The following is a 55,407-nucleotide window of genomic DNA, read 5'->3' as shown; positions in this document are numbered from 1 at the left end:
CGCGACGTAATATTTGCTCTCCTCCATCGCCGACAGATAGGCGACCTCGTCGGTCACCTGGTTGTCGCGCACGCGGCGGTAGGGCGCCTCGATGAAGCCGTACTTGTTGACGCGCGCGAAGGTGGCGAGCGAGTTGATGAGGCCGATGTTCGGGCCTTCCGGCGTCTCGATCGGGCAGATGCGGCCGTAATGCGTCGGGTGCACGTCGCGCACCTCGAAGCCGGCGCGCTCGCGCGTCAGGCCGCCCGGCCCGAGCGCCGAGAGGCGGCGCTTGTGGGTGATCTCGCTGAGCGGGTTCGTCTGGTCCATGAACTGCGAGAGCTGCGAGGAGCCGAAGAACTCGCGCACCGAGGCCGCCGCGGGCTTGGCGTTGATGAGGTCCTGCGGCATCACCGTGTCGATGTCGACCGAGGACATGCGCTCCTTGATGGCGCGCTCCATGCGCAGGAGGCCCAGCCGGTACTGGTTCTCCATGAGCTCGCCGACCGAGCGCACGCGGCGGTTGCCGAGATGGTCGATGTCGTCGATCTCGCCGCGGCCGTCGCGCAGGTCGACGAGGGCGCGCATCACCGCGACGACGTCGTCCTTGCGCAGGGTGCGCACGGTGTCGGCGGCGTCGAGGTCCATGCGCATGTTCATCTTGACGCGGCCGACCGCCGAGAGGTCGTAGCGCTCGGGATCGAAGAACAGCGAGTGGAACATCGCCTCGGCCGAGTCGAGCGTCGGCGGCTCGCCTGGACGCATCACGCGATAGATGTCGAACAGGGCCTCCTCGCGGGTTTTGTTCTTGTCGACGTGCAGCGTGTTGCGGATGTAGGGGCCGATGTTGACATGGTCGATGTCGAGGATCGGAAGCTCCTCGAAGCCTGCGTCGAGCAGGACCTGCAGGCTTTTCGCGGTGATCTCGTCGCCCGCCTCGGCGAAGATCTCGCCGGTCGAGGGGTCATAGAGGTCGGCGGCGATATACTGGCCGTAAAGATCCTCGTCCTGCATGCGCAGGAACTTGAGGCCGCGCTCGGCGAGCTGGCGCGCCGTGCGGGCGGTCAGCTTCTTGCCGGCTTCGAGCGCGATCTCGCCGGTCTCGGCGTCATAGAGGTCGACGCTGACCTTGAGGCCCTTGAGCCGCTCGGCGTCGAAGGGCTGGCGCCAGCCTTCCTTGTCGCGCGTGACGGGGATCGAGCGGTAGAAGGTCGAGAGGATCTCCTCGCCGTCCATGCCGAGGGCGTAGAGCAGCGAGGTCGCCGGAATCTTGCGGCGGCGGTCGATGCGCGCGTAGACGATGTCCTTGGCGTCGAACTCGATGTCGAGCCAGGAGCCGCGATAGGGGATGATGCGGGCGGCGAACAGGAGCTTGCCCGAGGAGTGGCTCTTGCCCTTGTCGTGGTCGAAGAACACGCCCGGCGAGCGGTGCATCTGCGAGACGATGACGCGCTCGGTGCCGTTGACGATGAAGGTGCCGTTCATCGTCATGAGCGGCATGTCGCCCATGTAGACGTCCTGCTCCTTGATGTCCTTGACCGACTTCGCGCCGGTGTCGGGATCGACGTCGAACACGATGAGGCGCAGCGTCACCTTGAGCGGGGCGGCGAAGGTCATGCCGCGCTGGCGGCACTCGTCGACGTCGTACTTCGGCGCCTCGAACTCGTATTTGACGAACTCGAGCGAGGCGGTCGAGGAGAAGTCGGAGATCGGGAAGACCGACTTGAAGACGGACTGCAGGCCTTCGTCGGGACGCCCGCCCTGCGGCTCGTCGACGAGGAGAAACTGGTCGTAGGAAGCTTTCTGGACTTCAATGAGATTGGGCATCTCCGCGACTTCGCGGATATGGCCGAAGAATTTGCGGACACGCTTGCGGCCGTTGAACGTCTGCGCAGAAACAGGAGCCATGTCGCTCTCGCACCTTTCGTAACGGCGCCGCAGAGGTGCGGCCGCCTCGTCCGCGCCAGGCCCGGCCGGGCGCGGGGATCGTTCGAAATCTCGCGCGGGGCGCTCTCGCCCCGGGGGCGGACGGCGGGCGCGCGCCGCCTCCGCGAAGCCGCGAGGGCCGAACGAAGCCCTCCGGCAACAGTTCGACGGCGCCCCGTCTCCAGGGCGCCGCCGCACGTCATTTCAAGGCCGCGGCAGCGGCTGAAATCACTTGAGCTCGACCTTGGCGCCGGCCTTCTCGAGCTGCGCCTTGATCTTGTCGGCCTCTTCCTTGGCCACGCCTTCCTTGACGGGCTTGGGCGCGCCCTCGACGAGATCCTTCGCCTCCTTGAGGCCGAGGCCGGTGATCGCGCGGACCTCCTTGATGACCTCGATCTTCTTCTCGCCGGCGGCGGCGAGGACGACGGTGAACTCGGTCTGCTCCTCGGCCGGGGCGGCGGCGGCGGCTCCGCCGGCGGCGGGGCCGGCGGCGACGGCGACGGCGGCGGCGGCCGAGACGCCCCACTTCTCTTCGAGCAGCTTGGCGAGCTCGGCGGCTTCAAGAACCGTCAGGTTGGAGAGGTCCTCGACGATCTTCTCAAGATTGGCCATGATGTTTCCTTCGATTGGTCGATTGGGTTTCGCAGGGTCTGGTCAAGCGGAGCGGCCTCAGGCCGCGTCCTTGTCGGCGTAGGCCGCAAAGACGCGCGCGAGCTTGGCCGCCGGGGCGTTGGCGAGCTGGGCGAGCTTGGTCGCCGGCGCCTGGACGAGGCCGACGAGCTTCGCCCGCAGCTCGTCGAGCGAGGGCATCGTCGCGAGCGACTTCACCCCGTTGGCGTCGAGCGCGGTCCTGCCCATCGCGCCGCCGAGGATCACGAGCTTGTCGTTGTCCTTGGCGAAAGCCACCGCCGCCTTGGCCGCCGCCACCGGATCGGCCGAATAGGCGATCAGGGTCGGGCCGCGCATGAGGCCGGCGATGGAGGCGACGTCGGAGCCTTCCAGCGCGATCTTGACGAGACGGTTCTTGGCGACCTGCACGGACGCTCCGGCGGCGCGCATCTGCTTGCGCAGCGCCTGCATCTGAGCCACAGTCAGCCCGGAATAATGCGCGACGACGACAACCGAAGTCGTTTTGAAGACTTCGGAAAGCGCCTCGACGCATTCCTTCTTTTCCGCTCTGTCCACAGTGCGTACTCCTGGAGCGGGCCGGACGCCTTGGAAAGACGCGGCCCGCGGCTACATATGCCGCGCCGCCGACGGATCGGCGGGCGGCGCTGCGCCTGTCCCCGGAGCGGCGAGCCGCTCCGGACAGAGGGGAGTGGACCAAAATCGAAGGACGACGGGGCGAGCCCCGCATCCGGAATTTTTGTCGTCATCCCGTCTCGGCCGGCGACTCCTGCGCCCGCCGGAGAACCGGAAGGCGCCGGAGAGATTAAGCCGTTGGCTCGAAAGCCGCGGGCGCCGGCGGTCTTGGACAGGACATGGCTGAAGGGACAGGCGTCGCCGCCTATCCTTCGGCCGTATCCGCCGCGTCTTCGGGCCTCATTGCGGACAGGATGAACCGTTCGATCAACAATGGCTCGCGGACACGGAAGCTTTTATGGGTGCGGAGCGTCCTTCAGGAACGCGCTCCGAACCCCCTATGTAGACGATGACGACGCCGGCGCCAAGCGTCTTTCGCGGGGCGTCGTCAAATTCGCGATGTTGTCAAGCGGTAATTCGCCTCAAACGCGCGCCGGAGCGCCCCGCTTCAGGGCGTCACGCGCCCGCCGACACGCTCGCCGGATCGACCTTGACGCCGGGGCCCATCGTCGAGGACAGCGCGAGGCGCTGCAGATAGGTCCCCTTCGCGCCGGCGGGCTTCGCCTTGACCACCGCGTCGACGAAGGCGGCGATGTTCTGCGCCAGCTTCTCATCGTCGAAGGAGGCCTTGCCGACGCTGCCCTGGATGATGCCCGCCTTCTCGACGCGGAACTCGACCGCGCCGCCCTTGGAGGCCTTCACCGCGCCGGCGACGTCCATGGTCACCGTGCCGACTTTCGGGTTCGGCATCAGGCCGCGCGGGCCGAGCACCTTGCCGAGCCGGCCGACGAGCGGCATCATGTCCGGGGTCGCGATGCAGCGGTCGAAGTCGATCGTCCCGCCCTGCACGGTCGACACGAGGTCTTCGGCCCCGACGACGTCGGCGCCCGCGGCCTTCGCCTCGTCGGCCTTCGCCCCGCGCGCGAACACCGCGACGCGCAGCGTGCGGCCGGTGCCGTTCGGCAGGTTGACGACGCCGCGCACCATCTGGTCGGCGTGCTTGGGGTCGACGCCGAGATTCATGGCGATCTCGACCGTCTCGTCGAACTTGGCGTTGGCCCGCTCCTTGACGAGCTTGATCGCCTCGACGACGGAGTAGAGCTTGACGCGGTCGATTCCCTCGCGCCCGTTCCTGACGCGCTTTCCAACGTGAGCCATGGCGCTTACCCCGTAACCTCAAGGCCCATCGAGCGGGCGGAGCCCTCGATCATCTTCATCGCCGCCTCGACCGAGGCGCAATTGAGATCGGGCAGTTTCTTCTCGGCGATCTCCTTGATCTGCTCCCGGGAGATCTTGCCGGCGGAGCCGCGGCCCGCCGTCTTCGAGCCCGACGCGATCCCCGACGCCTTCTTGAGGAAATAGGTCACCGGCGGCAGCTTCATCTCGAAGGTGAAGGAGCGGTCCGCATAGGCCGTGATGACGACCGGAATCGGCGTGCCCTTCTCCATCTGCGCCGTGCGCGCGTTGAACGCCTTGCAGAACTCCATGATGTTCAGGCCGCGCTGGCCGAGCGCGGGACCGATCGGGGGCGACGGATTGGCCGCCCCGGCCGGCACCTGAAGCTTCACGAAGCCCGTGATCTTCTTCGCCATTTCGCTTCTCCTACAAGCCGGCTCCGGCCTTTTCGGCCAGGGCGCGGCGGTTGCGGTCGTGGTGCGGCGCAAGGCCCGCGTGGCGCGCGGAGCCCTCGGCCTTCCACGTCGGCCCGCGGCGCAGCCGCGGGGCTCGGGCCGGAGCCCGATCTCTCTCGCGGCCGCGCCGCGAAACTAAAGCGTCAGACCTTCTCGACCTGCGCGTATTCGAGCTCGACCGGCGTCGCGCGGCCGAAGATGGAGACGGCGACCTTGAGCCGCGAGCGGCTCTCGTCGACTTCCTCAACGACGCCGTTGAAGGAGGCGAAGGGCCCGTCGGCGACGCGCACCGTCTCGCCGATCTCGAACGAGATGGACGATTTCGGCCGCTCGACGCCCTCGGCCACCTGTCCCTTGATGCGCTCCGCCTCGGCGTCGGAGATCGGCATCGGCTTCTTGTCGGCGCCGAGGAAGCCGGTCACCTTCGGCGTGTTCTTGATGAGGTGGTAGATGTCGTCCGAGAGGTCGCATTTGACGAGCACGTAGCCCGGGAAGAACTTGCGCTCGGAGGCGATCTTGCGGCCGCGCCTCACCTCGACGACCTGCTCGGTCGGCACGAGGATCTCCTCGAACTTCGCGGCGAGGCCGCGCTGCCCGGCCTGCTCCTTGATCGATTCGGCGACCTTCTTCTCGAAATTCGAATAGGCGTGGACGATGTACCAGCGCATGCTCATCGGGAAATCTTCCAGGCTCCGTCGGGCGCTAGTGGCCGAGGCTCATAAGCAGAGTGACGATCAGGCGCAGCGCCTGATCGACCGCGACGAAAAACAGGCTGGCCAGCAGCACCATCAGGATGACGAGGCCGGTCGTGATCAGCGTTTCGCGCCGCGTCGGCCAGGTGACCTTGCCGGCCTCGACGCGGACCTCCTGCAGAAACTGGAACGGATTGGCCATCTTCCAAAACCTTCGCCGCGCGAAGCCTTAATCGCTGCGGGGCGCGCAAAAAAACAGGGCGCGAAGCCTGAAGGCCTCGCGCCGCGCCGCCCTTCATAGCGGCCGGCGGGCGCGCGGTAAACATAATTTTTCAACCGGCCTTGGAGGCAGCCGCTCAGGCGGCGAGGCGGGCGCGCATCGACGACGCGAGGCCGCGCACGGCGAGCCCCGGCGCCTTCAGCCGCTCCACCCCGCGAAACAGCGCGTCGTAGCGGTCGCGTCGGCCGGACAGCGCGCGCATGAAAGCGGCCTTGGCGCGGTCGACGCCGCGGCTCAGGTCAGGCGCCGGCGGATGCAGGCCGGCGCGGCGCAGGAACCAGTTGACCTGATGCGCGTGGATGAAATCGTCCAGCCGGCGCGTGCTGAAATAGATGGCGACGCTGATCGAGGCGTTGTCGCCGTTCTCGAGCCAATGCGGCGCGAGCGGCGGCTGGTAGACGACGACGCCGGGCTCGAGATGGAACAGCTTTCCGCGGCCGTCGGCGTGCGGGCCGTAGCTCGCGGCGCTGCGGTCGCCGAAGCCGAACCTTTCGATCACCTCCTGCGGCATGATCGCCGGGTCGTTCTGGTCGTAGAGATGATCGTCCTTGCCGCCGAGGATCTGGAACAGGAAATTGTGCTCATAATCGGCGTGGTACGGGGTGATGACGCAGGGCGAGGAGAGGATCACGGTCGCGCCCCTCAGCGTCACGTCGCTCCGCCTGAAGCCGCACGCCCCGGCCGCCTCGAGGATCAGCTCGTCGACCAGTTCGCGGAAATCGGCGTCGATCTCGTCGACGAAGGAGATCATCATCGACCAGCGCGCGCGGCCCGTCGCGAGCTCGCCGAAAAGCCGGGCGATCTCCCCTCGCCAGCCGGCGTCGTCGGACAGCGTGACGAAGCGCTTGGCCTTCCAGGAGGACATGTCGCCGGCGTCCTCTTTGTCGAACCTGATCTTGAGCTGCGCGTCTCGCGCGCGCCCTTCGATCTGGGCGGTCTGGACCGCCACGGCGACGCGCTCGAGCGCCTCCAGCGAGAACAGCGGACTTTCGCCGAGCCGATGCCGCAGCATGAACGGCCGCACGCCGAACTCGGCGCGCTGTTCTTCAGGTATTTCATTTAGAATATGAATGGGATGCGAAGCCGCGGCGGCGGCCCTGGTCAAAGCTGGCTCGCTCATGTTCGCGCGCTCCCGGACGGAAGTCGCGCCGGATTATGAACCGCTTCCATATCCGCTCAAGACGACGCGCCCGCCACACGCGAATTTTACAATCGTCCCTTGACCGGCGCGCGCTTTAGTCGAAAATCTCCCGTGGCGAATGGCCAAGCTCGCGCCGTCTGCGCGGCCGGCCGCGGGCGTGTAAACTTGCGCCCGCGCATTCATGAGCGCAAGCGGCCGGCGGAGCGCCGCGGCGGGCTTCCCTTGCATTGTGAACCCGGTTATGGAAGCGCCTCCCGCGGTCGTCGCGCTCGCCTGTCCTCTGAGTCCCTGATGAACGCCGTCCACTGCCTGAACGGGCCGAACCTCAATCTGCTGGGATCGAGGGAGCCGGAGATTTACGGCTCGCAGACTCTTGCGGATATCGAGAGGAAGCTCGGGCAGGCTTGCGAGGCGCGCGGCGTCGCGCTGCGCTTCCGGCAGAGCAACCACGAGGGCGACCTCGTCGACTGGGTGCAGGAGGCGGGGCTCGCGGGCGAGCCGGTGATCCTCAACGCCGGCGCCCTCACCCATACCTCGATCGCGCTCGCCGACGCCATCAAGGGGGCGCGGACGAAGGTCGTCGAGGTGCATCTGTCGAACGTCCACGCGCGCGAGAGCTTCCGCCACCGCTCCTTCATAGCGCCGGTGGCGGTCGGCGTGATCGCGGGCTTCGGCGCGCGCTCCTACGACCTCGCGCTCGAGGCCCTTCTCGGCGGTCCCGCCGACAGCGAAAGATGAGGAAGATGAAGATCACCGGCCAGAAGGGCGCGCCGCCGCCGGCGCCGAAGGGAGGCGTCGAGACCGAACTCGTCGAGGCGCTCGCGCGCATCGCGACGCGTCTCGGCCTCAGCGAGATCGAATTCGCCCAAGGCGACCTCAAGGTCCGCGTCGCCCGCCAGCTGTCCGGCGTCGCGGCTCCCGCGCCGGCGCCGGCCGTGGTCCCCGCCGCAGCCGCGCCGGACCCGACGCCCGAGCCGATCGGCGACGTCGCCGGGCTCGTCAAGTCGCCCATGGTCGGCACCGCCTACCGGCGCGCGTCGCCGGATTCGCCCCCCTTCGTCGAGATCGGCTCGGCGGTGAAGGCGGGCGACAAGCTCCTGCTCGTCGAGGCGATGAAGACGTTCAACGAGATCGTCGCGCCGCGCTCCGGCCAGGTCACCCGCGTCCTCATCGAGGACGGCGCGCCGGTCGAATATGGTCAGCCGCTGTTCGTGATCGAATGAGCGCGAGTTGGCGACGCGCGCCGCAGCCGGAAACCTGACCCGCGATGTTTGAAAAGATCCTGATCGCCAACCGCGGCGAAATCGCCCTTCGCATTCTTCGCGCGGCCAAGGAGCTCGGAATCGCCACCGTGGCCGTGCACTCCACGGCCGACGCGGAGGCGATGCACGTCAAGCTCGCGGATGAATCGGTCTGCGTCGGGCCGCCGCCGGCGCGCGACTCCTACCTCAACATCCCGGCGCTGCTCGCCGCCTGCGAGATCACCGGCGCCGAGGCGCTGCATCCGGGCTACGGATTTCTGGCCGAGAACGCCCGCTTCGCCGAGATCCTCGCCGAGCATCACATCGCCTTCGTCGGCCCGAGCCCCGAGCACATCCGCCTGATGGGCGACAAGATCGAGGCGAAGCGCACGGCGCGGCGGCTCGGCATCCCCTGCGTGCCGGGCTCGGAAGGCGCGCTCGCCGACGCCGAGACGGCGAAGGCGGCGGCGAAGGAGATCGGCTATCCGGTGCTGGTCAAGGCGGCGGCGGGCGGCGGCGGACGCGGCATGAAGGTCGCGCGCGACGAGGACGAGCTCGTCTTCGCCGTCGAGGCGGCGAGGCTCGAGGCGAAAGCCGCCTTCGGCGACGACAGCGTCTATCTCGAGAAATATCTCGAGAAGCCCCGCCACATCGAGGTGCAGGTGCTGGGCGACGGCCGCGGCGGCGCGATCCATCTCGGCGAGCGCGACTGCTCGCTGCAGCGCCGCCACCAGAAGGTCTGGGAGGAAGGCCCCTCCCCCGCGCTGAACACCTCGCAACGCGTCGAGATCGGCGAGATCTGCGCCGCGGCCATGCGCGAGCTGAAATACGCCGGCGCCGGCACGATCGAATTCCTCTACGAGGACGGCCGCTTCTATTTCATCGAGATGAACACCCGCATCCAGGTCGAGCATCCGGTCACCGAGATGATCACCGGCGTCGACCTCGTCAACGAGCAGATCAAGATCGCCGCCGGCTCCGCCCTGACGCTGACGCAGCAGGACGTCTCCTTCAGCGGCCACGCCATCGAATGCCGCGTCAACGCCGAGCATCCGGCGACCTTCCGCCCCTCGCCCGGAACGATCAACTACTACCATCCGCCGGGCGGCCTCGGCGTTCGCGTCGACAGCGCGGTCTACGCCGGCTATTCGATCCCGCCGACCTATGATTCGCTCGTCGGCAAGCTCATCGTGCACGGCCGCACCCGCACCGAGGCGCTGATGCGGCTGCGGCGCTCGCTCGACGAGTTCATCGTCGACGGCGTCGACACCACCATTCCGCTGTTCCAGACGCTGGTGCGCAACCCGGACATCCAGAACGGGCTCTACGACATCCACTGGCTCGAGAAGTTCCTCGCCGAGGGCGGCATGGACGGGGTCGAGTGACGCGACAGCCGGAGCGCGGCGCATGGAGATCGAATATTCCGTCGTCCCGCGTCTCGACCCGGACGTCTTCCTGTCGGTCCTTCATCGCTCGGGGCTCGCGGAGCGGCGGCCGGTCGCCGAGCGCGGGCGCGTCGAGCAAATGGCGGCGAACGCCAATCTCGTCGTGCTGGCGCGTGACGCCAGGAGCGGCGAGGCCGTCGGCCTCGCGCGGGCGCTGACCGATTTCGCCTACTGCTGCTACCTGTCCGACCTCGCCGTCGACCGCGCCTTCCAGCGCCGCGGAATCGGCCGCCGCCTGATCGAGGAGACGCGCCGCGCGGCCGGCCCCCAGTCGATGCTGCTGCTCCTGTCCTCGCCGGACGCGATGAGCTTCTACGAGGCGATCGGCATGGACGCGCCGCGCAACGCCTTCCTGCTTCCGCGCGAGCGCTGAGCGCGCCGGCTCAGGCCCAGAATTTCCCGATCGCCGGCGCCTCGAACTTCGCCCGCGCGTAGCCCGCCCGCAGCGCCGGCTCGATCTGGCGCGGATCGAGGAGGTTCACGCCCGGCGGCGTGCCGGCGATGATCAGCATCGTCTTCGTGCCCACCGCCTCGAGCGCGGCGACCTCCTTGAAGACGTCGTGCGGGATGCCGCTGAGCAGGCTGCCCTCATAGCCGTTGGTCAGGGTGACGACGAGCGCCCTTTTCGCTCCGGCGACGACGTCCGCATGCGCCCAGGTCCGCGCGATGCCGCCGTCCATGCAGAAGCGCTGCCCGAGCAGCGTCGGGCCGATGACGCCGGGCAGCGACGAGCTCGCCGCCGCCGCATGGGCGAGCGGAATCGCGTTCCGCCGCGCCGCCGCCTGGCCGACGACGAGCCGCTCGCCGGTGTAGCAGTCGTTGGCGGTGGTGAACATCTTGGCCGGCGGCCAGTCGGTCCGGCTGTCGTCGGTCAGCAGCCAGGCGAGGCGTTCGACGCCGTCGCCGTTGAGCCGGTTGTCGGCCGCGAGCGCGGCGTGGCCGATCGTGCGGATCGTCGCCGGGCTCCCGTCCTTGACGCGGAAATTGATCTCCTGGGCCCGTTTCTGGCTGGCGTTCGGCCGCGCGACGGGCGCGAGCTTCGCGAACAGGCCGGGAAAATGGCCGAAGAAATCGAAAGCGTCGCGCAGGTGCTGGAAATGGCCCGAGGTCAGCGCGGAGCCGAGATAGGCGCCCGCCGAAGTGCCGACGACGATGTCGGCGAGGTTCGGATCGAGTCCCAGTTCGAGCAGGCCATGGAAGAAGCCGCAGTACCAGGCGACGTAATATTCGCCGCCGCCGCCAAGCACCATGGCCCGGTCGAGCCCTCTCGCGAGGTCGGAGACTTCCGGCGTCTCCGGCGCCGGGCGGGCGAGCCCGTCGTCGGCGAAAAGGCTGTTCGACACGGAGGCGGCGAGCGCCTCGTCCGCCGACGGGCCGCACTCCGCGGGCTCGGCGCGCGCGGGCAGGATCGAGGCCGCCGACAGGCCCGCCGAGAGCCCGAGCACATCACGTCTGTCCAGCTTCATCGGCGTTCGCTCCCCTTTCGCTTTGATTCGAGCCCAGCTTAGGTCCAAGTCCTTGCGCGACGCGAGAGGGGACGCGTCAGGGTTCGGCGCGCAGGGAGACGCGGTCGGCGCCGTGCCGCTCGAGGCGGCCTTCGAGCTCGAGCCGGAACAGGATCGCCCGCACCTCGCGCGCCGGCGCGTCGGCGGCGCGGACCAGTTCGTCGGCGGAGACCGGCGCGAGCCCCAGCAGCCCGAGGACGCGGGCGGCGACATCCCCGCGAGCTTCTTCGCGCGCGGCGCCTCGCCCGGCTTCCGGTCGGGCGGGCGCGTTTTGGGGCGTTGCGGCCGGCCTCGCCACGTCCTGCGCGTCCCGCCGCTCCGGCGTCCGGTCCGCGAGGAAATCCGGCAGGACGTCGCCTTGAAGGTCGTCGAGTTCGTCCCACAAAGACGCGTCGGCCTCGCGCCGCTCGCCCAGGCGCAGCGGCGAAGATGCGGGCTCGCAGGCTGCGGCGTCGTCGCGCTCCAGCGCCTCGATCACGTCCTGCGCGCGCGCGCAGAGGCTCGCCCCCTGCCGCAGCAGATCGTTCGGACCCTCGGCGCGCGGATCGAGCGGCGACCCCGGCACGGCGAAGATCTCGCGTCCCTCGTCGGCGGCGAAGGAGGCGGTGATGAGCGAGCCGGAGCGGCGCGCCGCCTCGACGACCACGACGGCGCGGGAGAGGCCGGCGACGATGCGGTTGCGGCGCGGGAAGTCGCGCGCGCGCGCCTCCCAGCGGAACGGCATCTCGCTCAGCGCCCCGCCCTCGGCGAGGATGCGCTCGAGCAGGTCGCGATGGGCGGACGGATAGACCTCGGCGAGGCCTCCGGCGAACACGGCGATCGTGCCGGACTCGATCGTCGCGCGATGGGCGCGCTGGTCGACGCCGCGGGCGAGCCCCGAGACCACGACATGGCCGGCGCGCCCGATCTCGCGCGCGATCTGCTCGGCGAAGGCGAGTCCGGCCGCCGAGGCGTTGCGCGAGCCGACGATGGCGACCATCGAGCGCCTGAGGCATTCTCTGCGCCCGCGGAAGGTCAGCGCGGGCGGGGGCGCGTGGATGCGGGCGAGCAGCGCCGGATAGTCGGGCTCGCCGAGAAAGATGAGCTCGGCCCCCGCCGCCGCGATGTCCTCCAGTTCGGCCTCGACCTCGTCGCGCGCGGCGAGCGTCGCGGCGCCCGCGCCGGGAAGCCCGGGCAGCGCGTCGAGCGCCGCCGCGGCCGAGCCGAAGCGGGCGATGAGGCGCGCGAAGCTGCGCGGGCCGATGCGCTCGCTGCGGAACAGCCGCAGCCGGTCGAAGCGCTCGGCGTCGGAGAAGGCGCGCGCGCGCGTCACGGTCGCCTCACGCCTTGCCGATGCGCGATTCGGTCCCCGCCCGCAGGCGCGAGATATTGGCGGCGTGCTTGAAGAAGATGAGCGCCGCCATGGCGGCGAAGACGATCGCCGCGCCCTGCTGGCCGAGCAGCCACAGGACCACCGGCGTCGCCGCGCTCGCCGTGAGCGCCGACAGCGAGGAGTAGCGCGTCAGGAAGGCGACGGCGAGCCAGACGGCCATGAACGCCAGTCCCGCCGGCCAGCTCACCGCGAGCAGCGCGCCGAGAAAGGTCGCGACTCCCTTGCCTCCCTTGAAGCCGAGCCAGACCGGAAAGATGTGGCCGACGAAGGCGCCGAGCGCGACGGCGAGGACCGGCGCCGGCGGCCAGGCGTCCATCGGCGAGAGCCGGCGCGAGGCGATAAAGGAGACGACGAGCACGGGCAGCGCGGCCTTGGCCGCGTCGAGCAGCAGCGTCGCGGCGGCGAGGTCCTTGCGGCCGGTGCGCAGCACGTTGGTCGCGCCGATGTTGCCGGAGCCGATGGCGCGCAGGTTCCCCGCGCCGGCGAGCGTCGTCAGGATGAGGCCGAAGGGAATCGAGCCGCAGGCGTAGCCGAAGACGAAGGCGAGGAGGGTCAGGATCACGGGCGGCGTCCGGGGCGGGCGCGGGAAGCTTAAGGCCGGCCCGCCCGCGCCGCAACCGCGGCGCCTCGCGGCTTAAAGCGGCGCGCCCGGAACATATTCGCCGCGCTCGTGAATGGCGCTGGCGCGCCCGACGAGAAGCGTGTCCACGTCGCCGACGCGCTTAAGATCCTTGCCCTTGTACGGCATGGAATGAAGAAGATAGCGCATGGCGTTGAGCCGCGCGCGCTTCTTGTCGTCGGACTTGATCACCGTCCAGGGCGAATCGGCGGTGTCGGTGTGGAAGAACATGGCCTCCTTGGCTCTGGTGTAGTCGTCCCATTTGTCGAGCGAGGCGAGGTCGACGGGCGAAAGCTTCCACTGCTTCAGCGGATGGACCTTGCGCTCCTTGAAGCGGCGGCGCTGCTCGTCGCGGCTCACCGAGAACCAGAACTTGATGAGATGTATGCCGCTGCGCGCGAGGTTGCGCTCGAAGTCCGGCGCCTGGCGCAGGAACTCGGAATATTCGGTTTCGCTGCAAAAGCTCATCACGCGCTCGACGCCGGCGCGGTTGTACCAGCTGCGGTCGAACAGCACGATCTCGCCCATGGTCGGCAGGTGCTGGGCGTAGCGCTGGAAATACCACTGGCCGCGCTCGACGTCGCTCGGCTTCTCGAGCGCGACGACGCGCGCGCCGCGCGGGTTGAGATGCTCCATGAAGCGCTTGATCGCGCCGCCCTTGCCGGCGGCGTCGCGCCCCTCGAACAGGATGATGACGCGCTGGCGCGCCTCCTTGACCCAGGTCTGCAGCTTCAGGAGCTCGGTCTGGAGGATGAATTTCTGGCGCTCGTAGTCGCGCCGCAGCATCTTGTACTTGTAGGGATAGGCGCCCGAGCGCCAGCCGCCGGAGAGCTCGTCGCTCGTCGCGTGCGGCTCGCCCTTGCGCTTGGGCAGGCCGAGCGACTGGCGAAGGAGGGCGGCGTCGTCGGGCGCGGCGCCTTCCAGAATCGCCCGCACCCCCGCCTCGACGGCCTCGTCGCCGGGCGTTTCGGCGTTGATGTGCGCGAGCGCCGAAAGCGCGGCCTCCTGCGCCGCGTCGCGCCGCTCCTCGGCGAGGCTGCGCTCCAGCTCCTGCGGCGTCTGCTCGGCCGCCTCCGACGCGCCGGGCAGATGATCCTGAGGCTTTTCCGTGTCCGACATGTTGCGTCCGCGCGTTGGAGGATGGAGACAGCCGCGCGCGGCGGTCGCGACGCGACAGCCGGGCCGCCGGCCCGAAGTTGCGGACGACGACGCGACGAAACGATTATGACGTTTAGATGATGCTCCGGTTTTGAGCTAAATCAAGCGGGCCGCGCGGCGCTCACCGCGCGCCGTGGATCGGCTCGCCCTGCGGCCCCGGCGCGCCGAAGCTGAGGAGATCGTCGATCTGCGCCTTCTGCGCCCTGGCCCAGGCGCCGAGCCGGCCGCAGATCGCCGGCTGCGGCGCGTCCGGGCCGCCCGCCTGCGCGCCGCAGCGGCGCGAGGCGAAGTTCTGCAGGCTCATCGACAGCTGCAGCGAATAGTCCGAGGAATAGAGCTGGGAGTCGCTGAAGACGACGCCGGACGGCACATTGCCGTAATACATCATGCGGAAGCTCTGGTCGGTCGCCGGGCGCCGCGCGGCGTCGAGCTTCAACACGGCGCCGTTGGCGGAGAACTCCGGCAGGATCGGCGCGCTCGGGAAGCCCGCCGTCTGATGGCAGCCCATGCAGGACGCCTTGGCGTTGTCGACCGGGCCGGCGAGACGGCCGCCGAAGCCCAGATGGTTGAAGTTGAGCGGCGCGCGCGTCAGACGCGCCGCGGCGTCCTCGTTGATCCATTGCTCGGTCAGCTTCGAGCGGTCGCAGGGTCCCTCCGGCCCGGCGCAGGTCTGCGCGAACGTCACTTTCGGATTGTTGCCCCATTGCAGGCCGAGCGGGACCATGCGCGCCCATGGGCTCGCGCCTTCCGCGTTTCCGTCATAGCCGAAGGTGCCGAGCAGCCAGCCGGTCAGGCTGCGCTCGTCGCGCACGGACACGTCGATCTGGATCAGGCGGATCTTGCCGGGCCTGCGCGCGAAGCGGGAAGCCGGCCCCTCGTTGCGCCAGCGCGGGTCGTCGTTGACGAAGACGTCGGCGGTCCATTCGAGCGCGCCCTTGGCGATCGGCAGCTCGTCCTCCGTCACCGTCGAGAACAGCAGCTTGATGATGAAGGCGCCGTCGGGAAAATTGTTGAGCCCCGTCGGGTCTGGGTTGAGCGCGCCGGGCTGCGGATCGTTCGGGTCGCAATAGACCTGCCCGACGGCGAAGGCGGCGCGGTCGTTCAGATAGGCGCCCGACCAGGTGTCGACGAACTCATGCTGCAGTGTGCTCAGCGTGTCGCCGGAGGAATCGAATTCATGGGTGAAGCCATGGACGAACTCGCGCCCGTCGGTGCCCGGCCAGTCGGACGCGACCTCGGTGTTCCAGTCCATCCACGGCATGCCGTACCATTTGCGGACCTTGTTGTCCTCGACGTAGAAATCCGCCTCGACGTTGCCCTCGAGCCCATAGGCGAGGAGCGCGCGCAGATACGCCTGCGGATCGGCCGGGCCGCCGTCCCTGAAGGGGATGTCGAGCCAGGGATAATGTTCCGGCGGCGGGATCTGGACCGGATAGTCCTGCGACAGCTTGAACACGCGGCCCTTGTAGTCCGCGGGCGGATCGCCGCCCTGCCCTTGCAGATGATAGTCCTTGAAGGCGCCGCGCGCGCAGTCCGTTCGCGCGAGCCGGTTGCGCGCCGCGTCGTCGCTCGCGGCGGCTTCGCCTGCGAGGAGGGCGACGCCGAAAAGCAGCAGGGGAATCGCCACGCATGCGCGCGCCTTCGACGTTCGACCGCGATTCGCCATCTGCGCGCCTTCCAAGCTTCGACGACGCATCCGGCGCGCCGCGACGGTGTAAATCAAGAGGCTTGTCCTTGCGCCGGGCTTTCGCGCCCGGCGAAGCCTCACTCCTGGTCGTGGACGATCCGACCATCGACCAGCGTGAGCTTCACCCTGCCCTCCATCACCGCCTCGTCGAAGGGGGTGTTCTTGCAGCGCGAGCGCAGCGTCGCGGGGTCGACGACATAGGCCTCGTCGGGATCGAAGCGGATGAGGTCGGCCGGCGCGCCGACCTCGAGCCGCCCCTGCGGCAGGCCGAGGATTTCCGCCGGGCGCTGGGTGAGCGCGCCGATCAGCCGGCGCAGCGGCACGTCGCCCGAGCGCACGAGGCGCATGCCGGCGGCGAGCATGGTCTCGAGGCCGATCGCCCCGTCCTCGGCCTCGGCGAAGGGCAGGCGCTTGGTCTCGACGTCCTGCGGATTGTGGTCGGAGACGATCACGTCGATGAGGCCCGAAGCGAGCGCCGCGACGAGCGCGCGCCGCTCGTCCTCGCGCCGCAGCGGCGGGGCGAGTTTCAGGAAGGTGCGGTAGTCGCCGATGTCGCTCTCGTTGAGCGTCAGATGGTTGATCGAGGCGCCGCAGGTGACCGGCAGGCCGGCGTCCTTGGCCCGCGCGATGATCTCGAGCGAGAGCGTCGTCGAGACGAGCGGGGCGTGGTAGCGCGCGCCCGTCAGCGCGGCGAGGCGGATGTCGCGGTCGAGCATGATCGCCTCGGCCTCGCGCGGCACGCCGGACAGGCCAAGGCGCGTCGCGAACTCGCCCTCGTTCATGACCCCCTCGGCGAGGTCGGGGTCCTGCGCGTAATGGATGACGAGTGCGTCGAAGTCGCGCGCGTAGGAGAGCGCGCGGCGCAGCACGCGCGAATTGACGATCGGGCGCGCGCCGTCCGAGAAGGCGACGGCGCCGGCCTGGCGCAGCAGGCCGATCTCGGCGATCTCCTCGCCGCGCAGGCCCTGCGTCAGCGCCGCGCAGGGCAGCACCTTGACCCGCGCCGTGTCGCGCGCCCGGCGCAGCAGGAAATCGACGACGGCGGGATCGTCCACCGGCGGACTGGTGTCGGGGCGGGCGAGGATCGTCGTGACGCCGCCCGCCGCCGCCGCCGCGCTGGCGGAGGCGATCGTCTCGCGGTGCTCGGCGCCCGGCTCGCCGACGAAGACGCGCAGGTCAATGAGGCCCGGCGCGATGAGGTCGCCGCCGCAGTCGATCACGCGCGCATGCACGGGCAGGCTGCGCGGCTCGACGCCCTCGCCGATGTCGAGGATGCGTCCGTCGAGAATCAGCACGCCGCCGCGCTCGCCGTCATGCTTCGCGCCGTCGACGAGGCGGCCGTTGACGAGGGCGAGCGGCTGATGGGCGACCGAGGGCGAGGCGGGAATCTTCATCTTGGACATGGCCCCCGCCTCATCCGTTCGGCAGATGCTCGGCGAGCGCGCCGAGCACGGCGATGCGCACCGCGACGCCCATCTCGACCTGCTCCCTGATGCGGCTCTGGCCGCCGTCGGCGACGCTCGAATCGATCTCGACGCCGCGGTTCATCGGCCCTGGATGCAGCACGAGGGCGTCGGGCTTGGCGCAGCCGAGCTTCTCTTCGTCGAGCCCGTAGAAGCGGAAATACTCCTTCGGGCTCGGGATGAAGCCGCCCTGCATGCGCTCGCGCTGCAGGCGCAGCATCATCACGATGTCGGCGTCCTTCAGCCCTTCGCGCATGTCGCGGAACGCCTCGACGCCCATGCGCTCGACGCCGGCCGGCAGCAGCGTCGAGGGGCCGACGACGCGCACGCGCGCGCCGAGCGTGGTCAGGAGCAGGATGTTGGAGCGGGCGACGCGCGAGTGCAGGATGTCGCCGCAGATCGCCACAGTGAGCCCCTCGACGCGGCCGCGGTTGCGGCGGATGGTCAGCGCGTCGAGCAGCGCCTGGGTCGGATGCTCGTGCGCGCCGTCGCCGGCGTTGACCACCGCGCAGTCGACCTTCTTGGCGAGCAGATGCACGGCCCCCGCCTGCGCATGGCGCACGACGATGATGTCGGGGCGCATGGCGTTCAGCGTCATCGCCGTGTCGAGCAGCGTCTCGCCCTTCTTCACGCTCGAGGAGGCGACCGACATGTTCATGACGTCGGCGCCGAGCCGCTTGCCGGCGAGCTCGAACGAGGACTGCGTGCGCGTCGAGGCCTCGAAGAAGAGGTTGATCAGGGTGCGCCCGCGCAGGGTGGCGCGCTTCTTCTCGACCTGGCGGGAGAGCTCGACCGCCTCCTCGGCGCGATCGAGCAGCGCGACGATGTCCTGCGGCGAAAGGCCTTCGATCCCCAGCAGGTGCCGGTGCGGGAAGACGGGCTTTGGGTCGGTGGCCATGGCCGTCCCTTTTAAGGAGCGCGGGCGCGACGCGGAAGTCCCATGCGGCCGGGCCGGGCGCCGGCCGCGCCTTGCGCACAGCTTTCGCCGGCGCGCCCGGCCGGCGCGGCGAAAAACCCGCCGGAATTGACTAAGCCGGCGCCCTCGCCCATCTTCTGCGCCAAATTTCTTTTGCGGCGCCGCAGCAAAAGCCGGCCGCCGCACGTCCCCGACGGGCGTGCGCAGCGGCGCGGGGTCAGGCGTCGGGGAGCTCATCTATTGCCGTCAGTCAGCGTCGTCATCGTCGAATCCCCGGCGAAGGCCAAGAGCATCAACAAATACCTCGGGCGGGGCTATGAGGTTTATCCCTCCTACGGCCATGTGCGCGACCTGCCGGCCAAGGACGGCTCGGTCGATCCCGACGCCGACTTCGCCATGCTGTGGGACGTCGACGTCAAGTCGGCCAAGCGCCTCAACGAGATCGCGCAGGCGGTCAAGGGCGCCGACAGGATCATCCTCGCCACCGACCCCGACCGCGAGGGCGAGGCGATCTCCTGGCATGTGCTGGAGGTTCTGAAGGCCAAGAAGGTCCTCAAGGACAAGCCGGTCGAGCGCGTCGTCTTCAACGCCATCACCAAGGCCGCCGTGCTCGACGCGATGAAGCATCCGCGCGAAATCGACGGCGCGCTGGTCGACGCCTATCTGGCGCGCCGCGCGCTCGACTATCTCGTCGGCTTCAACCTTTCCCCCGTCCTGTGGCGTAAGCTGCCCGGCGCCCGCTCGGCGGGGCGGGTGCAGTCGGTGGCGCTGCGCCTCGTCTGCGACCGCGAGCTCGAGATCGAGGCCTTCGTTCCGCGCGAATACTGGTCGATCGCGGCGCACCTGCGCACGCCGCGCGGCGCGCCCTTCACGGCGCGCCTCGTCGGCGCCGACGGGAAGAAGATCTCGCGCCTCGACGTCGGGACGGGCGAGGAGGCGGAACGCTTCCGCCGCGACCTCGAGGCGGCGGCCTTCCACGTCGCCAAGGTCGAGGCGAAGCCGGCCAGGCGCAATCCCTCTCCCCCCTTCACCACCTCGACGCTCCAACAGGAGGCCTCGCGAAAACTGGGCTTCGCGCCGGCGCGCACGATGCAGCTCGCGCAGCGGCTCTATGAGGGCGTCGAGATCAACGGCGAGACTGTCGGCCTCATCACCTATATGCGCACCGACGGCGTCGACCTCGCCCCCGAGGCGGTCTCCGGCGCGCGCGCGGTGATCGCCCGCGAGTTCGGCGACGCCTATGTCCCGAACGCGCCGCGAAGATATCAGGTCAAGGCGAAGAACGCGCAGGAGGCGCATGAGGCGATCCGGCCGACCGACCTCGCCCGCCTGCCGCGCGAGGTCGCCCGCCACGTCGACGCCGACCAGGCGCGGCTCTATGAGCTGATCTGGACGCGGACCATCGCCTGCCAGATGGAGTCGGCCGAGCTCGAGCGCACCACCGTCGACGTCGAAGCCAGGGCCGGCGCGCGCGCGCTCGAATTGCGCGCCACCGGCCAGGTCGTGCGCTTCGACGGCTTCCTGCGCCTCTATCAGGAGGGGCGCGACGACGAGGAGGACGAGGAGAGCGCCCGTCTGCCGGACATGGCGCAGGGTGAGCCGCTGTCGAAAGATCGCATCGACGTCGCCCAGCATTTCACCGAGCCGCCGCCGCGCTACACCGAGGCGACGCTGGTCAAGCGCATGGAGGAGCTCGGCATCGGCCGGCCCTCGACCTACGCCGCGACTCTCGCCGTGCTGCGTGAGCGCGACTATGTGCGGCTCGACAAGAAGCGGCTGATCCCCGAAGACAAGGGGCGGCTCGTCACCGCCTTCCTCGAGGCCTTCTTCGCCCGCTACGTCGGCTATGACTTCACCGCCGACCTCGAGGAGAAGCTCGACCTCGTGTCGAACCACGAGATCGACTGGAAGCAGGTCCTGCGCGACTTCTGGCTCGACTTCTCGGCGGCGATCGCCGGCACCAAGGACCTGCGCACGACGGAGGTGCTCGACAGTCTGAACGAGCTGCTCGGGCCGCATATCTTCCCGGCGAAGGAGGATGGGGGCGATCCGCGCGCCTGCCCCTCCTGCGCCAACGGGCGCCTGTCGCTCAAGCTCGGCAAGTTCGGCGCCTTCATCGGCTGCTCGAACTACCCCGAATGCAAATACACCCGCACGCTCTCGGCGCCGGACGGCGAGGAGGCCGAGGGGGCGCGGCCGGGCGTGAAGTCGCTCGGCTTCGATCCCGGCACGGGCGAGGAGATCACCCTGCGCGACGGGCGCTTCGGCGCCTATGTGCAGGAGGGCGAGGGCGAGAAGCCGAAGCGCTCCTCGATCCCGAAGACCATTTCGCCCGCGGACCTCACGCTTGAGCAGGCGCTCGGGCTGCTCTCCCTGCCGCGCGAGGTCGCCCGCCATCCCGAAACGAAGGAGCCGATCCTCGCCGGGATCGGGCGCTTCGGGCCCTACGTGCAGCACGGCAAGACCTACGCCAACATCGGCAAGGACGAGGACATCCTTTCGATCGGCGCCAATCGCGCCATCGACCTCATCGTCGCCAAGGAGAGCGGGCTCACCGGCCGCCGCTTCGGCGATTCGGCCAACGCGCCGGCGCGCGTCCTCGGCGAGCATCCCGCGGGCGGGCAGATCAGCGTCAAGGCCGGACGCTACGGCCCCTACGCCGCCTGGGGCAAGGTCAACGCCACCTTGCCCAAGGACGCCGACCCCACCACATTCACGCTCGAACAGGCGGTCGCCCTCCTCGCCGCCAAGGCGGCGGGCGGCGGCGGGGCGGTTCAGGGCCGCCTTCTCGGCGAGCATCCGGGCGGCGGGCCGGTGACGGTGCGGGCCGGGCGCTACGGCGCCTATGTCAACTGGGGCAAGGTCAACGCCACCTTGAAGGGGGACGCCTCCGCGGAGACGATCACCCTCGAAGAGGCGTTGCGCCTCGTCGAGGAGAAGGGCGGCAAGGGCGCTTCAAAGGGCGGCGCGAAAAAGGCCGCGCCGAAGAAGGCCGCGGCCGCCAAACCCGCGCCGAAGACGGCCGGCGCCAAGGCCCCCGCGAAAAAAGGGGCGGCGAAAAAGTCCTCGCCTTCGCCCCGGGCGGGGGACGACGAGCCGCCGCCGTTCTAGACTTACGCCGCGCCGGCCGAATCGGTCGGCGCGTGAACGCAAACGGACATCGAGATTAAGAAACGCACGACATCCGCCGGCGCCGCGGCGCCCGGCGCAAGCGCCCCGAAAGCGCAACAGACCGCGGGACGGGCGCCGCCCACCCGTGAGGACGTCATCGCCTTCATCGCGCGCGAGCGCGAGGCCGCGGCGGAGCCCGGGGCGCGAAAGCTTCCCGCGCGGATCGGCAAGCGCGAGATCGCGCGCGCCTTCGACGTCAAGGGCGCGGACCGCGTCGCGCTGAAGGCGATGCTGAAGCAGCTCGAGCAGGAAGGCGCCGTCGAGCGCCGCCGCAAGGGCTTCAACCGCGCCGGCGCCCTGCCCGCAAGCGTGCTCGCCGACATCTTCAGCCGCGACCGCGACGGCGACCTCCTCGCCGCGCCCTGCGACTGGGACGAGGCGAACGGGCCGTCGCCGAAGATCGTCGTCGCCCTGCCCCGACGCAGGCGGCCGAACGAGCCGGCGCCGGCCGTCGGCGACCGCGCGCTTTTGCGCGTCGAGCCGATCCATGGCGCCGAGCCTCCGGAGCCGGCCTATTCCGGACGCGTCGTCAAGCTGCTGGAGCGGGCGCGGACGCAGATCCTCGGCGTCTTCCGCGCCTCGCCGCGCGGCGGCGGGCGCGTCGCGCCGATCGACAAGAAGGCTCTCGCGAAAGGGGAGCTGATGGTCGCGCCGGGCGACGAGGGCGAGGCGCAGGACGGCGACCTCGTCGCCTGCGAGAGCCTGCGCTCGGGCCGGCTCGGCCTGCCGCAGGCCAAGGTGCGCGAGCGCGTCGGCGCCTATGACAGCGAGAAGGCGGTGAGCCTCATCGCCATCCACGCGCACAAGATTCCCCATGTCTTTCCGCCGCACGCGCTCGCCGAGGCGCAGCGCGCGCAGGCGGCGACGATGGAGGGGCGCGAGGACTGGCGCGACGTCCCCTTCGTGACGATCGACCCGGCCGACGCCAAGGACCACGACGACGCGGTGTTCGCCGCCCCCGACGAAGACGCGGCGAACCCCAGCGGCTTCGAGCTGCGCGTCGCCATCGCCGACGTCGCCGCCTATGTGCGCCCCGGGACGCCGCTCGACCGCGCGGCCATGGAGCGCGGCAATTCGGTCTATTTCCCCGACCGCGTCGTGCCGATGCTGCCCGAGCGCATCTCGAACGACCTGTGCTCGCTGCGCCCGCTCGAGGACCGGCCGGCGCTGGGCCTGCGCATGGCCGTCGCCGCGGACGGGCACAAGCTCTCCCATTCCTTCCACCGCGTGATGATCCGGTCAGCGGCCAAGCTCGCCTATCCGCAGGCCCAGGCGGCGATCGACGGCGCGCCGGACGAGACGACCGCGCCGCTCCTCGAGCCCGTGTTGAAGCCGCTCTACGCGGCGTACGCGGCGCTGCGAAAAGCGCGCGAGGCGCGCGGGCCGCTCGACCTCGACCTGCCCGAGCGCAAGCTCGTGCTCGACGAGGCCGGGGCGGTGGCGCGCGTGTTCATCCCGGAGCGGCTCGACGCGCACCGGCTCATCGAGGAGTTCATGATCCTCGCCAACGTCGCCGCCGCCGAGACGCTGGAGGCCAGGCGCCAGCCGCTCGTCTATCGCGTCCACGACGAGCCGAGCCTCGAAAAGCTCAACAACCTCGCCGAGTTCCTCGCCACCATCGGCGTCAAGCTGGCCAAGGGGCAGGTGCTGAAGCCGCAGCAGTTCAACGGCATATTGCGCCAGGTGAAGGACACCGAGCACGAGCACGTCGTCAACGAGGTGGTGCTGCGCTCGCAGGCGCAGGCCGAATACGCGGTCGAGAACTACGGCCATTTCGGCCTCAACCTGCGCCGCTACGCGCATTTCACCTCGCCGATCCGCCGCTACGCCGACCTCATCGTCCATCGGGCGCTGATCTCGGCGCTCGGCCTCGGCCCCGACGGCCTGCCGGCCGACGCGCGCCAGACGCTGCCGGAGACCGCAGCCTCCATCTCGGCCGCCGAGCGGCGCGCCATGGCCGCCGAGCGCGAGACGATCGAGCGTCTCATCGCCGCCCATCTTTCCGACAAGATCGGCGCCTCCTTCGAGGGGCGCATCTCCGGCGTGACGCGCGCGGGCCTGTTCATCCGCCTCGCCGACACCGGCGCCGACGGCTTCATTCCCGCCTCGATGCTGGGCGAGGATTATTTCCGGCACGACGAGAAGCTGCGCGCGCTCGTCGGCGCCCGCAGCGGCAGGACGCATCGCCTCGGCGACGTCGTGACGGTGCGCCTCGTCGAGGCGGCCCCGCTCGCCGGCGCGCTGCGCTTCGAGCTCGTCGAAGGCGGCTCGCCCCGCCCGCGCGAGGCGGCGAGGCGGGGGAAAAAGGCCGCGCGACGCTGAACTGAACAAGCCTTTTCCGTCGCGTCCCTTCGCGCAGGTCCCTTCGCGCAGGCGGGACGCTCACCAATTTGTGATGATGATTACGCAACTTTTATCATTTAAAACTCTTCAAACGACAGGAGACGATAATATCGACATAATTCACGAGGCGTCATATGAGGCCGTTATGCTTTTCGCTGCGCAAGGCGCTTCCCGTCTTCAGCGCCGGCGGCTTAACCAGCGGCGTGAGATTTCGTAAGATACTGAATTATTTTAGAATAAAAGAAAATTTCCCAACTTCCAAAAATCGCCCCGCCTTCAAATTTCAGCGTAAAAATCCGCCTCCGACCTTTCGTCTTCCGCCAGAATTTCGCCTTATTCTGACTTTGGCGCTCGCCGCGGGTCTGGGAGCCCCGGCCGCCGCGCTTTCCCTTCCGCTGCGCTCGATCAGGGAATGGGCGACGTGCGACGAAACGAAGGACAGCGCGAAGGAGATCGCCAAGGCCTTCGCCGCCGCCAAAAACGCCGCTTTCGCGCTCAACGTGGACTGCCCGGTGTTCGCCCACATCGGGTCGGACATCGCGCGTCCCATTTTCATCGACGACAAGACGACCGTCATCTTTTCAGGGACGGGAAAGATCGTCGTCGACAATCTTTTCATTCCCGCCTTCGTGCTCGCGAACGTCTCGAACGTGACGCTGAAAAACTGGCGGATCCAGTATTCCGCGGTGGTTCCGGTCAATCCGCGCACCGGCGGCTATTACAATGACGGCGTTTTCATTTCCTCGCCGTCCTCCGCCATGACGCCCCAGGCGGGGGCTTTCAACGACGGGACGCTGCGGCTCTGGCTGTCCCGCAACCGCGGGGTCAAGTTCGCCGACGGCGCAGCGCGCGGAACCCCGCGCTGGACCGGTCCGGTGATGTCCGCGGCGATCTTCCATTTTCGCGGGACGACCGCGAACGTGACCGTTTCGGGATTGAAGGTCTTCGCGCCGCAAAACGCCGGCGTCGACGCCTTCGCCCCCAATGTGTTTTCCTTCAACATCGGCCCGAAGAACAATCAGACCGTGACCGCCTCGTCGCCGATCGACGCGACGACCAGCGCGATTCCGTCGAATCTCACCTTCAGCGACATCGATTTCGACGGGACGTATATGGGCTTCAACGGCACGGTCAGGAACTCCACGTTCGCCGGCGTCCGCTCCCACAGATATGGCGACCTGCAGACCAAGAGCGGCGGCAGCCCCGGCGGGGTCGGCAAATGGTTCGCCCCGCCTCATTTGTTCTACCTGAATTACGACGGCGCGATCACGGACGCGAGCCTCGTCACCCAGGGCGTGTCCATCGTCGACGTCATCGACTATGGCGTCCGGCTCGGCGTCGCGCGAGACAAGAACGACGGCGGCCAGAATAGCGGCAACGCGTTGTCGCTCAAGATCGGCGGATTCGACATTCTCGTCGACGGCTATGAGTCGCATCGTCCTGACGGCCTCCTCGATCTCCTGCAGTCCGAAGGCGTGACGATCCGCAACGTCAAGGCGACCTATGATTCGTCCTTCATGAATTACATCTACCCGGCGATCCGGTTTCCCGGAGGGTCGCACCCGGCCCTTCCCGGCTACAAGAACGTCGCCCTGACCTCCGTGAGCCTCGCCGACCTCGCGGCCTCGACGTCCGTGGTCCCGATCCGCATGAGCACCGTCGGCGTCAACTCCGGCGTCGTCATCTCGGACGCGGCCTTCAGCCTCAACCGGTGGAGCGCCTCGACGCTACAGGACCTTATGCGCTCGGCTGCGCTAGTGAAGGGATCGGGACACAAGATTTCCTTCGTCTATAACGTCGTCGCGCCCGGAACCTCGGCGCCGGCCAGCGTCGCTTCCGGGCTGAGCGGCTCGATGAGCTGGTTTCTCGCCGTCGCGCCCAACGCCACGACGGTCGGCGGCTCCGCGCTGCTCACTTACGCGGCGACGGGCGCCAAGGTCTGCCGCGCGGGTCCGACATGGTCGAACGGCGGCAAATTCAGCGGCGGCGCGCTCGTGACCTCGCCCTTGCCCGCCCCGGCGCCCTATTCGCTGACATGCGCCGGGAAGGACGGCTCCGTCGGCGGATCGACGGTCAAGGTGACCTACAAGCTCGCCCTTCCGTCGAACTAGGACGACGCGGCGTCGGAGACCCGTTCCCTGGCTTCCCGCCGCGCCGAAGTCGCGGCGGCCTTTCCTTGACGTTGAAAGGAGCCGGCGCGTCCGCCCGCCGACGCGGTCAAGCGCGAGGAAGTTGATTTCGGCGACGAAGGCGCTCATTTATTAGGCTACGCCCGAACAGGAGACTCTTATGGCCGCCCCCGCCCAGGGCCTCGCGCATCCCGTCGCCGACCCGCAGACGCGTCCCGTCTGGCGCTCGCTCCGGCGCGGCTTCAACCAACGCTGCCCGGCCTGCGGCGAAGGCCGCGTCTTCGGCCGCTTCCTCAAGGTCAATCCGGCCTGCCCGGCCTGCGGCGAGGAGCTTCACCATCATCGCGCCGACGACGCGCCGCCCTACGCCACGATCGTCGTCGTCGGCCATGTGATCGGCACCCTGATGCTCGCCGTCGAAGGGTTCTGGCCCGACGCGCCGATCTGGCTGCACGCGCTGTTCTGGCCGACGCTCACTCTCATGATGTCGCTCTGGTTCCTGCCGCGGATCAAGGGCGCCCTCGTCGCCTATCAATGGGCGCTGCGCATGCACGGCTTCGAGGGCGAACCGCAATCGACCGTCGAAGCCGCCGCGCCCGCCTGAACGCCTGACGCAGCCCATGCTCGAAGTTCGCAGCCGTCCGGCTGCGGGAGCGGGGCGCGCGCCCTGCGCGGCGATCGTTTGCGCCATCGGCACGGTGGCGCTCGTCGGCGTCGGCCTTTCGCTCACCATCGCGCTGATCGCCATCCGTCTCGGCGAGCAGGGTTATTCGGCGCGCGCGATCGGCTTCAACACGGCGGCAGCGGGCGTCTCGACGCTGCTGAGCGCCAGCTTCATTCCAGGCCTCGCGCGCCGCTTCGGCGTGCGCCGCCTGCTCATCGGGGCGATCGCGGTCTGCGCCTGCTGCCTCGGCGCCATGGCGTTCAGGGACGACTACTGGCTTTGGCTCGGCCTGCGCGCCATTTTCGGTGCGGGCCTCACCGTTCTGTTCGTGCTCAGCGAATACTGGATCAACGCGGTCGCCCCCCCTGAGCGGCGCGGCGCGATCCTTGGGATCTACGCCGCCGCCGTCGCGCTCGGCTTCGCCGCCGGCCCGCTCATCCTCGCCCTGGTGGGGACCGCCGGCCCCGCGCCCTTTCTCGCCGCGGTCTTCATCTTTCTCGCGGCGACGCCGATCGCTTTCCAGAGCGGCTCCGCGCCGCCGCTCGAGGCGCGCGCCGCCGCCTCCGTGCTCGGCTTTCTGTTCGTCGCGCCCGTCGCGACCCTCGCCGGCCTGCTGCATGGCGCGATCGAGACGGCGGGGTTCGGGCTTCTGCCGGTGTTCGCCCTGCGCTCGGGCGGGAGCGTGGAGGCGGGCGCCTGGTTCGTGACGCTGTTCGCGCTCGGCGCCGCCCTGCTCCAGCTTCCGATGGGAGCGCTCGCCGACCGATGCGACCGACGCCGCATCCTGCTCGGCGTCGCCGTCGGAGGCCTCGTCGGGGCGCTTGTTCTCGCCGTCCTCGCGCCGCATGGCCTCGCCTTCGCCGTCCTGCTCACGCTCTGGGGGGGCCTCGTCGGCAGCTTCTACGCGCTCGCCCTCGGCTATCTCGGGGCGCGCTACGCTGGAACGGAGCTCGCGAGCGTCAACGCGGCTTTCGTGATGCTCTACTCGGCCGGAATGCTCGCCGGCCCGCCGATCGTCGGCGCAGGAATGGACGCGCTCGGACCGAGCGGCTTTTTTCTCGCCTGCGCGGCGCTCGTCGCGCTTTATCTTGCGCTCGCGACGCAGGCCGGCCGCATGCGGCCGGCGAAGGGCGCGCGCGTCGCGCCGCCTTGACTTTGAGACGGCGATCCTTATGGTCGCGCCCTCAGGCTTTTCGCGCCCGCCGCTCGCACCAGAGCGGACGGGGCGCTTGATTTATGTCGAAGGACCGCCGCCATGGCCAAGGCCGCAATGCTCAAGATCAAGCTCCTGTCCACGGCGGACACGGGCTATTTCTACGTCACCAAGAAGAACGCCCGGACGAAGACCGAGAAGCTGTCCTTCAAGAAATATGATCCGGTCGTGCGCAAGCACGTCGAGTTCAAGGAAACCAAGATCAAGTGAGCCCTGCGCCGGACAATCCGGCGGGGCCGCAGCTCTCGTTCGCGACGCCGGCCGCATGGCCGGCGTCTTCGTTTGCTTTCCTGCTCGAACCTTGCGCGGCTCAAGCCGCAGGCGCAGGTCCCTGCGCGGCGGGCGCAGCCGCCTTTCTCGCCGTCCCCTTGACGCGCTGGCCCCAGAACTGGACCGCCCATCTGATCGGCGACGCTGTTGTTAACTCGCGCGTGAGCGCGCCGATGCAGCGTTCCGGCGCTTTTCGTGGCGCGCAGCTTGCGCAAGCGCGCGAAACCTTGCAGAATACGGTACATTTTGGTCTCAAGACATTGATTTCTTGAGACTTAAGTCTGCGGCTCGGCCGCGCGGGCGTAGTTCAATGGTAGAACGGAAGCTTCCCAAGCTTCATACGAGGGTTCGATTCCCTTCGCCCGCTCCAAAATTCCGGTGACGGAACAAAGGTTTAACCGTTCTGCCGTTGAACTCGCGTTCCCCACGTTCCCTATCGCGTTCCCCATTCCTGTTTACGAAGCGTTCTTCTCTCGGTGCGCGACGCGAAGCTGCGCAACCTGACGAGATTTGCCGATCGTCCCTCGGACGTAGCGGGCCGTCGTCGACGCCTGCGAATGCGCCGCGGCCGACCTGATGGCGTCGAGATCGGCTCCGGCGTCGTCGGCCTCCGAAATGCCGCCGGCGCGGGCGTCCATGTTGCGAACATGCTTCGGCACGCCAGCGAGATTGGCGACGAGCCGCTGCACAGGCGCGCCGCGCAGCTCGGCGATGTAGGCGCGCAGCCGGCCCTCGTCGGCCGGCTTGAATTGCGTCGAATAGCCGTCCGCGGTGACGAGTGTGGCCGACTGGCCGAGCAGCAGCAGGTGCAGCGCGGCCTCCGCCTCGGCGAGACGCTGGGCGACGTCAGCCATTGCGGTGCCACCCGCGCCAGTCGACGAAGCCGGCGCCGAAATCGAGGCGGACGCGGAAGCGCACGCCGTCGACGTCGAAGCCGACCTGAGTCTCGATCTGCGGCCCTTCCGCGCCCTCGAGGTGGCCATATTCGAGGCCGTCGATCTGCGCCGGATCGGCGGCGAGATACCATTGCAGCCCGGTCAAATAGGGGTCGACCAGCAGCGTCAGCTTGCCCGCGAAGGGGTTGACGTCGGCGACCTGGCGGGGCGTGAGCGAAGCGAGAATTTGCTCCGCCTGCGTCTCGAGCTCCGGCGCGACGATCAGGAATTTCGGCGTGGCGGCGATCGGCTCGCCGTCGAGGCCGGTCTGGCGGCGCATCAGGCGGCGCGCGGCGTCGAGATTGAAGGGATCCTCGAGATTGAGGGCGGGGGTGGTGTTGCCATGGTCGGCGTGGAACAGCGCCTTGCCGTCGCTCATGACCGGGTTCGAGACCAGAAGCGCGGCCAGAGCGTTGGCCTCGAAGCGCGCCGCGCTTTGGCCGAGCTGTCGGGTGAGGTCGGCGAAGGCGCCGAGGTCGTCATTCACGATCGCCTGGCGGGTGAGGCCGAGAATGCGGCCGAAGGGCGAGACCTTCCACGTCTCCGCCGCCTCGGCCATCGCGCCCGACGTGAACTCTCCGGCCTCGTTGACCGGATCGAGGGTCTGCAGCGCCGAGAACATCAGGCGGCGCATCGGGCGGAAATCCTTCGCCATGCGCCGCGCCGCGGCCTGCTTCAGGCCCGAGGACGCGGCCTCATAGGCCTGGCGCAGCGTGCGGCCGACCGTGTCGCCGAGCAGCAGCGGGAAGTCGCTCGTGGTGTTAAGCGCCCGCTCGACGATTGTCGCGGCCGAAAGGCCGGTCGTCGGCGCGCCGCGCTGGCGCAGGGCGTCGCGGGCGAGGTCGGGCAGGCTCATGCCGGTGAATTGCCGCGCCGGCGCGGACGGGACATGCGCCGGGTTGATGCGCGCATAAAGCGCCTCGCCCATGGCGCGGGCGCGGGCTTCGGGCGCGTCATGCTCGGCGACGATCTGGGTCCGCACGTTCAAGGCCGCGGCCGAGCGGGCGATCAGCGCGTCGAGGGCCGCGCCGCGGGCGGCTTCCAGCGTCGCGCCGGCGTCGATCTGGGCGTCGGCAAAGGCGGCGTCGAGGCCGGAGTTGCGGGCGAGGCTGCGGATTTCCTGATTGAGCGCGCCGCGCTCGACGGGCGCGGGCGGCGGGGCGGGATCGGCGGGCGGTTCGATTTCGGGCATGGGCAGGCTCCTGATGCCGGCCGCGGGATCGGCGGCCACGGGGACGAGGGAAATTTCGAGAAGGCTGGCCTTCGTCGCGATGATGGTGCGGCGGCCGTCGACGGTCGCCTCGCGCTGCGCCTCGACGACGTAGCCGCAGCTCACGCCGAAGCTCTGGCCGGCGGTGAGGTCGTCGGCGAGGCGCTGGGCGGCGGGATTGGCCGCGGAGAGCGTGACGGCCGCGACGGCCGCGCCGTTCTCAAGGCGAAAGTTGGTCGCCGTGCCGAGCTGGGCGACGAGTGAGCCGCGGTTATGCGCGTCGAGGACCGGCAGGGCGGGGCTGCGCGGCGTGAGGCCGGCGAGGTCGAGCACCTCGTCGAACGGCCCGCGCGCGTCGCGGCGGGCGACGGGCGCGGGCGTCGCGAAGATGACGTCGAAAGTGCGGGTCTCGGCGTTCCAGCTCGACGGCGCGCCGGGCGCGCGGCGGGTTTGCATGGGCTGCGTCATTTCACCTCCGCGGCGGGATCGGCGGGTTTTGCGAAGGAGAGCCCGAGCGCTTCGGCCGCTGCCGCGTCAGCGGCGATCTCGGCGTCGAGCGCCTCGAGGTCGTAGCCGCGGGCGGCGACGGCCTGGCGGCGGCTCATGAGGCCGGCGTCGATGGCGAGGATTTCCGCCTGGGCGTCCTTCAGCGGGTCGACCCAGTCGTTTTTCGGCGGCAGCCAGTCGACGGCCAGCCAGCTCTCGGGATCACGCTCGAAGCCCGGCGCGTGGATGCGGCCGGCGAGGATCTCGGCGGCGAGCCAGCGCCGCCAGACGGGGCGGCAAAACTGATGGATGATGGTCGCAAGCTGGAGCATTTCCGCGCGGCGGCGGAACTCGACGAGGCCGGCGCGGATCGAGCTGTAGTTCACGCCGCTGAGGTCGCCGGTCAGCTGCTCGTAGGGAATTCCGAGCCCGGCCGCGATCTCGCGGGCGGTGATTTTCAGGAAGTCGATCGCCTCGGCGCCGATCTGCGCCGGCTCGGAGAAGCGCACGTCCTCGCCGGGGCGCAGCACCTTCATCTCGCCCGGTTCGAGGCTCGGCTCGACGCCGCCCTGCCCGTCCGGCGCGCCGGCGTAGCCCGCGGCGTTGCCGTTCGGGTCGACGACGAAGCCGGTGAGCAGGGCGGCGATTTGCTGCCGCACCAACTGCGCGCCGTGGGCCGTGTCGAGGTCGGCGAGGCGCAGCAGGACCGGCGCGAACCATGAAACGCCGCGCACCATGCCCGGCGCGTCGAGACGGTAGATGTGGCACACGTCCTCGGCCGGAACGCGCAGCAGCTCGACGCTGCCGCCCAGCGGCAGGCCGGGCGGGTCGCGCCACATGTGATAGGCGGCGCGGCGGCCGGCGGCGTCGAACTCGATTCCGGCGACGATGTGGGCGCCGCCCTGAAGGTCGGCGTGATAGGAGCCATCGACCTGACCGGCGTCGAGGACGCGCAGGCGCAGCGCGCCGGTTTCGTCATGGCTCAGGATGACGAAGGCCTCGCCGGCGACGACGAGGCTGCGGGCGATCAGCGCCTGAATGCCGTAGAAGTCGAGGACGCCGGCGGCGTCGGCTGCGTCCGTCCAGCTGGTGAAGGCGGCGTTGACGGCCTTGCGCGCCTGCGGGTCGGCGGCGCGAGACTGCGGCTTGATTCCCGCGCCGGCGAGGGCGCTCGTCCAGGCGGCGACGCCGGCAGCGGCGTGGCCGTTGTTGGCGACGAGATACTGCGCCCGGCGCGCCAGCGTCGCGCGTCCGGCGAGACCGGCGGCGATCGGCGCGAACGTTTCCCCGGCGTTGCGCCAGCGCCGGCCGGCGGCGGCGGCGTCATAGGCGCGCGTGGCGGCGCGCGCGGCGGGGCGCGCGGCGTGGCGCGACAGGCCGAGGGAGCGGAAAGCGCGGTGAACGCGGCGAGCATGGGCGGCCCTACTCGCCGGACGCCCACAGATCGGAAATGTCGAGCGGGCCGCCGCGCGACTTTTCGTGCAGCTGGTACATGCCGTCGCCGATCTCCACGCGCGTTTCGGTCGCGTTCTTTCTGGCCCGGCGGCGCAGGATGGTCGCCGCGCGCGTCACGTTCACGGTGGGACGGGCGAGATAAGGCGTCTTCGTTGCCGAGATCGCTGCGGAAACTTCGACGTCCGTTCCGCAGAATGCGCGACGCGCGTCGCCGGCGAACGCCACTCGCGCGGCGTAAATTTCGTCCGTCGCGCAGCCTTCGTCGAGATCGAGGCTCGTCGCCGCGACGCGCGGCATTTCCCTCCTGATCAGCGGCGCGGCGGCGCGCACGACGTCGGCCGCGGCCCCGAGAGACATGTAATTCGGCTCGCCCGAAAGATGCTCGACGAGGATGAAGAGCAGCGCCTCGAAGGCCGAATATTCGCCGCGGGCGCGCTCGCCGACGAGCGGGAAAAGGCCGCGGCGCGTCCAGTTCTTGATGGTGTCTTCGTTCGTCCTAGTCAGGACGAAAAAGTCTTCACGGGAAAGCGGCATTGAGGCCTCTTCAGGTTACGTGTCAAGACTACACGTACCGCGTTCGCGCGTAAGGTGTCAAAATTACACGCTAGCCGACGCCGCGTTTAGTGCAGCGTTCCGCTCGTCGCCCCGCGGGCGCCGCGCCGGCTGGGCGCGGACGAACGTGTGGCGGGCTGGCGCGGGCCGGGCCGGGCCGGGCCGGGCCGGAAAGTGTCCAGCACGCAATGCCGATGGCGAAGGACGATCCGCAACCTGCCGGCGAGATCGGGGTCGCGCGGCTCGGCGAGGGCGATCGCCGCCTCGAGCGTTGCGATTTCTTCGGAAAGCTCGGCGATCACGGCGTCCGAAACCACGCTCATGCGTCGCCTTCCGCGCCGAGAAGGGTGCGGTCGAAGCCCGCGTCCAGCCGGTGCTCGATGAAGGCCGCAAGATCGCGCGCGGCGCGGACCATCCTGTCAACGCGGTCGAGCTTGACGAGCCGAGCGCCCTTCGAATCGTGATAATCGAGCTCCAGCAGCATGTCGCAGGCCGTGTCGAGAACTTCGAACAGGCTTATGAGGTCGCCGTGGACCGCGTCTTTGTCGTAGACATAGCCGCGGCGGGCGGGGACGGCGGGTTTTTCAGGCGAGCCGGGGACGGCTGACGGAACGCGGGCGTTCGGCATTTGATTGCTCCGAGGGGCGAATTTTGTTATGTATCTTTCAGGCAAGATTGCCTGAAAGATACATATGCGTAAAACAGGCAATCTTGCAAGAGATATGATTACGCCGGCTCAATGCCGCGCAGCTCGCGCCTTGGTCGAAATGTCTCGGGACGTTTTGGCGGACGAGGCACACGTTGCGCTGCGAACCATCGCCGACTTCGAATCATCAAAGCGCAGCGCAATTCCTGCGACGCTCGCCGCGATCCGTACCGCCCTCGAAACCGCCGGCGTGGAATTCATCGCCGAGAACGGCGGCGGGCCGGGCGTGCGGCTGCGCAAGGCGGCGCCGCCGGGCGAATCGTGATAGGCTCGCGCCCATGACCGCCGTCCTGTTCGACACGCTCCGCCTCTCCCGCACCCTGCGCGACAAGGGCCATTTCTCGCCCGAGCAGGCCGAGGCGCTCGCCGAAGCCCTCGGCGACGCCACGCAGGACAATCTCGCCACCAAGGCCGACATCGCCGCCTTGCGCGCGGAAATCGCCGGCGCGAAGGGCGACCTCGGCAGGGAGATCGCGGGCGTTAAAGGTGAACTCGGCAACGAGATCGCCAGTCTGAAAGGCGAGATCAAGGGCGTGAAAGGCGAGATCGCCGAGGCGAAGGCCGACATTCTGAAATGGGTCGTCGGCGCCATCGGCTTCCAGACCGTCGTCATCCTCGGCGCCATCGTCTCGCTGATCAAGATTTTCGCGAAATGACCGGAGAGCCCGCGCCTGAAGGTCACCTCGCGAAGATCGAGGGCGACCTGCTCGTCCTGAAGTGGATGACGGGCTTCGCCCTCGCCCTGCTCACCGCCGTCGCGCTGAAGCTGTTCCTGCATTAGCGCTCCATCCAGCTCGACTTGATCCGCGCCGGCCGCGCCGCCGGAGCGGCTTGCCGGCCCGCCTCGCGCAGCGGCAGGTCGGCGATGCGCGCCGCCTCGGCGTCGAGGCGCAGGCCGCGGGCGACAAGGCCCTGCAGCGCCGCCAGCGCGTAGACGCGGCAGTCGAGCGGCTCGTTGTTCGCCGAGCGGTCCTTCAGCCATTGGAAATAGGCCACGCCGCGCCGGAACGACCGCACGCGGCGCTCGGCGGTCAGGCCGCGGAAATAGTCGAGGTCTCGGCCGGCCGGGAAATGGCAGAACCCAGGCCCCGGCTCCGCCCGGCGCAGGCGGGCGAGCACGGCCTCCTTGCCGGCGTCGACGCCGAGGATATGACAGACGAAGCCCTTCTCGTTAGGCTTCGGCGGCCTTCGCGGCCAGAGCGGCAGGCCCGGCCCGCCGCGGCCCTTGATCGCCCAGACGCCGCGCGCGGCGCGCTGCGCTGTGAAGGCGTAGACGCCTTGCGTGTGGTGCCCGCCCGAATCGACGCAGGCCGCGCGCACCGGCAGCGGCCCGGCGCGGGGATGGTCGAACAGGCGCCGCAGCTCGGCGTCGAGGCTCGCCCAGACCTCCGGGCGGGCCGGATCGCCCCAGAGCTCGGAATAGTCGAGCGACCAGCTTTCCTCGCCCCTGCCCCAGCCGACGATTTCCAGCGCCAGGCGATCGTCCTGGACGTCGACGCCGGCGGTGACGATCGCGATTCCTTCGGGCAGGCGCTCGCCGAACTCCTCGAGGCCGGCGAGGAAGCGGGCGGCGTCGAGCGCCTCGGCGTCCCGGTCCTCGAAGGGCTCGCCGAGCTTTGTGTTGGTCCAGACCTTGAGGCGGATCGGATCGCCCTTGACCGCCTCATGCTCGGCGGCGATCTCGCCCCAGCTCTCGAAGGGCGAGAGCAGGCCGGGAAGATGAAAACCCGCGGTGCGGCCGTCGCCCGGCGCCGTGGCGCGCCATGCGCCGGCGGCGAGCAGCGCCGGCTTGTCGGCCTCCTGATGCACGCCGCCGCAGGCCTCGCAGGCCCAGAAGGCCTCGCGCGGGCGCCCTTCCGGCCAGCGGATCGCCCGCCAGCGGATCGGCTGCGCCTCGCCGCAATGCCTGCACGGGACGAAGTAGAGCCGGCGGTCGCTCTCGGCGAACGCGGTCTCGATGCGGCTGGCGCCGGCTTCGGTCGGCGTCGAGATCATCAGGATTTTGCGCCGGCCGCGGAAGGTCGCGGTGCGCTGGATAGCGAGCGCGACGGGATCGCCCTCGCCGTCGGCGTCGACGGGGAAGGCGTCGACCTCGTCGAGGACGAGATAGCGGGCCGGGAGGCTGCGCAGGCCGGTCGCCGAGTTGGCGCCGGTCATGACCAGCGCGCCGCCGTCGAATTCCTTCTGGGTGATGGTGTTGCCCGGCTCCTTAGCCCGCGGCGGGGCGATCTTGGCGCGCAGGATCGGCGTGCCTTCGATCAACGGGTCGATGCGCACGCGGGAGTTTCGGCGCACCATGTCGATGCTCGGCCAGACGCATAGGATCGTGCCGGGAGCGTGCGCGATCCAGTATCCCACGGCGTTGAGGCCGGCCTCAGTGCCTCCAGTCTGCGCGCCCTTCATCAGCACCACGCGCTCGACGGGCGAGGACGTCGAGAGGCAGTCCTGAATCTCGCGAAGGTAAGGCACGCGCGCCGTGCGCCATGGGCCGGGCTCAGCGTTGGCGAGCGGCAGGACGCGGTGCTTGTCAGCCCATTGCGAGACGGTGAGCGCCGGCTCGGGCCGCAGGCCGCGGCGCCATGCTTCGTCGACCAGGCGGGCGGTGAGGGCTTCGATGTTCAACGCGGCAGCTCCAGCGGCAGGTCGGCGAGGGCGATCAGGTGAGCGCGGGCCTCGCGGTCGAGGATCGCGGCGATGGCCGCGAGGTCGCCGCCCGTCTCGGCGGCGACGAGCGGGGCGACGCGGTTGACCCAGCCGAGCAGCGCGTCGCGCTCGAGGCGGGCGCGGGCCTCGATGACGCGGAGCGCGGCGCGCCGGTCGATCAGGCGCTCGCGCAGCCGCGAGGCCTTCGCCTGGGCGATCTCGGCCTCGGCGACGTCGCGGGCGGCGCGGGGCGAGAGCGCCGGCGCCGGCTCGGCGGGCGCGGGAGCGCGAGGATCTTTGCGCCGCCGATGAGCCCGCACGTTCGCGTCGAGCCAGGCGAGGCCCTGCGCCCGGTCGATCCTACCGGAAGGCGCGACGGGCAGGCCGGCCTTGACGAGCTGCGAGACGCGGCCGGGCGTGAGGCCGACCTCGGCGGCGAAGGCCGATTTCGAGAGCGTCGCGGCGGGATCGGCCGGAAACTCAAAGAGCGCGGACGGCGGAGAGGTCATTCTAAGCCCCTCTCGAATCGTTTTCCTTTAGAATTCAAAACTTTGCCGTCTAAAGGATTTAAGGGCTGCGGGCGCGGCGCATCCCTCCGGGAGGGAAGGACCCGTCCCAGATCGCGAAGGGCGGCGGCGATTTCCCGACGCAAAGGACGCGACCCTCGCTTAGGACTTTCAAGCTCCCGCGCGCTGCGGCGTCGCCCCCGACGCCTGCTTGTCCCATGCTCCGCTTGTCCGGACCTGACTTGACGCGCCAGCAATGTTCACTATATGTTCCTTAACGCGTTCGAACGCGGCTTGTGAGCTTCTCTCGCGTGAGGCTGTCGATGACGCAGAGCGATGTGCTGACGCGCGGCGCGGCCGCTCCGGCTGGCGGCGGCGATCGCCGGCCCCGGCGCCTTCACGAGGGATTCGAGACGCCTTCGCCGCGCAAGGGGCGGGGCGCGCTCTCGAACGCGACGGGCCGGTTCGAAACGCAGAAGCGGGAGCTCGAGGACGACAACTGGGCGAGCCTTGAGGATCTGCCGTCGCTGCGCTCGATCGTCGCCAGGGAGCGCGCGCGCTCGATCCTGACCCGCAACGAGTCGCCGGACATCTCATTCGACCGCTCGATCAATCCCTACCGCGGCTGCGAACATGGCTGCGTCTATTGCTTCGCGCGGCCGACGCACGCCTTTCTCGGCCTGTCGCCGGGACTCGACTTCGAAACGCGCATCTTCGCCAAGATCAACGCCGCGGAGCTGCTCGAGCGCGAATTGTCGGCGCCCGGCTATCAGCCGAAGCCGATCGCCGTCGGCTCCAACACCGACCCCTATCAGCCGGCGGAGCGGACGGAGCGGGTGACGCGCGGCGTCCTCGAAGTCCTGTCGCGGGCGAACCATCCCGTCGCCGTCGTCACCAAGTCGGCCCTTGTGCTGCGCGACCTCGACCTTCTCGCGCCGATGGCGAAGAAGGGCCTCGCCAAGGTGGCGGTGTCGGTGACGACGCTCGATCCGGTGCTGGCCCGCAGGATGGAGCCCCGCGCCGCCTCGCCGCAGCGTCGGCTCGAGACGATCGCCAGGCTCACTGAGGCGGGCGTGCCGACCGCGGCGCTGACCGCTCCGATCATTCCGGCGATCAACGACGCCGAGATCGAGACGATCCTCGAGCGCGCCGCGGCGGCCGGCGCGCGCGAGGCGGGCTACGTCATGCTGCGCCTGCCGCTCGAATTGCGCGACCTCTTCGCCGAATGGCTGATGGCGCATTATCCCGACCGCCTGCGCCATGTGCTCTCGCTCGTGCGCTCCACGCGCGGCGGCAAGCTCTATGACGCCGCCTTCGGCAAGCGGATGACGGGCGAAGGCCCCTACGCCTGGATGATCGGGCGTCGTTTCGAGGCCGCCGCGGCGCGGCTCGGCCTCGGCAAGAGCCGCGCGCCGCTGCGCTGCGACCTGTTCACGCCGCCGCCGCGCGTCGGCGAGCAGCTGCGGCTGTTCTGACGGCCGCACCCGGCGACGCTTTTCGCGGGGCCGGCGATCGCCTACATGTCGCCCCATGGCTCCGACCGACAAAGACTCCCCGCCGCGCCCCGAGGAAGCGGCGGGGGAGGACTCCGCTCCCGCGCGCGGCGAGCCGGCGGGCTTCGGGACGGACCTCGAAGAGGAAGTCGACGAAGAGGACTTCATCGTCGAGGCGGACGGCGTCGGGGCGCTCGACCTCGCCGAGGGCGAGACCGCGCCGGCCTCGCTGCGGCGCGGCTCGGCGGTCATCCGCAGCCATCTGCGCCACGCGCCGGCCGGGCCCGGCGTCTACCGCATGATCGCGGAGGACGGCGCGGTCCTCTATGTCGGCAAGGCGAAGAGCGTCAAGCGGCGCGTCGCCAGCTACGCGCGCGCCTTCGGCCACAACGCGCGCATCGCCCGCATGATCGCGCTGACCGCCTCGATGGTCTTCGTCTCGACCGCCACCGAGACCGAGGCGCTGCTGCTCGAAGCCAATTTCATCAAGCAGATGAAGCCGCGCTTCAACGTCCTGCTGCGCGACGACAAGTCCTTTCCCTATATCCTCCTCGCCGGCGACCATCCCGCGCCGCAGATCCTCAAGCACCGCGGCGCGCGGACCCGCAAGGGCGACTATTTCGGGCCGTTCGCCAGCGTCTGGGCGGTCAACCGCACGATGAACGCGCTGGAGCGCGCCTTTCTCCTGCGCTCCTGCGCCGACAGCTACTACGAGAATCGCACGCGGCCGTGCCTGCTGCACCAGATCAAGCGCTGCTCCGCGCCCTGCACCGGGGAAATCTCGCTTGAGGACTACGCCGGCCTCGTCGCGGAGGCGCGCGACTTCCTCTCGGGCCGCAGCCGCAGCGTGCGCGAGGAGCTCGCCGCCGAGATGACCAGCGCCTCCGACGCGCTGGAGTTCGAGCGCGCCGCGCGGCTGCGCGACCGCATCGCCGCGCTCTCCGCCGTGCAGGGGGCGCAGGGCGTCAATCCGCGCAGCGTCGAGGAGGCCGACGTCTTCGCCATCGCCGAGGAGGCCGGGCAGTTCTGCGTCGAGGCCTTCTTTTTCCGCACCTACCAGAACTGGGGCAACCGCGCCTATTTTCCGCGCGCCGACAGAAGCTTGCCGCCCGAGGAGGTGCTCGACGCCTTCCTCGGGCAGTTCTACGCCGACAGGCCGGCGCCGCGGCTCGTGCTTCTCTCCCACGAGGTCGAGAACGCGCGTGTGCTGGAGGAGGCGTTGCACACGCGCTCCGGCCGCCGCACGGAGATCGCCCGGCCGCAGCGGGGCGAGAAGCGCGAGCTCGTCGAGAACGCCGCGCGCAACGCGCGCGAGGCGCTCGCCCGGCGCCTCGCCGAAACCTCCTCGCAGGAGCGGCTGCTCGCGGCCCTCGGCGCGACGCTCGGCGCTCCCGGCCCCTTGCGCCGGGTCGAAGTCTACGACAATTCGCACATCATGGGGACGAACGCGGTCGGCGCGATGATCGTCGCGGGCGCCGGCGGCTTCATGAAGGCGCATTACCGCACCTTCAACATCAGGGGCGAGGAGCTCGTCCCCGGCGACGACTACGGCATGATGCGCGAGGTGCTGCGGCGCCGCTTCCTGCGCCTCGCCAAGGAGGAGGCGGCCCGCGCCGGCGAGGAGGTTCCGCGCGCGCCCGGCGAGGACGCGGACGCCTTTCCGCAACGGCCGGACCTGGTGCTGATCGACGGCGGCCAGGGCCAGTTCGACGCGGCGCGCGCGGTCCTTTCCGAGCTTGGCGTCGAGGGCGTCGCCGTCGCCTCCATCGCCAAGGGCGTCGACCGCAACGCCGGGCGCGAGACCTTCTTCGTCGAGGGCCGCGCGCCGTTCCGCCTGCCGCCGCGCGATCCGGCGCTCTATTTCGTGCAGCGCCTGCGCGACGAGGCGCACCGCTTCGCCATCGGGACCCATCGCGCGCGCCGCCGCAAGGAGTTCACGCGCAGCCCCCTCGACGAGATCGCCGGCGTCGGGCCGGCGCGCAAACGCGCCCTGCTGCACGCCTTCGGCACCGCCAAGGCGATCTCGCGCGCGGCGCTGGCGGATCTTGAGAAAGTCGAGGGAATCAATGCGGCGACGGCGCGGCTCGTCTATGACCATTTCCATGAAAAGGGCGCATAGCGGCGCCATGGCGGGCGCTATTGACGCCGCAGACCTGAGGATGTTCCCTTCCGCAATGGCGATCACGTCCGTCTCGAGAGGCCCGGGGCGCGCGTTCAGCGTGCCCAATCTGTTGACGTTCGGGCGGGTCGCGGCCGTGCCCGTCGTCGTCGGCTGCCTCTATTGGTCCGGGATCCACGCGATGCGCTGGATCGCGCTTGGCGTGTTCATCGCCGCCGGGATCACCGATTTCCTCGACGGCTATCTGGCGCGCCGGCTCGCGCAGCAGTCGGCGCTGGGGCGCATGCTCGACCCGATCGCCGACAAGCTGCTCGTCTCGGCCGTGCTGATGATGCTCGTCGCCGACCATACGATCGAGAATTATTCGCTGCTCGCAGCCGTGGTCATCCTGTGCCGCGAGGTGCTGGTGTCGGGGATGCGCGAGTTCTTCGCCGAACTCAAGGTCTCGATTCCGGTGAGCCGCATCGCCAAATGGAAGACGACGCTGCAGCTTGTCGCGCTCGGCTTCCTCGTCGCCGGGCCCGCCGGCGACGCGGTGCTGCCGGGGGTGAGCGCGACCGGCCTCGCCCTGTTCTGGGCGGCCGCGCTGCTCACCATCTACACCGGCTGGGACTATCTGCGGGCGGCGGTCAAGCATGTGACCGAGGACGAATGATGAAGGCTCTCTATTTCGCCTCCGTGCGCGAAAGGGTCGGGCGCGCGGAAGAGGAGATCGATCCCCCGCCGGACGTCGAAACCCTCGCCGAGCTGATGGGCTGGCTCGCCGCGCGCGGCGAGGGCTACGCCCTCGCCTTCTCGGCGCAGGGCGGGGTGCGCGCCGCGATCGACCGCGCCCACGCCAAGGCCGAGGCGCGCGTCGTCGGGGCGCGCGAGGTCGCCTTCTTCCCGCCGATGACCGGCGGCTGACGTCTTGGCCTCCTCGCCTCCCGCCCTTCTCGTGCGCGTCGAGGCGGCGCGCATCGACGCCGGCGCCGAGCTCGAAAATCTCACCCGCGGGCGCACGGACGTCGGCGCGCTCGTCTCCTTCCTCGGCCTCTGCCGCGACGAAGGCGGCGCGCTCGCCGCGCTGGAGATCGAGCATTATCCCGGCATGGCGGAGGCCGAGATCGGCCGCGTCGCGGCGCAGGCGCTCGAGCGCTGGCCGCTGCAGGGGCTGCTCGTCGTCCACCGCTTCGGCGTCATCGTCCCGGGCGAGGCGATCGTGCTCGTGGCGATGCTCGCCCGTCATCGCGGCGAGGCCTTCGCCGCGGCCGAGTTCCTGATGGACTACCTCAAGACCAGCGCGCCCTTCTGGAAGAAGCAGCGGCTCGCCGCGGGCGGCGACGCCGGCTGGGTCGAGGCGAAGGCGCAGGACGAGGCGGCCGCGGCGCGCTGGGACGACTGACGCGCTTCAGCCGGCCTCGAGCCCGGCGGCGGGCTCGCGCAGGAACGCCGCGAGCGCAAGCGCGGCGAAGGCCGCGCCCGCGGCGCAGGCGAGCGGCCATCCGCCACGTTCATAGGCCGCGGCCGACAGCGCCGAGCCGAGCGCCCCGCCGACGAAGAAGGCGGCGATGAACAGCGCGTTGAGCCGGCTCCGGGCGTCCGCCGCCGCCGCGAACAGAAGCCGCTGGCTCAGGATGAGATTGGCGGAGGCGCCCATGTCGAGGGCGAGCGCGGCGATCGCCAGCAGCGCGAGCGAACGGATTTGCGCCGCGAGGGCGGCGAGCGCGAAGGAGAGGGCGACGGAAAGGATCGCCGCGCCCATCGTGAGGCGCAGCGGCGCGCGCGAGCGGCCGACGATGGGCGCGGCCACCGCGCCGCCGGCGCCGAACAGCGCGAACAGGGCGACGCCCTGCTGCGTCAGGCCGAAGGCGGGCGAGGTCAGCAGCAGCGGGACGGCCGTCCAGAAGAGGCTGAAGGCGGCGAACAGCGGCGCCTGCACGGCGCTGCGCCGGCGCAGCGCCGGCACGTTTCGCGCGAGGCCCACGAGCGAGCGCAGCGTCGCGACATAGCCGAGCGCCGCCGCCGGCCGCCGCGACGGGGCGAAGCGCAGCACGAGCAGCGCGAGCGCGGCCATCAGCGCGCTCGAGGCGAGGAACGTCGACCGCCAGCCCAGCCAGTGCGCCATGAAGCTCGACGCCGGACGCGACAGCATGATGCCGACCATGAGGCCGCTCATGACGTCGCCGACGACCTGCCCGCGCGCCTCCTCAGCCGCCATATGCGCCGCGAAAGGGACGATGATCTGGGCGCAGACGCAGGCGACGCCGATCAGCAGGCAGAAGGCGAGCGCCGCCGCGACGCCCGGCGCGAAGGCGAAGCCGGCGAGCGCCAGCGCCGCGCCGGCGAGACAGCAGGCGATCAGCCTGCGGTTCTCGAACGCGTCGCCGAGCGGGGCGACCAGCACGAGGCCGAGGCCGTAGCCGAGCTGGGTGAAGGTGACGATGAGCCCGATCGCCGCCGGGCTCATGCCGAGATCGGCGCCGATGTCGGCGGCGACCGGCTGGGCGAAATAGAGGTTGGCGACGATCAGGCCGCAGGCCGCCGCGAGGAAGAGGGTCAGGCCGCGCGTCAAGACGGCCGCCTCCGGCGCCCGCCGGCGGAGGGGGGCGCGCGAAACGAGGTCATGGCCTCCCTTAGCGCCGCGCCCGCGTCGCGGCAACCCGCGTCCGGCCGTCAGAACAGCTCGATGTCCCGCGCCCCGGCGCTCCCGGCCTCCGGCTCGCCGGCGAGGCGCTCGGCGAGCCGGGCGAGCGGCGTCGCGCGCAGCGCCGCGCCTGCGTCGAGGGCGACCGGCGGCGCCTCTCGCGCAAGGCGGAGCAGGAAGGCGCCGAGCGCCGCGGCCTCCTGCCGCAGGGCGTCGAGATCCTGCACGCGCCGCGTCGCCGCCGCGTCCGGGCGATGGTCGAAGGCGTCCCCGAGCGCGTCCTCGACCGCGGCGAGGCGCCCGGCCGCCTGAACCAGGACCGCGCCCGAGCGGCGCAGGAGCTCGGCGAGCCCGATCATGCGCGCCTCGCCGGCGCCCGCGGCGTCCTCGCGCGGTTCGCTCGCCGTCATGACAACCTCCCTCGTCGCGCCTGCTCTAGAAAAACTCGACCGCGCCGGCGCCTGGCGGCGGCGCGACTGGCGACTCGTGAGGGACGTGCGCCGGCGGCAGCAGGCTCTGGCGCGCGCGCCCGGTCGCCGGCCAGAACTGCACGCGCCGGCCGGCGAAGCCGCCGAGGCTCGCGCCGACGAGGCGGATTCCTTCATGCGCGAGGAAGCCGCGCGCGAAGCCGGCGTTGCGCGCGCCGACGTCGGCGAGGCCGTCCATCACCTGCGCGCCGCCGAACAGCTTGGCGCAGAGGCGGTCGCGGCGCGCGCCGCCGCGCAGGAGCCCGTTGACGAGCAGCTCCATGAGATGGACGGCGAACGGCTCGGCGTCCGTCCCCGGCAGCAGGAAATGGTTCATGCCGCCGACGCGCGCCCGCGCGTCGTAGAGGCAGGCCGCGACGCAGGAGCCGACGAGCGTGGTCAGCACCAGCGCCGGGTCCGCGCTCACCCGATATTCGCCCTGAACGAGATGGACCCGCCTGCCCTCCGCGCCGCCGTCGTCCGCGGCCGCGCCGTTCATTTGAGCTTTCCGACCACGGCCTCGATCTGCGCCTTGAGCACGGGAATGGTGAACGGCTTGGCGATGACGTTGTTGACGCCGAGCTTCTGCGCGCGATCGAGCATGTCCTTGTCGGCGCGGCCGGTGAGCAGGATGAAGGCCGACTTGCGCGTCGGCTCGTAGCTGCGCACGGCGTGCAGGAAGGCGAGCCCGTCCATCCGCGGCATGTTGAAGTCGGAGATGACGAGATGGGGATGCTTGGCGGTGACCGCCTTGAAGCCCTGCTCGCCGTCCGGCGCCATCTCGATCTCGGACACGCCAAGCTCCTGCAGCCCGCCGCGGATGAGGAGGCGGCTCGTCAGCTGGTCGTCGACGATGAGCACGCGCAGGGCGGCGGCGAATGGCATCGTTTGCTCCCTAAACTCTCCGGCGCCGCGGCCTTCGCCGCGTCGCCTGAAGGCGCGCCCGGCGGCCGGACGCGCTTCGCGTTCACGGCGCGCAGGTGGCGCGCAGAATCTCAAACCCGATCATAGGCAGGCAAACCTGCCTCTGGATTGCGCCAACCTCGAACGCCGCCCTGGGCATGCCGTAGATCAGGCTGGAGGCTTCGTTCTGGCCGAGCGTCGTCGCGCCGGCGCGCCGCATGGCGAGCAGCCCCTGCGCGCCGTCGCGCCCCATGCCGGTCAGGATCGCTCCGAGCGCGCGGGCGCCGAGCTCGCGCGCGAACGCGTGGAACAGCACGTCGACCGACGGGCGATGGCCGTTCGCCGGCTCGCCGCGCCACAGACGGCAGCGCGGCGGGCTTCCGCGCTCGACCACGAGATGCGTCTCGCCGCCGGGGGCGAGATAAACATGCCCCGGCTCGAGCGGCGCGCCGTCGAACGCCTCGCGCACGCGGGGGCGGCAAAGCCGGTCGAGGCGGCGCGCGAAGCTCGCCGTGAAGGCCTCCGGCATGTGCTGGACGACCGCCGCGGCCGGGCCGTTCTCGGGAAAGCGCGACAGCACCGCGATCAGCGCCTCGACGCCGCCGGTCGAGGCGCCGAGGGCGACGACGCGCCCGTCGCTGCGGTAGGGCTTTTCGGCCGCCTCGCGCGCGGGGGGCGCCGGGGCGGCGAAGCGCGGGCGACGCGCCGCCGCCGCCTTCACGCGCTGCGCGAGCGCTGCGCCGAAGCGCTCCTGCTCGCCGACGCCGGGCTTGCCGACGCAGTCGAAGGCGCCGCGCTCGAGCGCCGCGACGGCCGCGTCGGCGCCGGACGCCGTAAGGCTCGAAACCATGATCACCGGCGTCGGCCGCAGGCGCATGATCTTGTCGAGGAAATCGAGCCCGTTCATGTGCGGCATCTCGACGTCGAGGGTGATCACGTCTGGATTGGTCGCCTTGATCGCGGCGCGCGCCTCGTAAGGGTCGCCCGCCTCCCCCACCACCTCGATCGCCGGATCGCGCGCGAGCAGGGCGCGGATCAGCGCGCGCGCGCTCGCCGAATCGTCGACGATGAGGACGCGCGCGGCGCTCATGCCCCGGACCGCCCGGCGAGCCGGTAATGGGTCACGCCCTCGGCGACGAAGGCGCGCGCGGCCGGCCCGTTCAGCCGCTCGGAATGGCCGATGTAGAGGCGCCCGCCGGGCGCCAGCATGGACGGAAAGCGGCTCCACAGCGCCATCTGGGTCTGCTCCTCGAAATAGATCGCGACGTTGCGGCAGAAGATCGCCTGGAACGGGCCTTTCATCGGCCAGGCGGCGTTGAGGTTGAGCTCGCGGAAGGAGATCAGGGCGCGCGGCTCGTCGGCGACGCGCAGACGGCGCGCGGCGCCTCTGGGCGAAGGCGTCGGCTTCGTCCAGCGCTCGCGCAGGGGCGCGGACAGGCCCGCCGCGGCGCGCTCGTCGTAGACGCCCTCGCGCGCCTGCCCGATCACGTCCGGGTCGACGTCGGTCGCAAGAATCCTGACGTCGAGGCGCGCCGCGTCGGGACGCAGCGACAGGACGGCCATCGCCATGGAATAGGCCTCCGGGCCGCTGGAGCAGCCCGCCGACCACAGCCGCACCCGCGCCCCGCGTCCCGCCGCCTCGAGCAGCGGCGGCAGGACGACGCGCTCGAGATGGGCGAAATGATGCGACTCGCGGAAGAAGCCCGTGACGTTGGTGGTCAGCGCCGCCAGCATCCTCTGGCGCTCGTCGAGTCCCTTGCGGTCCTTCACCAGGGCGCAATAGTCGCGGAAGCTCGAAAGGCCGAGCGCGCGCAGCCGCCGTGCGAGGCGCGCGTAGACGAGCGAGGCTTTGGAGCCGGCAAGATGAATGCCGGCGTCCTCGTGCAGCATGGCGGCGATCTCGCGGAAATCGGCCTGCGACAGGACGAACTCCGCGGGCGCCGCAGGAGCCTGGAAGACGCCTGCTCCGGCGCTCACGCCGCAGCCTCCGCGCCGGCGTCGGCGAGCGCATGGTCGAGCGCGATCTGGCTGATCATGCGCCCGTCCACGGCGAGGACGCCGCGCACGAAGGCGCGCGCCGCCTCGCCGCCGACGTCAGGCGTCGGCTGCAGGATCTCCGGCGCGACGCTCAATATGTCCGACACGGCGTCGACGAGCAGGCCGATAAGCTGGCGCCCGACCTTCGCGACGATGATGACATGGCGCGGCGTCGGCTCGGTCGGCGCGAAACCGAGCCGCGCGGCGAGGTCGACGACCGGCAGCACGACGCCGCGCAGGTTGACGACGCCGCGCACGAAGCCGGGCGCCTGCGGCAGGGCCGTCGCCGGGGTGAAGCCACGAATCTCGCGCACGCACATGATGTCGACGCAGAACTCCTGCGCGCCGACGCGGAAGGAGACGAATTCGCGCGCGTCGGCGCCGTCGCCCCTGCGCCTCGCGTAACTGGCCGAGGGTTCGGTCATGGCTTCATCCTGCTGCGAGAAGGCGTTCGCCGGGCGCGCCGACCGATGACGGCGCCGGCTCGGCGCGGGCGCGCGCGAGGAGGGCGTCGACGTCGAGGATCAGGGCGACGCGGCCGTCGCCGAGGATGGTCGCGGCGGCGACGCCCGGCGCGCGGCCGTAATTGGCCTCGAGGCTTTTGACGACGACCTGCCGCTGGCCGAGGATGGCGTCGACGAGCAGCGCGCCGCGAGCGCCGCCGTCGGCCTCGACCAGCACGGCGACGCCCTGCGCCGGATCGGCGGCGCTCGCGCGATAGCCCAGCTCGCGGCCGAGATCGACGAGCGGCGCGAAGCCGCCGCGGATCGAAAGGACGCGCCCCTCCTCGAGAAAGCCGCGCACGTCGCCCTCGCGCGGCTGCAGCGTCTCGACGATCGCCGACAGCGGCGCGACCAGCGTCTGCCCGGCGACGGTGACGACCATGCCGTCGAGCACGGCGAGGGTCAGCGGCAGGCTCATGAGGAAGGTCGATCCGCGCCCCGGCCGCGACTGGATCGAGATGCGTCCGCCAAGCGCCTCGATTCCGCTGCGCACGACGTCCATGCCGACGCCGCGCCCGGAGATGTCGGAGATTTCGGCGGCCGTCGAGAAGCCGGGCAGGAAGATGAGATTGTCGATCTCCTCGTCGGCGAGGGCGGCGTCGGGGGCGATCAACCCCTTGCCCGCGGCGACCGCCCTGACGCGCGCGCGGTCGACGCCGGCGCCGTCGTCCTCGACGGCGATGACGATGCGGCCCGAGCGATGCCGCGCGCTCAGGCGCACCAGCCCTTCGCGCGGCTTGCCGGCGGCGCTGCGCGCTTCCGGCGTCTCGAGGCCATGGTCGATCGCGTTGCGGATCATGTGGGTCAGCGGATCGGCGAGGCGCTCGATCACCGTCTTGTCGACCTCGGTCGCCTCGCCCTCCATGACCAGCCGGACCTCCTTGCCGGTCAGCGCCGCGACCTCGCGCACGAGGCGCGGCATGCGCTGGAACACGGCCCTGACCGGCTGCGCCCTGATCGCCATCACGCTTTCCTGGATCTGCCGGGTCAGCTGCTCGAGCTCGTCGAGACCGCCGGCGACGCCGGCGGCCCGCGCGATTCCCTCCTCGCGCGCCCGCTGCGTCAGGACCGCCTGATTGATGACGAGCTCGCCGACGAGATTGATGAGGCGGTCGACGCGCTCGAGGTCGACGCGGATCGAGGGCGTTTTCGGCTCGGGCCGCGCGTCGTCCGTCCGGGCGGGGACGGCTTCAGGCGCCTGCGCCGCGGCGCGCCCGGCCTGTCGGCGCGCCGCGAGCAAGGAGCGCTCGGCCTCGACCGCGCGCTGGAGCCGCTCGACCAGCGCCGACATTTGCGCCGTGACCTCTGCGCCGCCCTCGCCTGCCGCGTCCTCCCCCTCCTCGACGATGTCGAGGTCGCAGTCGCCTTCGACGAAATCGAAGATTTCGCGGATTTCGCCTTCGCCGGCGCCCGTCGCGAGGCGGATCTCGAAAGCGAGATAGGCGCCTTCTGGATCGAGCTCGTCGAGCGACGGCAGCGCCGAGGCGTCGCACAGCGTCGTCGCGCGCCCGAGGCGGGAAAGCTCGCGCAAGAGCAGCGCCGTTTCGTTGCCCTTGGCGTAGAGCGCCGGATGCGGGCGCAGGCGGATGCGGAAGACGCGCTCGCGCGGCTCCGACGCCGGCTCGTCGAAGATCGAATCGTCGAGCGGCACGGGCGTGAACGACAGGAGAGGCGTGGGCTCAGGCTCCGCATCCGCTCCTTCCTGGACCGCGGGATCGAGCGCGGCGAGCTCGGCGACGAGCGCCTCGAAGCGGTCGGGATCGAGGCTCGTCCCGTCGCGCGCGGCGCCGACGAGATCGGCGAGCGCGTCGGCGGCGCGCAGCATCAGCCGCAGCGGCTCGGGCGCGGCCGGAAGGCGCCCGGCGCGCAGATGGTCGAGCGTCGTCTCGAAGCGATGGGCGAAGCGCACGAGCGCGGCGAGCCCGAACGCCCCGGCGCCGCCCTTGATCGAATGGACGGCGCGGAACACGGCGTTGACCGTCTCAGGGTCGGCGCCGCCGTCGAGCATCGCGCCAAGGCCCGCCTCGAGCTCTGCGAGCTGCTCCTCGCATTCCTGGAAGAAGGTCTCCCTGATCGCCGCCATCGCGTCCATCGCGTCTCGTCCTTTCCTGCGCCGGCTCAGCCTGCGACGCGACGCACGGCGGCGACGAGCCGGACCGGATCGAACGGCTTGACGATCCAGCCGGTCGCGCCGGCCTGGCGCGCGCGCTCCTTCTTCTGCGCGTCCGCCTCGGTGGTCAGCACGAGGATCGGCGTGGCGCGCCAGCGCTTATCCGCCCTGACGCCGCGGATGAAGCCGAAGCCGTCGAGGCGCGGCATGTTGATGTCGGTGATGATGACGTCGGGGTCGACCTCGGCGAGAGCGTCAAGGCCCTGCGCGCCGTCTTCCGCCTGCGCCACGGCGAAGCCCGCCTCGCGCAACGTCAGGCGCAGCATGTCGCGCATGGTGCGGGAGTCGTCGACCGTCAGTACGACTTTAGTCATGATTCATTCTCCCCGCTTTCGAGGTCGGCGCGGCCGACGCCGAACAGGGCGAGGTCGTCCAGCATCGCCGGCGAGGGATCGACGAGGCGAAGGCGCGCGCCATGCGCGCGACAGGAGGCGGCGGCGGCGAGCAGGATCTGCAGGCACTGGCCGCCGAGGCGCTCGACGCGCGAGCCGTCGATCGTGACGTTCGCGCCGGAGCAGGCGCGCAGGCGCGCCGCAAGCGGCGCGGCCGCCATGACGTCGAGGACGGGAGCGAGCTCCATGGCCCGCGTCGGCGCGCGCATGTCGGGCGTCATCAGAACTCCTCCCAGCTTTCTTCGATCTCCGCCGGCGCGGGCTTTCGCGCCGCCCCGCCCCGGCCGCCGGACGCCACGGCCTTCAGCGCCGGGCGGAGCGCCTCGGGCCGCGCGACGCGCCCCGGTCGGGGCGCGCGACGCGGCGCCGCGCGCTCGTCCGGCGCAGGCGCGCCGACGTTGAAGAGGCCGACGAGGCTGGCGAGATCCTGCGCGTCGCGGCCGAGCGCATGGGAGGCGGCCGTGGTCTCCTCGACCATCGCCGCGTTCTCCTGGGTGATCCGGTCCATCTGGTTGACGGCGGCGTTGATCTGCTGCAGCGCGCTCGCCTGCTCCTGCGCGCTCACCGCGATCGTCCCGACCACCATGTCGATCTCGCCGACCTGGGCGACGATGCGCTGGAGCGCCCGCCCGGTCTCGCCGACGAGCTCGACGCCCTGCGCGACCTGCGTCGTCGACGCCGAGATGAGCGTCTTGATCTCCTTCGCCGCTTCGGCCGAGCGCTGCGCCAGGGCGCGCACCTCCGAGGCGACGACGGCGAAGCCGCGGCCCGCGTCGCCGGCGCGCGCCGCCTCGACGCCGGCGTTGAGGGCGAGCAGATTGGTCTGGAAGGCGATCTCGTCGATGACGCCGATGATGCGGCCGATCTGGCGCGACGAGCTTTCGATCTCGCCCATGGCGGCGACCGCGTCGCGCACCACCGCGCCGCTGTGGTCGGCGTCGGACTTCGCCGCCGAGACGACGCCCTGCGCGCGGCCGGCGCCCTCCGCCGTGTTCCTGACCGTGACGGTGATCTCGTCGAGCGTCGCGGCCGTCTCCTCGAGCCCCGCCGCCTGCTGCTCGGTGCGGCGCGAGAGGTCGTCGGCGGCGGCGGCGATCTCGCCGCTCGACGAGGCGATGGCGTCGGCGCCGCCGCGGATCGAGGCCAGCGTCTCCTGCAGCCGCGCCGCCGCGGCGTTGAAGTCCAGCCTCAGCTTCTCCGTCTTCGGCGCGAACGGCGTCTCGATGCGGTGGAGGACGTCGCCGGCGGCGAGCCTCGACAGGCCCTCGGCGAGGCCGGCGATGGCGAGATGGTCCTGCCGCGCCTCCTCGGCGAGCCTGGCCGCGCGCTCCTCGTCCTCCTGCCGCCAGACCTTGATCGATTCGGCCTCCGCCGCGTCGCGCTTGATCTTGGAGAGCGCCGCCTTGCGGAACGCCGCCGCCGCCGCCGCCATCTCGCCGATCTCGTCGGCGCGCCCGACATGAGGGATTTCGTCCGAAAGCTCGCCCGCGGCGATCTTCCCCAGCGCGAGCGTCATGTCGCGCAGCGGCGCGGCGACGGACCGGCGCAGCGCGAAGCCGCAGGTCGCGACAGCCGCCAGAGCGAGCGCGGCGCCGCCGACGAGGACCGCGCGCAGCGCCCCGGCGGCGGCCTCGAACGCGGCGGCCTCGCGCGCCGCCAAGGCGGCGACGGCGGATCGCGCGCCGGCGGCGGCGGCCCTGAAATTCTCCATGGCCTCGAGCGCGCGGGGCGAGCCTCCCGCCGCGGCCTCGCCCTGCGCCTCGCGCGCATGGGCGGCGCGCGCCGTCTCCAGGCGTGAAAGGCTCGCGAGCGCCTCCGGCTCGCCGACGGCGGCGGCGCGCGCCTGCTCCAGCGCCATTGCGAAGGACGCTTCGCCCTCGCCGCGCGCCGCGCCGATGGCGCGCTCCAACGCAAAGGCCGCCTGTTCGGCGCGGCGCTGCGCCGCAGACGCGGCGTCGAGCGCGCGGACGGCGAAGCCGAGCGCGCCGGCCGCCAGCGCGACGACGACGGCGAGACAGACGAAGCCGGCGTTCAACCTGCTCGCGATTCCCCACTTTGCGACGCTCATCCCCGATCCCCCGACGTGTCGTCACGCTCGGCCCGACGGCTTGCGGGCGCGACGACCGAACGGCCCGCGACTCCGTGTCCAAGGCCATTGCATCATGCGAACATTGAACGGAGCGGGTGCGCGCGGACTACTTATTGAATCGAGTTTCGGCGTCGAATTTTACTTTTCGGGAACGACGCAAGCTTCGCGCGAGGCTCGACCGGGAAAGTAGCGAGCGGCGAGAGCGACGTTCGCAAGCGTCGTTCGGCGAGACTTCCCCGTCGAATTTTTTGCGGGCGCGGGCAACTCGCCGACGGGCGGCGACGTTCGCCTTCAAAATACCGCTTTCCGCCCGCCTGCTCGCGCTGTTTTCACATGCCGCCTTCCGGTCGTTTCGCGACTTATCGGCGGCGCGCATGAGTTTTCCGCCCGAAAAGGCGTTTACTGAAATCTTACGCTCTTCTTGCAATGTCGAAAGGGTCGCCTATACTGGGCGGAAGTCGGCCGAACTGTTCGACTCGCCTTCCATCCTTCAGGACAGCCATCCCGCAAGGGAGCGCTTTCGCGGCCGCCTTCCGGCCTCGGCGCCCTGTTTAACAGCGGCCCTTCGTCCGATACGGCGCAGGCGTCGGCGTACTCACCCTGGACGTTTCATGAAAAATTCTCGCAAGCCATTCTCGGTCGAGATCAAGCGCTCCCGCCGCTCTCCCGCGGAGAGCCTCGACCTGCTCCCGTCCGAGCCGCGCGATTCTCATGTCGTCGCCTCCCGTCTCGCGGCGCGGCCCGGCGCCGGACGCGCCGAGCCGCAACGGACGCAGACGCCGGACGATTTCGCCGTCCCGGCGTTCCTGCAGACCGAGAAGCGGCCGGCCGACCCACGGACGGATTCGCATCTTCAGGAAGCCGAACGGCTGTTCAGGCGCGCCGGGGCGGCGCCAGCCGCCGAAGCCGCCGCCAAGCCCCTCGTCCCGCGCATCCTCCCCAGCCTCCTGCCCGGCGAGAATCCTTCCCTTCCCGAGGCGCTTGAGCCGGCGGCTCGCCGGCGTCCGGGGCGGCCGCGGCGCGTTCCTGCCGACGCCGAGGCCGCGCTCGCCCCCGCGCGCGAGGCGAAACGCGTCAAGACGAGCGCGCGTCCCGCTCAGCCGGTCGGCGAAGCTCCCAAACCGAGCGCGCGAAGAAAGGCGAGCGAGCAAAAGGCCGCGTCGCCGCGCCCGGAGCCCAAGGCCGACCCCGCCGATTCTATCGTTCCGCCGCTCTCCGACGCCCCTTCGCGCCGCGCGAGGCGGGCGATGGCTGAGATCGCCGCCCTGCCCCGCGGTCAGCAGTGGAAGCGCCGCCTGCATCCACGCGCCTGGCGGCCGTAAGACGTCGGAAACTACGCGAGCGTCCGGGACGCCATAGGTCAAGCCACTGACAAGACGTGGCTTTCTGGCATATTTCAACTTTATGAAATAGGGGCTTTCCCTTCGCCGCACGGGCTGCTACACACTCGCCCGCGGGGTGGAGCAGCCCGGTAGCTCGTCAGGCTCATAACCTGAAGGCCGCAGGTTCAAATCCTGCCCCCGCAACCAAATTCCTGCGAAATGATCGACGGCGTCCCGGAAGGGACGCTGGTCGCGTTTTGAGCCCCATTCCGCAACGATCGGATGTTGCGCCTTCCCGCAACCAACGATTCTTGCGAAAGCAAGACGTCCAGGACCCCGGCCTCCGCAAGGAGGTCAGGGTTTCCCTTCCGTGCGTTCCGCCGCGCGGTGCATGCGGGCGCCGCGAGCCTCACCGCCATGTGGCTCCTACGCCAGATCGATCCGCCGCTTGTGGCATTCTTCCTTGTTGCCTTGGCCGGCAGCGCGCCGCCGCAGCATGGTCCGCGCAAGACGCTCTACAACCGCTTCGTGCGCTGGGCTGCGAAAGGCGTGTGGGTCGAGATCTTCCATGCTCTCGCCGCGGCCGGCGGACCGCCGGCGCAAGTGTTGATCGACAGCTCCGCGGTCAAAGCCCACCGCTGCGCCTCGGGCGGCAAAGGGGGGGAGCGCCGTCAGGCAATCGGCCGGTCACGCGGCGGCGGAACCACCAAAATCCACGCCCTGACCGACGCCTTATGCCGGCCCCTCGCCTTCATGCTGACGGGCGGCAACGTCGCCGATTGCGCCGCGGCCGCGCTGCTCTTGCAACAAATGCCGGCCGCCTCGATCCTGCACGCCGACAAAGGTTGCGACAGCAACGCCATCCGCCGCCAGGTCGAGGAGCGCGGCGCCATGCCGAACATTTCGCCAAAGGCGAACCGCAAATGGAAGAATTGCTTCCCGCCGTTCCTCTATCGCAACCGCAACGCCATCGAGCGCATGTTCGGCAGGCTGAAGGATTTCAGCCGCATCGCCACGCGCTACGACCGCCTCTCAGTCAATTATCTCGCCGCCGTCTGCCTCACGGCAAGTGGCTCACCGAGTTCTTCGCCCGCGCCGCGCACTTCGGGGCGAAGGCGGTCGTGCCCATGGCAGCGGATGAGGGCGGTGGTTGGAGATGAACTTTCGCGAGAAGGCCACCGCGCCGCGAGCAAAAAAAGAGGTTGGCGAGCAAAAGTAAATATATGATATCGTCGGACCTAATATTGAAATTAGAAGCCGCTCCCGAAAGAGCGGCTTCGTTGTGTATTAGCTTTTAATACGCGTACGCCGACTGCGACGCGATTTCATAGTAGATGGTGAGCTGGATCACGCCCGTCCCGTCGAAATTTCCGCCCGTGGGGGTGATGAGCACATCTTGAGCGGCCGCATACTGCCACGGGGCGGCCGAGGACTGGGCGCGCGCCGTGTACGCGCCGGCCGAGCCGGAGCCTACAGCCGTTCCAGAGACAGCCGCGAAGCGCGCCGTGTCGCCGGTGACGCCCACCGTGAAGCCGCTCGTGCCGTTGGTCGCTCCGAGCGCCGTCTTCACCACAGGGATGATGATCACGTTCCGCGCGCCAGCCGGGATGAACCCGGAGACATTGACGCTGGCCCCGGACGTGGCCGTCTGTTGTACGACCTTGGTGCGCTTCAGGATCGCGAGTCCGTTGGCAAATGTCTCGACCGTATCTCCGGTGTTGAGGTCCGTCACCTTGAGCGTGTTGTTGTACGCGGAGGATGTCGAATTTTCGATGAAGCGCAGAGAGCCGATGCTGGACGCAAAGTTGGTCAGGTCGAAGCTTTCTACCTCGACACAGTTGCCGATGCTCGCTCCGAAGAAGTTCGCGATGCTCGAAATCACGCCCGGCGTATCTGCGCGGACATACGCTTTGATTTTGCAGCGCGTGGCGACAATCCCCGCAATACACATCCCGAGCCCGGTCACGTCGTCAACAGACAGGTCAAGATCAATGGACATATTGTCCATGACCCCACCCATATTGATGATCTGTGCCGGATTGCCGGTTTCTCGAACAGACATGCAGATGCGTCCGCCCTGCTTCAGCTGTGCGCCGGCGCCATCAGTTGGGTCGCTGTTATACGTATAGTTGAACAGCGATATGGTCGCGCCTGTCGGATTAGTCGTAGCCCCCGCGTGCCGCGCATAGACGCTCGTGGAAGCATACCCGTCAACGTCCCAATTCTCACAGACGCCCTGAAGCGCCCCGTGCGGCCGGTACGAGACACCTCCACGGATCACGACTTTTTTCGACCCGTTGAATTTTAGCGAGCACAGCCCGCCGCCAACCTCGGAATGGTCGATGCCGAAATCGAGCGGGTTCGTCAGGATTAGCGTGCGGCGGCGTGAGGGGCGTACCGTGCCCCCGGTGTTGTAGATGGCGTGAGGCGGCGGGGGATTATACCCCCACCCCGCGTCGGTCCCGCCGCCCCCGTAGCGATACCAACGCGGACTATCGATACAGAAATTATCGCCCCAGTTAGAGGCCCTAACAAAACCCTTTGTTAACCATGTTTGGTTGACCGTGAGGGATGGCCAAGAAGCTGCTGCCCGACGCCCTCTGGGCGGAAATCGCACCTCTATTCCCTCCTGACCGGGCTCGCCCG

Annotated in this window: 55 protein-coding genes, 2 tRNA genes and 1 pseudogene (1 of these 58 only partly in view); 23 read left to right on the top strand and 35 right to left on the bottom strand. The window is 70.0% G+C overall.

Annotated elements, in window-relative coordinates:
• The 8 genes from rpoB to ACE3OG_RS00255 form a co-directional block, all read right to left on the bottom strand.
• Positions 1-1,887 carry the 5' end (the start) of a DNA-directed RNA polymerase subunit beta gene (gene rpoB, locus ACE3OG_RS00290; protein WP_374304929.1) on the bottom strand. It extends 2,244 nt beyond the left edge of the window, so the window shows 1,887 of its 4,131 coding nt (coding positions 1-1,887); it begins with the start codon at positions 1,885-1,887; the stop codon falls past the left edge of the window.
• A gap of 246 nt (positions 1,888-2,133) precedes the next feature.
• Positions 2,134-2,517 carry a 50S ribosomal protein L7/L12 gene (gene rplL / locus ACE3OG_RS00285; protein ID WP_374304927.1) on the bottom strand — a complete coding sequence of 128 codons (384 nt, stop codon included), beginning with the start codon at positions 2,515-2,517 and terminating at the stop codon, positions 2,134-2,136.
• 57 nt (positions 2,518-2,574) lie between these two features.
• Complete coding sequence (gene rplJ, locus ACE3OG_RS00280; RefSeq protein ID WP_374304925.1) at positions 2,575-3,090, bottom strand: 50S ribosomal protein L10; 516 nt, start codon at positions 3,088-3,090, stop codon at positions 2,575-2,577.
• Between the two features lie 573 nt (positions 3,091-3,663).
• A complete protein-coding gene (rplA, locus tag ACE3OG_RS00275) occupies positions 3,664-4,365 on the bottom strand; it encodes a 50S ribosomal protein L1 (RefSeq protein WP_374304923.1) in 702 nt (233 codons plus the stop codon).
• 5 nt (positions 4,366-4,370) lie between these two features.
• Complete coding sequence (gene rplK, locus ACE3OG_RS00270; RefSeq protein WP_374304921.1) at positions 4,371-4,799, bottom strand: 50S ribosomal protein L11; 429 nt, start codon at positions 4,797-4,799, stop codon at positions 4,371-4,373.
• Positions 4,800-4,981: 182 nt separating this feature from the next.
• Entirely contained in the window at positions 4,982-5,512 is a 531-nt protein-coding gene (nusG, locus tag ACE3OG_RS00265; protein ID WP_374304919.1) for a transcription termination/antitermination protein NusG, read from the bottom strand.
• 28 nt (positions 5,513-5,540) lie between these two features.
• Entirely contained in the window at positions 5,541-5,732 is a 192-nt protein-coding gene (gene secE, locus ACE3OG_RS00260) for a preprotein translocase subunit SecE (RefSeq protein WP_374304917.1), read from the bottom strand.
• A gap of 154 nt (positions 5,733-5,886) precedes the next feature.
• Positions 5,887-6,930 (bottom strand): hypothetical protein, encoded by a 1,044-nt coding sequence (locus tag ACE3OG_RS00255; RefSeq protein ID WP_374304915.1) that lies wholly within the window; start codon positions 6,928-6,930, stop codon positions 5,887-5,889.
• Positions 6,931-7,242: 312 nt separating this feature from the next.
• On the opposite strand from ACE3OG_RS00255, the gene aroQ reads away from it, so the two are divergent.
• Genes aroQ through ACE3OG_RS00235 form a run of 4 tightly spaced genes read left to right on the top strand, consistent with a single transcriptional unit; the run spans position 7,243 to position 10,010 of the window.
• Positions 7,243-7,689, top strand: a complete 447-nt coding sequence (gene aroQ / locus ACE3OG_RS00250) for a type II 3-dehydroquinate dehydratase (RefSeq protein ID WP_374304913.1) — start codon at positions 7,243-7,245, stop codon at positions 7,687-7,689.
• A 5-nt stretch (positions 7,690-7,694) separates the two neighbouring features.
• On the top strand, positions 7,695-8,174 hold the full coding sequence (locus ACE3OG_RS00245) for an acetyl-CoA carboxylase biotin carboxyl carrier protein subunit (RefSeq protein ID WP_374304911.1): 480 nt from the start codon (positions 7,695-7,697) through the stop codon (positions 8,172-8,174).
• A 44-nt stretch (positions 8,175-8,218) separates the two neighbouring features.
• Positions 8,219-9,577 carry an acetyl-CoA carboxylase biotin carboxylase subunit gene (gene accC / locus ACE3OG_RS00240; protein ID WP_374304910.1) on the top strand — a complete coding sequence of 453 codons (1,359 nt, stop codon included), beginning with the start codon at positions 8,219-8,221 and terminating at the stop codon, positions 9,575-9,577.
• 22 nt (positions 9,578-9,599) lie between these two features.
• The gene (locus tag ACE3OG_RS00235) at positions 9,600-10,010 is read left to right on the top strand and encodes a GNAT family N-acetyltransferase (protein WP_374304908.1); all 411 of its coding nucleotides are present in this window, start codon (positions 9,600-9,602) and stop codon (positions 10,008-10,010) included.
• Positions 10,011-10,020: 10 nt separating this feature from the next.
• Here the strand turns inward: ACE3OG_RS00235 and ACE3OG_RS00230 are convergent, their stop codons facing one another.
• The 7 genes from ACE3OG_RS00230 to ACE3OG_RS00200 form a co-directional block, all read right to left on the bottom strand.
• Positions 10,021-11,103, bottom strand: a complete 1,083-nt coding sequence (locus ACE3OG_RS00230) for a patatin-like phospholipase family protein (protein ID WP_374304906.1) — start codon at positions 11,101-11,103, stop codon at positions 10,021-10,023.
• A gap of 76 nt (positions 11,104-11,179) precedes the next feature.
• Positions 11,180-12,454 carry a DNA-processing protein DprA gene (gene dprA, locus ACE3OG_RS00225; protein WP_374304904.1) on the bottom strand — a complete coding sequence of 425 codons (1,275 nt, stop codon included), beginning with the start codon at positions 12,452-12,454 and terminating at the stop codon, positions 11,180-11,182.
• Between the two features lie 7 nt (positions 12,455-12,461).
• Positions 12,462-13,076, bottom strand: a complete 615-nt coding sequence (plsY, locus tag ACE3OG_RS00220; protein ID WP_374304902.1) for a glycerol-3-phosphate 1-O-acyltransferase PlsY — start codon at positions 13,074-13,076, stop codon at positions 12,462-12,464.
• Positions 13,077-13,148: 72 nt separating this feature from the next.
• Positions 13,149-14,252 carry a polyphosphate kinase 2 gene (gene ppk2, locus ACE3OG_RS00215; RefSeq protein ID WP_374304900.1) on the bottom strand — a complete coding sequence of 368 codons (1,104 nt, stop codon included), beginning with the start codon at positions 14,250-14,252 and terminating at the stop codon, positions 13,149-13,151.
• A 160-nt stretch (positions 14,253-14,412) separates the two neighbouring features.
• The gene (locus tag ACE3OG_RS00210; RefSeq protein ID WP_374304898.1) at positions 14,413-15,918 is read right to left on the bottom strand and encodes a hypothetical protein; all 1,506 of its coding nucleotides are present in this window, start codon (positions 15,916-15,918) and stop codon (positions 14,413-14,415) included.
• A gap of 137 nt (positions 15,919-16,055) precedes the next feature.
• A complete protein-coding gene (pyrC, locus tag ACE3OG_RS00205; RefSeq protein ID WP_374305637.1) occupies positions 16,056-17,372 on the bottom strand; it encodes a dihydroorotase in 1,317 nt (438 codons plus the stop codon).
• A 19-nt stretch (positions 17,373-17,391) separates the two neighbouring features.
• Complete coding sequence (locus ACE3OG_RS00200) at positions 17,392-18,339, bottom strand: aspartate carbamoyltransferase catalytic subunit (protein ID WP_374304896.1); 948 nt, start codon at positions 18,337-18,339, stop codon at positions 17,392-17,394.
• Positions 18,340-18,597: 258 nt separating this feature from the next.
• Between ACE3OG_RS00200 and topA the strand changes: the two genes are divergently transcribed.
• The 8 genes from topA (at position 18,598) to ACE3OG_RS00160 (ending at position 28,517) form a co-directional block, all read left to right on the top strand.
• On the top strand, positions 18,598-21,468 hold the full coding sequence (gene topA, locus ACE3OG_RS00195) for a type I DNA topoisomerase (protein ID WP_374304894.1): 2,871 nt from the start codon (positions 18,598-18,600) through the stop codon (positions 21,466-21,468).
• Positions 21,469-21,522: 54 nt separating this feature from the next.
• Positions 21,523-23,850 (top strand): ribonuclease R, encoded by a 2,328-nt coding sequence (gene rnr / locus ACE3OG_RS00190; RefSeq protein ID WP_374305635.1) that lies wholly within the window; start codon positions 21,523-21,525, stop codon positions 23,848-23,850.
• A 365-nt stretch (positions 23,851-24,215) separates the two neighbouring features.
• A complete protein-coding gene (locus ACE3OG_RS00185) occupies positions 24,216-25,982 on the top strand; it encodes a hypothetical protein (RefSeq protein WP_374304892.1) in 1,767 nt (588 codons plus the stop codon).
• Positions 25,983-26,160: 178 nt separating this feature from the next.
• Positions 26,161-26,604 (top strand): DUF983 domain-containing protein, encoded by a 444-nt coding sequence (locus ACE3OG_RS00180; RefSeq protein ID WP_374304890.1) that lies wholly within the window; start codon positions 26,161-26,163, stop codon positions 26,602-26,604.
• A 16-nt stretch (positions 26,605-26,620) separates the two neighbouring features.
• Positions 26,621-27,817, top strand: a complete 1,197-nt coding sequence (locus ACE3OG_RS00175; protein ID WP_374304888.1) for an MFS transporter — start codon at positions 26,621-26,623, stop codon at positions 27,815-27,817.
• Positions 27,818-27,919: 102 nt separating this feature from the next.
• Entirely contained in the window at positions 27,920-28,087 is a 168-nt protein-coding gene (gene rpmG, locus ACE3OG_RS00170; RefSeq protein ID WP_012592792.1) for a 50S ribosomal protein L33, read from the top strand.
• On the top strand, positions 28,084-28,419 hold the full coding sequence (locus ACE3OG_RS00165) for a hypothetical protein (RefSeq protein ID WP_374304886.1): 336 nt from the start codon (positions 28,084-28,086) through the stop codon (positions 28,417-28,419). Before rpmG ends, ACE3OG_RS00165 begins: the two co-directional genes overlap by 4 nt.
• Before the next feature lie 24 nt (positions 28,420-28,443).
• Positions 28,444-28,517: transfer RNA gene (locus ACE3OG_RS00160), tRNA-Gly, on the top strand.
• Positions 28,518-28,602: 85 nt separating this feature from the next.
• On the opposite strand, the gene gpW is transcribed toward ACE3OG_RS00160, so the two are convergent.
• From gpW to ACE3OG_RS00130, 6 genes are all read right to left on the bottom strand, one after another.
• Positions 28,603-29,001: a gpW family head-tail joining protein gene (gene gpW, locus ACE3OG_RS00155; RefSeq protein ID WP_374304884.1), complete on the bottom strand. Its 399-nt coding sequence runs from the start codon at positions 28,999-29,001 to the stop codon at positions 28,603-28,605.
• Positions 28,994-30,760, bottom strand: coding sequence for a prohead protease/major capsid protein fusion protein (locus ACE3OG_RS00150; RefSeq protein WP_374304882.1), 1,767 nt, complete (start codon positions 30,758-30,760; stop codon positions 28,994-28,996). The genes gpW and ACE3OG_RS00150 overlap by 8 nt, the downstream gene beginning before the upstream one ends.
• Positions 30,757-32,049, bottom strand: coding sequence for a phage portal protein (locus ACE3OG_RS00145; protein WP_374305633.1), 1,293 nt, complete (start codon positions 32,047-32,049; stop codon positions 30,757-30,759). Before ACE3OG_RS00145 ends, ACE3OG_RS00150 begins: the two co-directional genes overlap by 4 nt.
• Before the next feature lie 151 nt (positions 32,050-32,200).
• Entirely contained in the window at positions 32,201-32,767 is a 567-nt protein-coding gene (locus ACE3OG_RS00140) for a hypothetical protein (RefSeq protein ID WP_374304880.1), read from the bottom strand.
• A gap of 86 nt (positions 32,768-32,853) precedes the next feature.
• Entirely contained in the window at positions 32,854-33,108 is a 255-nt protein-coding gene (locus ACE3OG_RS00135) for a hypothetical protein (RefSeq protein ID WP_374304878.1), read from the bottom strand.
• Positions 33,105-33,413, bottom strand: a complete 309-nt coding sequence (locus ACE3OG_RS00130) for a hypothetical protein (RefSeq protein ID WP_374304876.1) — start codon at positions 33,411-33,413, stop codon at positions 33,105-33,107. Before ACE3OG_RS00130 ends, ACE3OG_RS00135 begins: the two co-directional genes overlap by 4 nt.
• Before the next feature lie 139 nt (positions 33,414-33,552).
• Between ACE3OG_RS00130 and ACE3OG_RS00125 the strand changes: the two genes are divergently transcribed.
• The 3 genes from ACE3OG_RS00125 to ACE3OG_RS00115 are packed head-to-tail and all read left to right on the top strand — an operon-like array spanning position 33,553 to position 34,272.
• Positions 33,553-33,756 (top strand): XRE family transcriptional regulator, encoded by a 204-nt coding sequence (locus ACE3OG_RS00125; protein ID WP_374305631.1) that lies wholly within the window; start codon positions 33,553-33,555, stop codon positions 33,754-33,756.
• Between the two features lie 13 nt (positions 33,757-33,769).
• Complete coding sequence (locus tag ACE3OG_RS00120; protein WP_374304873.1) at positions 33,770-34,147, top strand: hypothetical protein; 378 nt, start codon at positions 33,770-33,772, stop codon at positions 34,145-34,147.
• The gene (locus ACE3OG_RS00115) at positions 34,144-34,272 is read left to right on the top strand and encodes a hypothetical protein (RefSeq protein WP_374304870.1); all 129 of its coding nucleotides are present in this window, start codon (positions 34,144-34,146) and stop codon (positions 34,270-34,272) included. Before ACE3OG_RS00120 ends, ACE3OG_RS00115 begins: the two co-directional genes overlap by 4 nt.
• Here ACE3OG_RS00115 and ACE3OG_RS00110 read toward each other — a convergent pair.
• The gene (locus ACE3OG_RS00110; RefSeq protein ID WP_374304868.1) at positions 34,269-36,113 is read right to left on the bottom strand and encodes a phage terminase large subunit family protein; all 1,845 of its coding nucleotides are present in this window, start codon (positions 36,111-36,113) and stop codon (positions 34,269-34,271) included. The genes ACE3OG_RS00115 and ACE3OG_RS00110 overlap by 4 nt on opposite strands.
• On the bottom strand, positions 36,110-36,643 hold the full coding sequence (locus ACE3OG_RS00105; RefSeq protein WP_374304866.1) for a hypothetical protein: 534 nt from the start codon (positions 36,641-36,643) through the stop codon (positions 36,110-36,112). Before ACE3OG_RS00105 ends, ACE3OG_RS00110 begins: the two co-directional genes overlap by 4 nt.
• A 320-nt stretch (positions 36,644-36,963) precedes the next feature.
• Between ACE3OG_RS00105 and ACE3OG_RS00100 the strand changes: the two genes are divergently transcribed.
• From ACE3OG_RS00100 to ACE3OG_RS00080, 5 genes are read left to right on the top strand one after another with little or no spacing between them, the layout of a single operon-like run.
• Positions 36,964-38,115, top strand: a complete 1,152-nt coding sequence (locus tag ACE3OG_RS00100) for a PA0069 family radical SAM protein (protein WP_374304863.1) — start codon at positions 36,964-36,966, stop codon at positions 38,113-38,115.
• A 55-nt stretch (positions 38,116-38,170) separates the two neighbouring features.
• Positions 38,171-40,252: an excinuclease ABC subunit UvrC gene (gene uvrC / locus ACE3OG_RS00095; RefSeq protein ID WP_374304860.1), complete on the top strand. Its 2,082-nt coding sequence runs from the start codon at positions 38,171-38,173 to the stop codon at positions 40,250-40,252.
• A gap of 55 nt (positions 40,253-40,307) precedes the next feature.
• Positions 40,308-40,907 carry a CDP-diacylglycerol--glycerol-3-phosphate 3-phosphatidyltransferase gene (gene pgsA, locus ACE3OG_RS00090; RefSeq protein ID WP_374304858.1) on the top strand — a complete coding sequence of 200 codons (600 nt, stop codon included), beginning with the start codon at positions 40,308-40,310 and terminating at the stop codon, positions 40,905-40,907.
• The gene (gene moaD / locus ACE3OG_RS00085) at positions 40,907-41,158 is read left to right on the top strand and encodes a molybdopterin converting factor subunit 1 (protein WP_374305629.1); all 252 of its coding nucleotides are present in this window, start codon (positions 40,907-40,909) and stop codon (positions 41,156-41,158) included. The genes pgsA and moaD overlap by 1 nt, the downstream gene beginning before the upstream one ends.
• Positions 41,159-41,162: 4 nt before the next feature.
• A complete protein-coding gene (locus tag ACE3OG_RS00080; RefSeq protein ID WP_374304856.1) occupies positions 41,163-41,636 on the top strand; it encodes a molybdenum cofactor biosynthesis protein MoaE in 474 nt (157 codons plus the stop codon).
• A 6-nt stretch (positions 41,637-41,642) separates the two neighbouring features.
• Here the strand turns inward: ACE3OG_RS00080 and ACE3OG_RS00075 are convergent, their stop codons facing one another.
• From ACE3OG_RS00075 to ACE3OG_RS00025, 11 genes are all read right to left on the bottom strand, one after another.
• Positions 41,643-42,806, bottom strand: a complete 1,164-nt coding sequence (locus ACE3OG_RS00075; RefSeq protein ID WP_374304854.1) for an MFS transporter — start codon at positions 42,804-42,806, stop codon at positions 41,643-41,645.
• Between the two features lie 101 nt (positions 42,807-42,907).
• Positions 42,908-43,288 carry a hypothetical protein gene (locus ACE3OG_RS00070; RefSeq protein WP_374304851.1) on the bottom strand — a complete coding sequence of 127 codons (381 nt, stop codon included), beginning with the start codon at positions 43,286-43,288 and terminating at the stop codon, positions 42,908-42,910.
• A 25-nt stretch (positions 43,289-43,313) separates the two neighbouring features.
• The gene (locus tag ACE3OG_RS00065; RefSeq protein ID WP_374304849.1) at positions 43,314-43,844 is read right to left on the bottom strand and encodes a chemotaxis protein CheD; all 531 of its coding nucleotides are present in this window, start codon (positions 43,842-43,844) and stop codon (positions 43,314-43,316) included.
• The gene (locus tag ACE3OG_RS00060; RefSeq protein WP_374304847.1) at positions 43,841-44,230 is read right to left on the bottom strand and encodes a response regulator; all 390 of its coding nucleotides are present in this window, start codon (positions 44,228-44,230) and stop codon (positions 43,841-43,843) included. Before ACE3OG_RS00060 ends, ACE3OG_RS00065 begins: the two co-directional genes overlap by 4 nt.
• 82 nt (positions 44,231-44,312) lie before the next feature.
• The gene (locus tag ACE3OG_RS00055) at positions 44,313-45,338 is read right to left on the bottom strand and encodes a chemotaxis response regulator protein-glutamate methylesterase (protein WP_374304845.1); all 1,026 of its coding nucleotides are present in this window, start codon (positions 45,336-45,338) and stop codon (positions 44,313-44,315) included.
• A complete protein-coding gene (locus ACE3OG_RS00050) occupies positions 45,335-46,225 on the bottom strand; it encodes a protein-glutamate O-methyltransferase (RefSeq protein ID WP_374304842.1) in 891 nt (296 codons plus the stop codon). The genes ACE3OG_RS00055 and ACE3OG_RS00050 overlap by 4 nt, the downstream gene beginning before the upstream one ends.
• Entirely contained in the window at positions 46,222-46,710 is a 489-nt protein-coding gene (locus tag ACE3OG_RS00045) for a chemotaxis protein CheW (protein ID WP_374304840.1), read from the bottom strand. Before ACE3OG_RS00045 ends, ACE3OG_RS00050 begins: the two co-directional genes overlap by 4 nt.
• Positions 46,711-46,714: 4 nt before the next feature.
• On the bottom strand, positions 46,715-48,880 hold the full coding sequence (locus ACE3OG_RS00040) for a chemotaxis protein CheA (RefSeq protein WP_374304838.1): 2,166 nt from the start codon (positions 48,878-48,880) through the stop codon (positions 46,715-46,717).
• A gap of 26 nt (positions 48,881-48,906) precedes the next feature.
• Positions 48,907-49,272: a response regulator gene (locus ACE3OG_RS00035; protein WP_374304836.1), complete on the bottom strand. Its 366-nt coding sequence runs from the start codon at positions 49,270-49,272 to the stop codon at positions 48,907-48,909.
• Positions 49,269-49,571, bottom strand: coding sequence for an STAS domain-containing protein (locus tag ACE3OG_RS00030; protein WP_374304834.1), 303 nt, complete (start codon positions 49,569-49,571; stop codon positions 49,269-49,271). The genes ACE3OG_RS00035 and ACE3OG_RS00030 overlap by 4 nt, the downstream gene beginning before the upstream one ends.
• Complete coding sequence (locus ACE3OG_RS00025; RefSeq protein ID WP_374304831.1) at positions 49,571-51,418, bottom strand: methyl-accepting chemotaxis protein; 1,848 nt, start codon at positions 51,416-51,418, stop codon at positions 49,571-49,573. Before ACE3OG_RS00025 ends, ACE3OG_RS00030 begins: the two co-directional genes overlap by 1 nt.
• Before the next feature lie 632 nt (positions 51,419-52,050).
• Here ACE3OG_RS00025 and ACE3OG_RS00020 point away from each other — a divergent pair.
• The 3 genes and pseudogenes from ACE3OG_RS00020 to ACE3OG_RS00010 all read left to right on the top strand — a co-directional run.
• Positions 52,051-52,761: a hypothetical protein gene (locus ACE3OG_RS00020; protein ID WP_374304829.1), complete on the top strand. Its 711-nt coding sequence runs from the start codon at positions 52,051-52,053 to the stop codon at positions 52,759-52,761.
• A 130-nt stretch (positions 52,762-52,891) separates the two neighbouring features.
• A tRNA-Met gene (locus ACE3OG_RS00015) sits at positions 52,892-52,968 on the top strand.
• A 288-nt stretch (positions 52,969-53,256) separates the two neighbouring features.
• Positions 53,257-53,838, top strand: a pseudogene (locus tag ACE3OG_RS00010) (IS5 family transposase); the annotation flags it as partial.
• A gap of 217 nt (positions 53,839-54,055) precedes the next feature.
• Here the strand turns inward: ACE3OG_RS00010 and ACE3OG_RS00005 are convergent.
• Positions 54,056-55,407 (bottom strand): hypothetical protein (locus tag ACE3OG_RS00005; protein WP_374304826.1); only part of this gene is annotated, 1,352 nt, incomplete at its 5' end.

The organism is Methylocella sp. (assembly GCF_041905455.1).
Taxonomy (GTDB): Bacteria; Pseudomonadota; Alphaproteobacteria; order Rhizobiales; family Beijerinckiaceae; genus Methylocapsa.
Note: the sequence above shows the minus strand (reverse complement) of the source record. Positions and strands in the feature narration are given on the sequence as shown.

Bases quoted from the DNA above. Each gene is read 5' to 3' on its own strand.
- ACE3OG_RS00120 (WP_374304873.1), top strand. From the start codon at position 33,770: ATGACCGCCGTCCTGTTCGACACGCTCCGCCTCTCCCGCACCCTGCGC.
- ACE3OG_RS00230 (WP_374304906.1), bottom strand. From the start codon at position 11,103: ATGAAGCTGGACAGACGTGATGTGCTCGGGCTCTCGGCGGGCCTGTCG.
- ACE3OG_RS00035 (WP_374304836.1), bottom strand. From the start codon at position 49,272: ATGACTAAAGTCGTACTGACGGTCGACGACTCCCGCACCATGCGCGAC.
- ACE3OG_RS00255 (WP_374304915.1), bottom strand. From the start codon at position 6,930: ATGAGCGAGCCAGCTTTGACCAGGGCCGCCGCCGCGGCTTCGCATCCC.
- ACE3OG_RS00055 (WP_374304845.1), bottom strand. From the start codon at position 45,338: ATGAGCGCCGCGCGCGTCCTCATCGTCGACGATTCGGCGAGCGCGCGC.
- nusG (WP_374304919.1), bottom strand. From the start codon at position 5,512: ATGAGCATGCGCTGGTACATCGTCCACGCCTATTCGAATTTCGAGAAG.
- ACE3OG_RS00115 (WP_374304870.1), top strand. From the start codon at position 34,144: ATGACCGGAGAGCCCGCGCCTGAAGGTCACCTCGCGAAGATCGAGGGC.
- ACE3OG_RS00245 (WP_374304911.1), top strand. From the start codon at position 7,695: ATGAAGATCACCGGCCAGAAGGGCGCGCCGCCGCCGGCGCCGAAGGGA.
- ACE3OG_RS00065 (WP_374304849.1), bottom strand. From the start codon at position 43,844: ATGAACGGCGCGGCCGCGGACGACGGCGGCGCGGAGGGCAGGCGGGTC.
- ACE3OG_RS00175 (WP_374304888.1), top strand. From the start codon at position 26,621: ATGCTCGAAGTTCGCAGCCGTCCGGCTGCGGGAGCGGGGCGCGCGCCC.
- ACE3OG_RS00180 (WP_374304890.1), top strand. From the start codon at position 26,161: ATGGCCGCCCCCGCCCAGGGCCTCGCGCATCCCGTCGCCGACCCGCAG.
- ACE3OG_RS00070 (WP_374304851.1), bottom strand. From the start codon at position 43,288: ATGACGGCGAGCGAACCGCGCGAGGACGCCGCGGGCGCCGGCGAGGCG.
- ACE3OG_RS00025 (WP_374304831.1), bottom strand. From the start codon at position 51,418: ATGAGCGTCGCAAAGTGGGGAATCGCGAGCAGGTTGAACGCCGGCTTC.
- ACE3OG_RS00060 (WP_374304847.1), bottom strand. From the start codon at position 44,230: ATGCCATTCGCCGCCGCCCTGCGCGTGCTCATCGTCGACGACCAGCTG.
- ACE3OG_RS00130 (WP_374304876.1), bottom strand. From the start codon at position 33,413: ATGCCGAACGCCCGCGTTCCGTCAGCCGTCCCCGGCTCGCCTGAAAAA.
- ACE3OG_RS00135 (WP_374304878.1), bottom strand. From the start codon at position 33,108: ATGAGCGTGGTTTCGGACGCCGTGATCGCCGAGCTTTCCGAAGAAATC.
- rplK (WP_374304921.1), bottom strand. From the start codon at position 4,799: ATGGCGAAGAAGATCACGGGCTTCGTGAAGCTTCAGGTGCCGGCCGGG.
- moaD (WP_374305629.1), top strand. From the start codon at position 40,907: ATGAAGGCTCTCTATTTCGCCTCCGTGCGCGAAAGGGTCGGGCGCGCG.
- pyrC (WP_374305637.1), bottom strand. From the start codon at position 17,372: ATGAAGATTCCCGCCTCGCCCTCGGTCGCCCATCAGCCGCTCGCCCTC.
- ACE3OG_RS00235 (WP_374304908.1), top strand. From the start codon at position 9,600: ATGGAGATCGAATATTCCGTCGTCCCGCGTCTCGACCCGGACGTCTTC.
- ACE3OG_RS00105 (WP_374304866.1), bottom strand. From the start codon at position 36,643: ATGACCTCTCCGCCGTCCGCGCTCTTTGAGTTTCCGGCCGATCCCGCC.
- ppk2 (WP_374304900.1), bottom strand. From the start codon at position 14,252: ATGTCGGACACGGAAAAGCCTCAGGATCATCTGCCCGGCGCGTCGGAG.
- ACE3OG_RS00020 (WP_374304829.1), top strand. From the start codon at position 52,051: ATGAAAAATTCTCGCAAGCCATTCTCGGTCGAGATCAAGCGCTCCCGC.
- secE (WP_374304917.1), bottom strand. From the start codon at position 5,732: ATGGCCAATCCGTTCCAGTTTCTGCAGGAGGTCCGCGTCGAGGCCGGC.
- ACE3OG_RS00100 (WP_374304863.1), top strand. From the start codon at position 36,964: ATGACGCAGAGCGATGTGCTGACGCGCGGCGCGGCCGCTCCGGCTGGC.
- ACE3OG_RS00045 (WP_374304840.1), bottom strand. From the start codon at position 46,710: ATGACCGAACCCTCGGCCAGTTACGCGAGGCGCAGGGGCGACGGCGCC.
- ACE3OG_RS00125 (WP_374305631.1), top strand. From the start codon at position 33,553: ATGTCTCGGGACGTTTTGGCGGACGAGGCACACGTTGCGCTGCGAACC.
- accC (WP_374304910.1), top strand. From the start codon at position 8,219: ATGTTTGAAAAGATCCTGATCGCCAACCGCGGCGAAATCGCCCTTCGC.
- ACE3OG_RS00140 (WP_374304880.1), bottom strand. From the start codon at position 32,767: ATGCCGCTTTCCCGTGAAGACTTTTTCGTCCTGACTAGGACGAACGAA.
- uvrC (WP_374304860.1), top strand. From the start codon at position 38,171: ATGGCTCCGACCGACAAAGACTCCCCGCCGCGCCCCGAGGAAGCGGCG.
- aroQ (WP_374304913.1), top strand. From the start codon at position 7,243: ATGAACGCCGTCCACTGCCTGAACGGGCCGAACCTCAATCTGCTGGGA.
- pgsA (WP_374304858.1), top strand. From the start codon at position 40,308: ATGGCGATCACGTCCGTCTCGAGAGGCCCGGGGCGCGCGTTCAGCGTG.
- rplL (WP_374304927.1), bottom strand. From the start codon at position 2,517: ATGGCCAATCTTGAGAAGATCGTCGAGGACCTCTCCAACCTGACGGTT.
- ACE3OG_RS00150 (WP_374304882.1), bottom strand. From the start codon at position 30,760: ATGACGCAGCCCATGCAAACCCGCCGCGCGCCCGGCGCGCCGTCGAGC.
- rplA (WP_374304923.1), bottom strand. From the start codon at position 4,365: ATGGCTCACGTTGGAAAGCGCGTCAGGAACGGGCGCGAGGGAATCGAC.
- gpW (WP_374304884.1), bottom strand. From the start codon at position 29,001: ATGGCTGACGTCGCCCAGCGTCTCGCCGAGGCGGAGGCCGCGCTGCAC.
- ACE3OG_RS00040 (WP_374304838.1), bottom strand. From the start codon at position 48,880: ATGGACGCGATGGCGGCGATCAGGGAGACCTTCTTCCAGGAATGCGAG.
- ACE3OG_RS00030 (WP_374304834.1), bottom strand. From the start codon at position 49,571: ATGACGCCCGACATGCGCGCGCCGACGCGGGCCATGGAGCTCGCTCCC.
- ACE3OG_RS00200 (WP_374304896.1), bottom strand. From the start codon at position 18,339: ATGGCCACCGACCCAAAGCCCGTCTTCCCGCACCGGCACCTGCTGGGG.
- rpmG (WP_012592792.1), top strand. From the start codon at position 27,920: ATGGCCAAGGCCGCAATGCTCAAGATCAAGCTCCTGTCCACGGCGGAC.